The 57,231-nt window shown below is 57.7% G+C and carries 52 protein-coding genes and 1 pseudogene (2 of these 53 cut by a window edge); 25 read left to right on the top strand and 28 right to left on the bottom strand.

Annotated elements, in window-relative coordinates; all coding sequences use genetic code 11:
- The 4 genes from D8M23_RS10765 to D8M23_RS10750 all read left to right on the top strand — a co-directional run.
- Window positions 1-518, top strand: partial view of a Fur family transcriptional regulator gene (locus D8M23_RS10765; RefSeq protein ID WP_126854766.1) — the 3' portion only. Its footprint begins 61 nt before the window's first position; the window shows 518 of its 579 coding nt (coding positions 62-579); its start codon lies off the left edge, out of view; the stop codon is at window positions 516-518.
- Window positions 519-683: 165 nt separating this feature from the next.
- The gene (locus D8M23_RS10760) at window positions 684-2,183 is read left to right on the top strand and encodes a catalase (protein WP_126854765.1); all 1,500 of its coding nucleotides are present in this window, start codon (window positions 684-686) and stop codon (window positions 2,181-2,183) included.
- A gap of 154 nt (window positions 2,184-2,337) precedes the next feature.
- Window positions 2,338-2,808: a prevent-host-death protein gene (locus tag D8M23_RS10755; protein ID WP_126854764.1), complete on the top strand. Its 471-nt coding sequence runs from the start codon at window positions 2,338-2,340 to the stop codon at window positions 2,806-2,808.
- Window positions 2,808-3,149, top strand: a complete 342-nt coding sequence (locus D8M23_RS10750; protein WP_126854763.1) for a hypothetical protein — start codon at window positions 2,808-2,810, stop codon at window positions 3,147-3,149. Before D8M23_RS10755 ends, D8M23_RS10750 begins: the two co-directional genes overlap by 1 nt.
- An 81-nt stretch (window positions 3,150-3,230) precedes the next feature.
- Here D8M23_RS10750 and D8M23_RS10745 read toward each other — a convergent pair whose 3' ends face one another.
- Window positions 3,231-4,601 (bottom strand): SseB family protein, encoded by a 1,371-nt coding sequence (locus tag D8M23_RS10745; protein ID WP_023133151.1) that lies wholly within the window; start codon window positions 4,599-4,601, stop codon window positions 3,231-3,233.
- A gap of 242 nt (window positions 4,602-4,843) precedes the next feature.
- Between D8M23_RS10745 and D8M23_RS10740 the strand changes: the two genes are divergently transcribed.
- Window positions 4,844-6,352, top strand: a complete 1,509-nt coding sequence (locus tag D8M23_RS10740; protein WP_126854762.1) for a DUF6882 domain-containing protein — start codon at window positions 4,844-4,846, stop codon at window positions 6,350-6,352.
- A 371-nt stretch (window positions 6,353-6,723) separates the two neighbouring features.
- Complete coding sequence (gene rarD / locus D8M23_RS10735) at window positions 6,724-7,656, top strand: EamA family transporter RarD (RefSeq protein ID WP_126854824.1); 933 nt, start codon at window positions 6,724-6,726, stop codon at window positions 7,654-7,656.
- Between the two features lie 264 nt (window positions 7,657-7,920).
- Here the strand turns inward: rarD and D8M23_RS10730 are convergent, their stop codons facing one another.
- The 4 genes from D8M23_RS10730 to D8M23_RS10715 all read right to left on the bottom strand — a co-directional run bounded on the left by D8M23_RS10730 (window position 7,921) and on the right by D8M23_RS10715 (window position 11,842).
- Window positions 7,921-8,085, bottom strand: coding sequence for a methionine/alanine import family NSS transporter small subunit (locus D8M23_RS10730; protein ID WP_126500458.1), 165 nt, complete (start codon window positions 8,083-8,085; stop codon window positions 7,921-7,923).
- On the bottom strand, window positions 8,085-9,695 hold the full coding sequence (locus D8M23_RS10725) for a sodium-dependent transporter (protein WP_126854761.1): 1,611 nt from the start codon (window positions 9,693-9,695) through the stop codon (window positions 8,085-8,087). The genes D8M23_RS10730 and D8M23_RS10725 overlap by 1 nt, the downstream gene beginning before the upstream one ends.
- A 255-nt stretch (window positions 9,696-9,950) precedes the next feature.
- Window positions 9,951-10,973, bottom strand: a complete 1,023-nt coding sequence (locus tag D8M23_RS10720) for a polyprenyl synthetase family protein (protein WP_126854823.1) — start codon at window positions 10,971-10,973, stop codon at window positions 9,951-9,953.
- A gap of 146 nt (window positions 10,974-11,119) precedes the next feature.
- The gene (locus D8M23_RS10715) at window positions 11,120-11,842 is read right to left on the bottom strand and encodes a demethylmenaquinone methyltransferase (RefSeq protein WP_126854822.1); all 723 of its coding nucleotides are present in this window, start codon (window positions 11,840-11,842) and stop codon (window positions 11,120-11,122) included.
- Between the two features lie 319 nt (window positions 11,843-12,161).
- On the opposite strand from D8M23_RS10715, the gene D8M23_RS10710 reads away from it, so the two are divergent.
- From D8M23_RS10710 to D8M23_RS10700, 3 genes are all read left to right on the top strand, one after another.
- Complete coding sequence (locus D8M23_RS10710; protein ID WP_126854760.1) at window positions 12,162-12,980, top strand: ABC transporter substrate-binding protein; 819 nt, start codon at window positions 12,162-12,164, stop codon at window positions 12,978-12,980.
- An 87-nt stretch (window positions 12,981-13,067) separates the two neighbouring features.
- Window positions 13,068-13,871 carry an amino acid ABC transporter permease gene (locus D8M23_RS10705; RefSeq protein WP_037288788.1) on the top strand — a complete coding sequence of 268 codons (804 nt, stop codon included), beginning with the start codon at window positions 13,068-13,070 and terminating at the stop codon, window positions 13,869-13,871.
- A gap of 21 nt (window positions 13,872-13,892) precedes the next feature.
- A complete protein-coding gene (locus tag D8M23_RS10700) occupies window positions 13,893-14,714 on the top strand; it encodes an amino acid ABC transporter ATP-binding protein (RefSeq protein ID WP_126500460.1) in 822 nt (273 codons plus the stop codon).
- Between the two features lie 386 nt (window positions 14,715-15,100).
- Here the strand turns inward: D8M23_RS10700 and D8M23_RS10695 are convergent, their stop codons facing one another.
- Window positions 15,101-15,478: a cupin domain-containing protein gene (locus D8M23_RS10695; protein ID WP_006887793.1), complete on the bottom strand. Its 378-nt coding sequence runs from the start codon at window positions 15,476-15,478 to the stop codon at window positions 15,101-15,103.
- Window positions 15,479-15,655: 177 nt separating this feature from the next.
- Window positions 15,656-16,954 (bottom strand): phosphatase PAP2 family protein, encoded by a 1,299-nt coding sequence (locus D8M23_RS10690; RefSeq protein ID WP_126854759.1) that lies wholly within the window; start codon window positions 16,952-16,954, stop codon window positions 15,656-15,658.
- Window positions 16,955-17,102: 148 nt separating this feature from the next.
- Between D8M23_RS10690 and D8M23_RS10685 the strand changes: the two genes are divergently transcribed.
- Window positions 17,103-18,224 (top strand): o-succinylbenzoate synthase, encoded by a 1,122-nt coding sequence (locus tag D8M23_RS10685; protein ID WP_238693855.1) that lies wholly within the window; start codon window positions 17,103-17,105, stop codon window positions 18,222-18,224.
- Window positions 18,225-18,271: 47 nt separating this feature from the next.
- Entirely contained in the window at window positions 18,272-20,119 is a 1,848-nt protein-coding gene (menD, locus tag D8M23_RS10680; protein WP_126854758.1) for a 2-succinyl-5-enolpyruvyl-6-hydroxy-3-cyclohexene-1-carboxylic-acid synthase, read from the top strand.
- A gap of 47 nt (window positions 20,120-20,166) precedes the next feature.
- Here the strand turns inward: menD and D8M23_RS10675 are convergent, their stop codons facing one another.
- Window positions 20,167-21,072: an MBL fold metallo-hydrolase gene (locus D8M23_RS10675; protein WP_006887955.1), complete on the bottom strand. Its 906-nt coding sequence runs from the start codon at window positions 21,070-21,072 to the stop codon at window positions 20,167-20,169.
- A 534-nt stretch (window positions 21,073-21,606) separates the two neighbouring features.
- Here D8M23_RS10675 and gluQRS point away from each other — a divergent pair.
- Both gluQRS and putP read left to right on the top strand, forming a co-directional pair.
- Window positions 21,607-22,590, top strand: coding sequence for a tRNA glutamyl-Q(34) synthetase GluQRS (gluQRS, locus tag D8M23_RS10670; RefSeq protein WP_126854757.1), 984 nt, complete (start codon window positions 21,607-21,609; stop codon window positions 22,588-22,590).
- A gap of 338 nt (window positions 22,591-22,928) precedes the next feature.
- Complete coding sequence (putP, locus tag D8M23_RS10665) at window positions 22,929-24,470, top strand: sodium/proline symporter PutP (protein WP_023133260.1); 1,542 nt, start codon at window positions 22,929-22,931, stop codon at window positions 24,468-24,470.
- A 94-nt stretch (window positions 24,471-24,564) separates the two neighbouring features.
- Here the strand turns inward: putP and D8M23_RS10660 are convergent, their stop codons facing one another.
- From D8M23_RS10660 to D8M23_RS10645, 4 genes are all read right to left on the bottom strand, one after another.
- The gene (locus D8M23_RS10660) at window positions 24,565-25,008 is read right to left on the bottom strand and encodes a hypothetical protein (RefSeq protein WP_126854756.1); all 444 of its coding nucleotides are present in this window, start codon (window positions 25,006-25,008) and stop codon (window positions 24,565-24,567) included.
- Window positions 25,009-25,039: 31 nt separating this feature from the next.
- Window positions 25,040-26,476, bottom strand: a complete 1,437-nt coding sequence (locus D8M23_RS10655; RefSeq protein ID WP_126854755.1) for a pentapeptide repeat-containing protein — start codon at window positions 26,474-26,476, stop codon at window positions 25,040-25,042.
- A gap of 77 nt (window positions 26,477-26,553) precedes the next feature.
- On the bottom strand, window positions 26,554-27,753 hold the full coding sequence (locus D8M23_RS10650) for a pentapeptide repeat-containing protein (RefSeq protein ID WP_126854754.1): 1,200 nt from the start codon (window positions 27,751-27,753) through the stop codon (window positions 26,554-26,556).
- A gap of 207 nt (window positions 27,754-27,960) precedes the next feature.
- On the bottom strand, window positions 27,961-29,451 hold the full coding sequence (locus D8M23_RS10645) for a pentapeptide repeat-containing protein (protein WP_126854753.1): 1,491 nt from the start codon (window positions 29,449-29,451) through the stop codon (window positions 27,961-27,963).
- A 504-nt stretch (window positions 29,452-29,955) separates the two neighbouring features.
- On the opposite strand from D8M23_RS10645, the gene D8M23_RS10640 reads away from it, so the two are divergent.
- Window positions 29,956-30,387, top strand: coding sequence for a hypothetical protein (locus D8M23_RS10640; RefSeq protein ID WP_052029939.1), 432 nt, complete (start codon window positions 29,956-29,958; stop codon window positions 30,385-30,387).
- A gap of 131 nt (window positions 30,388-30,518) precedes the next feature.
- Here D8M23_RS10640 and D8M23_RS10635 read toward each other — a convergent pair whose 3' ends face one another.
- The 4 genes from D8M23_RS10635 to D8M23_RS10620 all read right to left on the bottom strand — a co-directional run bounded on the left by D8M23_RS10635 (window position 30,519) and on the right by D8M23_RS10620 (window position 34,207).
- Window positions 30,519-31,283: a DUF6318 family protein gene (locus D8M23_RS10635; RefSeq protein ID WP_126854751.1), complete on the bottom strand. Its 765-nt coding sequence runs from the start codon at window positions 31,281-31,283 to the stop codon at window positions 30,519-30,521.
- Between the two features lie 67 nt (window positions 31,284-31,350).
- On the bottom strand, window positions 31,351-32,121 hold the full coding sequence (locus D8M23_RS10630; protein WP_126854750.1) for a DUF6318 family protein: 771 nt from the start codon (window positions 32,119-32,121) through the stop codon (window positions 31,351-31,353).
- A gap of 158 nt (window positions 32,122-32,279) precedes the next feature.
- Entirely contained in the window at window positions 32,280-33,440 is a 1,161-nt protein-coding gene (locus tag D8M23_RS10625; RefSeq protein ID WP_126854749.1) for a hypothetical protein, read from the bottom strand.
- Window positions 33,440-34,207, bottom strand: a complete 768-nt coding sequence (locus D8M23_RS10620; protein ID WP_238693860.1) for a DUF6318 family protein — start codon at window positions 34,205-34,207, stop codon at window positions 33,440-33,442. Before D8M23_RS10620 ends, D8M23_RS10625 begins: the two co-directional genes overlap by 1 nt.
- A 460-nt stretch (window positions 34,208-34,667) precedes the next feature.
- Here D8M23_RS10620 and D8M23_RS10615 point away from each other — a divergent pair, with 460 nt between their 5' ends.
- A complete protein-coding gene (locus tag D8M23_RS10615) occupies window positions 34,668-35,447 on the top strand; it encodes an SAF domain-containing protein (RefSeq protein WP_126854747.1) in 780 nt (259 codons plus the stop codon).
- A 91-nt stretch (window positions 35,448-35,538) separates the two neighbouring features.
- Here the strand turns inward: D8M23_RS10615 and D8M23_RS10610 are convergent, their stop codons facing one another.
- The 8 genes from D8M23_RS10610 to D8M23_RS10575 all read right to left on the bottom strand — a co-directional run bounded on the left by D8M23_RS10610 (window position 35,539) and on the right by D8M23_RS10575 (window position 46,503).
- Window positions 35,539-36,912 carry a pentapeptide repeat-containing protein gene (locus tag D8M23_RS10610; protein ID WP_126854746.1) on the bottom strand — a complete coding sequence of 458 codons (1,374 nt, stop codon included), beginning with the start codon at window positions 36,910-36,912 and terminating at the stop codon, window positions 35,539-35,541.
- 12 nt (window positions 36,913-36,924) lie between these two features.
- A complete protein-coding gene (locus D8M23_RS10605) occupies window positions 36,925-38,493 on the bottom strand; it encodes a pentapeptide repeat-containing protein (RefSeq protein WP_126854745.1) in 1,569 nt (522 codons plus the stop codon).
- 35 nt (window positions 38,494-38,528) lie between these two features.
- The gene (locus D8M23_RS10600; RefSeq protein ID WP_006888812.1) at window positions 38,529-39,527 is read right to left on the bottom strand and encodes a hypothetical protein; all 999 of its coding nucleotides are present in this window, start codon (window positions 39,525-39,527) and stop codon (window positions 38,529-38,531) included.
- On the bottom strand, window positions 39,524-41,071 hold the full coding sequence (locus D8M23_RS10595; RefSeq protein WP_037287375.1) for a pentapeptide repeat-containing protein: 1,548 nt from the start codon (window positions 41,069-41,071) through the stop codon (window positions 39,524-39,526). Before D8M23_RS10595 ends, D8M23_RS10600 begins: the two co-directional genes overlap by 4 nt.
- A gap of 79 nt (window positions 41,072-41,150) precedes the next feature.
- Window positions 41,151-42,806 carry a hypothetical protein gene (locus tag D8M23_RS10590; RefSeq protein WP_126854744.1) on the bottom strand — a complete coding sequence of 552 codons (1,656 nt, stop codon included), beginning with the start codon at window positions 42,804-42,806 and terminating at the stop codon, window positions 41,151-41,153.
- A gap of 3 nt (window positions 42,807-42,809) precedes the next feature.
- Entirely contained in the window at window positions 42,810-44,009 is a 1,200-nt protein-coding gene (locus tag D8M23_RS10585) for a hypothetical protein (RefSeq protein ID WP_126854743.1), read from the bottom strand.
- Window positions 44,010-44,073: 64 nt separating this feature from the next.
- Complete coding sequence (locus tag D8M23_RS10580) at window positions 44,074-45,651, bottom strand: pentapeptide repeat-containing protein (RefSeq protein ID WP_126854742.1); 1,578 nt, start codon at window positions 45,649-45,651, stop codon at window positions 44,074-44,076.
- A gap of 537 nt (window positions 45,652-46,188) precedes the next feature.
- On the bottom strand, window positions 46,189-46,503 hold the full coding sequence (locus tag D8M23_RS10575) for a nucleotidyltransferase family protein (protein ID WP_081481278.1): 315 nt from the start codon (window positions 46,501-46,503) through the stop codon (window positions 46,189-46,191).
- Window positions 46,504-46,600: 97 nt separating this feature from the next.
- On the opposite strand from D8M23_RS10575, the gene D8M23_RS10570 reads away from it, so the two are divergent.
- From D8M23_RS10570 to D8M23_RS10560, 3 genes are all read left to right on the top strand, one after another.
- Complete coding sequence (locus tag D8M23_RS10570) at window positions 46,601-47,554, top strand: 1,4-dihydroxy-2-naphthoyl-CoA synthase (protein ID WP_006888801.1); 954 nt, start codon at window positions 46,601-46,603, stop codon at window positions 47,552-47,554.
- 92 nt (window positions 47,555-47,646) lie between these two features.
- Window positions 47,647-49,053 carry an AMP-binding protein gene (locus D8M23_RS10565; protein ID WP_238693854.1) on the top strand — a complete coding sequence of 469 codons (1,407 nt, stop codon included), beginning with the start codon at window positions 47,647-47,649 and terminating at the stop codon, window positions 49,051-49,053.
- 14 nt (window positions 49,054-49,067) lie between these two features.
- On the top strand, window positions 49,068-49,958 hold the full coding sequence (locus D8M23_RS10560) for a 1,4-dihydroxy-2-naphthoate polyprenyltransferase (RefSeq protein WP_126854741.1): 891 nt from the start codon (window positions 49,068-49,070) through the stop codon (window positions 49,956-49,958).
- A 60-nt stretch (window positions 49,959-50,018) separates the two neighbouring features.
- Here D8M23_RS10560 and D8M23_RS10555 read toward each other — a convergent pair.
- Window positions 50,019-50,438: pseudogene (locus tag D8M23_RS10555) on the bottom strand (NAD(P)H-dependent oxidoreductase); the annotation flags it as partial.
- A 95-nt stretch (window positions 50,439-50,533) separates the two neighbouring features.
- On the opposite strand from D8M23_RS10555, the gene D8M23_RS12395 reads away from it, so the two are divergent.
- The 4 genes from D8M23_RS12395 (at window position 50,534) to D8M23_RS10535 (ending at window position 52,885) form a co-directional block, all read left to right on the top strand.
- Window positions 50,534-50,671 (top strand): ArsR family transcriptional regulator, encoded by a 138-nt coding sequence (locus tag D8M23_RS12395; RefSeq protein WP_446737550.1) that lies wholly within the window; start codon window positions 50,534-50,536, stop codon window positions 50,669-50,671.
- 222 nt (window positions 50,672-50,893) lie between these two features.
- Window positions 50,894-51,970, top strand: a complete 1,077-nt coding sequence (locus tag D8M23_RS10545) for a YeiH family protein (RefSeq protein WP_126854740.1) — start codon at window positions 50,894-50,896, stop codon at window positions 51,968-51,970.
- Between the two features lie 206 nt (window positions 51,971-52,176).
- Window positions 52,177-52,440: a hypothetical protein gene (locus tag D8M23_RS10540; RefSeq protein WP_126854739.1), complete on the top strand. Its 264-nt coding sequence runs from the start codon at window positions 52,177-52,179 to the stop codon at window positions 52,438-52,440.
- Between the two features lie 253 nt (window positions 52,441-52,693).
- The gene (locus tag D8M23_RS10535; RefSeq protein WP_126854738.1) at window positions 52,694-52,885 is read left to right on the top strand and encodes a hypothetical protein; all 192 of its coding nucleotides are present in this window, start codon (window positions 52,694-52,696) and stop codon (window positions 52,883-52,885) included.
- Between the two features lie 83 nt (window positions 52,886-52,968).
- Here the strand turns inward: D8M23_RS10535 and D8M23_RS10530 are convergent.
- Window positions 52,969-54,203, bottom strand: a protein-coding gene (locus D8M23_RS10530; protein ID WP_174234632.1) for an IS3 family transposase whose coding sequence is annotated in 2 segments (ribosomal slippage) — window positions 52,969-53,915 and window positions 53,915-54,203 — 1,236 coding nt in all. Because the reading frame shifts where the segments join, the coding sequence is not laid out codon by codon here.
- A gap of 250 nt (window positions 54,204-54,453) precedes the next feature.
- Here D8M23_RS10530 and D8M23_RS10520 point away from each other — a divergent pair.
- Window positions 54,454-54,708, top strand: a complete 255-nt coding sequence (locus D8M23_RS10520; protein WP_126854735.1) for a type II toxin-antitoxin system prevent-host-death family antitoxin — start codon at window positions 54,454-54,456, stop codon at window positions 54,706-54,708.
- Between the two features lie 7 nt (window positions 54,709-54,715).
- Complete coding sequence (locus D8M23_RS10515) at window positions 54,716-54,985, top strand: type II toxin-antitoxin system RelE family toxin (protein ID WP_126854734.1); 270 nt, start codon at window positions 54,716-54,718, stop codon at window positions 54,983-54,985.
- 560 nt (window positions 54,986-55,545) lie between these two features.
- On the opposite strand, the gene D8M23_RS10510 is transcribed toward D8M23_RS10515, so the two are convergent.
- Complete coding sequence (locus D8M23_RS10510) at window positions 55,546-55,830, bottom strand: hypothetical protein (RefSeq protein WP_126854733.1); 285 nt, start codon at window positions 55,828-55,830, stop codon at window positions 55,546-55,548.
- Window positions 55,831-55,895: 65 nt separating this feature from the next.
- The gene (locus D8M23_RS10505; protein ID WP_126854732.1) at window positions 55,896-56,468 is read right to left on the bottom strand and encodes a recombinase family protein; all 573 of its coding nucleotides are present in this window, start codon (window positions 56,466-56,468) and stop codon (window positions 55,896-55,898) included.
- 386 nt (window positions 56,469-56,854) lie between these two features.
- On the opposite strand from D8M23_RS10505, the gene D8M23_RS10500 reads away from it, so the two are divergent.
- Window positions 56,855-57,231, top strand: partial view of a ParA family protein gene (locus D8M23_RS10500; protein ID WP_126854731.1) — the 5' portion only. The gene runs 208 nt beyond the window's last position; the window shows 377 of its 585 coding nt (coding positions 1-377); the start codon lies at window positions 56,855-56,857; its stop codon lies beyond the right edge, outside the window.

The following is a 57,231-nucleotide window of genomic DNA, read 5'->3' as shown; positions in this document are numbered from 1 at the left end:
CCCACACCGGCCCGCTCCCGGCAGACGCAGATACTACGCCGCAGCTTCTAGAGGAAGTCTGGTCGGCTAGCCTGCGCTCCAAAGGACGTAGGGTGACCAAGCAGCGCCTCGCTGTACTCCGCGCGGTTCAGTCACATCCGCACTCCAACGCGGAAGAAATTGTCACCGCTGTACGGCAGGAGCTCCCCTCCATTACCGTACAGTCGGTGTACGTCATCCTCACAGACCTCACTGACATAGACCTGCTGCGCAAGTTCGAACCGCCTGGGACCCCCGGACTGTACGAAACCCGCACGGGTGATAACCACCATCACGCTTTCTGCATTCGCTGCGGAAAAGTTCAGGACGTAGACTGCGCCATCGGCTCAGCACCTTGCCTGACACCCAGCGACTTCCACGGCATGGCGCTCATTAGCGCAGATGTGCTCTACCAGGGCATCTGCGCCGACTGCCAAACCGAAGAAGAAACACACCTTGCTGCGGCACAGAAACAAGCAGCAGAGAGCATCAGCCGCTAAAGGTGCCGTGGCGACCCACCCGCTCAGTCCTCACACGGCTGCAGCGGCGCACCGGCAGCACCTTCTAAAGTGCCGATACCCACCTGCTCATGCGGCACCGCATCACCAAACAGCGCACGGTTGCGTACACCACACCGCGCGATACGTCAGAGTTAGGGAAGAGACATGACGAATAACCCCATTCACCCCGGATCTTTTACGACCACAAGCACCGGCACGCCGGTGGCTTCAGACGACCATTCCCTCACCATTGGGGCTGATGGTCCCATCGTTCTGCACGATGCTTACGCCGTTGAAAAGCTCGCCCAGTTCAACCGAGAGCGTGTTCCCGAGCGAGTGGTGCACGCAAAGGGAACCGGCGCATACGGCTACTTTGAAACCACCGAAGACGTTTCGCAGTACACCCGTGCGGCACTCTTTCAGCCGGGCGTTAAAACCGAGCTGCTGATTCGTTTCTCGACCGTGGCGGGCGAGTCCGGCTCCCCCGATACGTGGCGTGACCCCCGCGGTTTCGCGGTGAAATTCTACACCACCGAAGGCAACTACGACCTGGTAGGCAACAACACCCCTATCTTCTTCATTCGCGATGCCATTAAGTTCCCCGACTTCATCCACTCGCAGAAACGTATGCCCGGTTCGGGTCTGCGCGATCACGACATGCAGTGGGATTTCTGGAGCCTGAACCCCGCAACGGCGCACCAGGTCACCTGGCTGATGGGCGACCGCGGCCTGCCCCGCACCCTGCGCCACATGGACGGCTTCGGCTCACACACCTACCAGTGGATTAACTCCGAAGGCGAGCGCTTCTGGGTTAAGTACCATTTCAAGACCGAGCAGGGCAACGAGTTCTTTACCCAGGCTCAGGCCGATGAGATGGCGGGCAAGGATGCTGACTTCCACCGCCGCGACCTGCGCGAGGCTATTCAGCGTGGCGACTACCCCGCCTGGACGCTCTATGTGCAGATCATGCCCTATGAGGAGGCGAAGACCTACCGTATTAACCCCTTCGATCTGACGAAGGTGTGGCCGCACTCGGATTACCCGCTGATCAAGGTGGGCCGCATGGTGCTGGATCGCAACCCGCAGAATTTCTTCGCCGAGATTGAGCAGGCTGCCTTCTCCCCCTCGAATTTTGTGCCCGGTATTGCGGCTTCGCCCGATAAGATGCTGCTCGGACGTATCTTCTCCTACCCGGATGCGCACCGCTACCGCATCGGCACTAACTTCGCGCAGCTGCCGGTGAACGCACCCCACGCAGCGCCGGTGAACAACTATTCACATGATGGCTCGATGCGCTATAACTTTAACGACCCGTCCGTTCCGACTTACGCACCGAACAGCCTGGGCGGTCCGCATGCCGATGCGGCACGCGCTGGCGAAGGTAACTGGGAGTCTGATGGTTCCCTGGTGCGCACTGCTTACACCCTGCGGGCTGAAGATGATGACTTCAGCCAGGCACGCACCCTGTACGAGGTGACCATGGATGATGCTCAGCGTGAGCGTCTGGTCAGCAATATCGCTGGCCATGTGGGCGCCGTTCGCTCCGATGAGATTCGTGAGCGCGCCTTCACGTACTGGGATAACGTGCACCCTGAACTCGGTTCTCGCGTACGCGAGGCCGTGGCGGCCGCCGCTGCGCCTAGTTCGTGCGGCGCGGCAGCGTAACCTCCTGTAGGTTACGTGTGGCCGTAGCTCGGGGCCGGTGACTTTCTGTGAGGTGGGGTCACCGGCCCTGAGCCTTTTAAACCAGCGAAACCTACATATGAAAAAGTTCTGAACTTTTCATGAAAAGATTCTGTTGTTCTGCTACGGTTGGTATATGACGACGAAGAACCACATCCACTCTCTGATGTCTTATCAGGAAGTTACCTCCTCTGACTTGAGCCGTAATTCCAAAGCTGCATTTATGTTGGCGTCGCAGCATCCGGTTCGTGTCGTGCGTCGTGATGGGGAGAATTATGTACTCATGACGGAGCAAGAAGAGCATAAACGGCACATACTTTCCGAGTACGCCGCGCAAATTCTTGCTGCCACTACCCGTTCTGCGGGGTCGCTGGAAGATAATTTGGTTGATGTTTTTCCGTGGATATATTTTCTTGCCGCTGAAGACAAGGCCCAGTGCGCCCAAGACATCGTTAATAGCGCACGAGACGCGCTAACCGGCGGGTCTATCGATTTCTTCCTGACTGAAATTGAGAGCTGGAAAGAAAGCGCCTACGCGCGCAAACATGGCTTGTTCCAGGACCCCATTGACTGGCTTACTGAGCCTATCCGGGTGGAGCGCCCCTAATGGCTAAGAAATCCAGAGTCCCACGGCCTACAAAGAAATATGAGTATGAGCTCTTTTTCGGGACTCATGATGCCTCCAAAAAATGGCGTGACCTCGTTGCCACCCTACGAAACCCTATGGTTGATGCGTGGGATTTTCTCACTCAAACGCCACTGAAACATACTCAACGAAGCTACCCTTTGAAAGGTAAGGAAGCCACTATTGTGCATCAAGGTGCTGCTCACACCTTATGGCAATATAAGCCAACCTTGGGCGGCAGCGCCAGAATATGGTATTACGTTGAAGACCAATCGGTCTATATAGTCGCGGTACACACGCACCATCCCAACGAAACCAAATAGGAGTAAAGATTCGTGCCCGCCACCGGATAGTTCGGTGGCGGGCACGTCCAGTATGAGTATGTGCAGAGGCTATACGTGCGGCTATATGTTTACCGCTGCCTCGCTCATTGCCTCTTTCTGCATGTTCTCCTGTTCCTGGGTGATGTCCAGGAGCTCACGGATCTGCTTCAGGCTCAGCGTGGTGCTGGGGTTAAACAGGTTGATCTGCACGCTCTTCGCGCCGTCCGAGATGGCGAACTTGAGCACCTCCAGGGCGTGGGCTGCGCGCACCGTAATCTTCGGGTCGATTGCGGCCACCTCAATGGGCGAGGTGAACACCAGCATACTCTTTGGTTTGCCGTTCTCGTCCGGGGCGTAGAAGGGCCGGCTCATCGGGTCGTTCGGGTCAACGGCCACCAGAAGCATTGAGTTCGGGGCCACCAGGGAGCCGAGAAGCTGCTGCATATTATCGTTCATCAGCGCCATCTTCGCCCCGTCGTTACGGGGAGCGCCCACAACCCACTCCACCTGGGCGCGCTCAATGTAGCACTCGTGGTCGCTGCCGGGGTCGATCACGATCAGGTCCAGGTCCTCATTGCTGAGGAAGTCCATGAGGATCTTCATTGCGGGCTCACGCAGGATCAGCTCATCGCCTTCACGGGATTTATCGTAGCCGGGGCTGCCCAGAATGTACTCCGAGGATGAGAAGACGCTCAGCGCCTGAGTATTCTGGTCGTGGCGGATCACCTGGTAGCGCAGCTGGGATTCGGGGCCGATTTCAAGCTGCCCCTGGGGCACAACGGTGGAGCCGGTAGCATCGACCAGCACATCCCCGCCCACAAGGGTGCGCACCACGTTAATGAGGGTCTCTTCGCGAACATCATTCTTGAAGACGTCAAGGGCGTGCACAAGGTAACTGTTCGGCACCTCGTGCTCTTCTTTGCCTTCCCGCGTGAACTCTTCAAGGTCTTTGCGGTCGGCGCGGCCACCCAGACGCTCGTAGGCCCATTCGGGCACGAACTTGCGGGCGCGCGGGAATTGGCGCAGGTGCTCACGCACGTCTACCGCCGTCAGTCCGCCTTCACCTTTCCAGCTTTCGGGCTCAATATCGCGTTTGTAGGATGCCCCAACGCTGAACTGCGGGTTGGGCCAGTTCATGGCGGCAACCACGATTGAGGCGGTGAAGAAAGTACCGCGCACATCGTCGTAGGCTGCCTGCTGTAGCTTACGGATCTCCTCAATGACGGGAGAGTCTTCCTTAAGAGGCCCGATCGTTCCGATGAACTCTTGGTCGTCACGGAACTCGCGCACACGCACGAACGTCTGTTCGGCGAGCGGTTTAATGTCCAGAATCAGCTCGTTCCAGCCGGGTTCTGCACGCACCACATCAAGCAGCCAGCTGCCGATGTTGTTCAGGGCCTCCTGCACTCTGACTGCTCGGCGTGCAGGTTGAGTTGATTGAATCTGTAGCATACGTTCGTTTTCTTTGTTCCTCTTAGGCGGTGGTGAGCTAGTGCCGAGTGTATGAGTTGAGCGCGGCGTCCTATCTCCACCCATTTTAGCGAAAATAACAACCGGATATGCGACGATTTCGCTCTCAAGGTGCACAGATGCGGGTAAAAACGCTGGGTTATCAAGAATATTTCTAAATTCACGAAGCGAAATAACGGTTTTGAGGTGCTTATTTAGTGCGAAAGGTTGCTAACCTTAAGTACATGACAAATTCTCTGCAGGAACTGATCGACGCGTCAATCTTTATCTCGACCGAGTACCAGGCTCGTGTGGCCGAACTGGTGGGAGCGGCGCAATGGGATGTTGATTTTACGGCTCAGTCGTTAAGTTTTGAGACCACTCCCCCGGTCTCACTTCGACCTTACCTGCTGGGTACCGAATCTGAAAACCGGGGAACCTGGGTGTGGTCGTGGCAGCAGCTGGGGTATTTCCCGGACGCTGTGGTCTCTGCTGCGGTGCAGGCACGAGAAGCCGGCGAGAAAAAGTCCCTGACAGAGCTAAGCACCGACGAAATTCCGCTTTCTGATTCGCTGGCGCGACACCTGACCCTAGCGTCAAAGACTGTGACCGGCCTCTACGCGCACTACCCCCTACCCGCTGGTGCCGGGGTGCGTGCCTGGACCCTGCTTGACGGGGACGAGCTGGTGCTGCCGGAGCCAACCATGAAACGTGTGGGCCGCGTTATCGCTCAAACCCTGCAGGGTGAGAATATTGTTAATCAGGTTCTTGCAGTCGATTCATACGCGAAACAGCGCGGTTTCCACATCGCCTGGGATACCGAGGCAACCGCTGTACTGACCCTCACCGACGGGGCATTGCGCCTATGGTTTGATGAGGGCCGCATGAGCGGCATTGAAGAAGCCAAACCCCAGGTGGGCCCGGAGGTGCTGGCGAAATGTTTGTCCCAGGCGGCTGAGCATCGCGCTGCGCTGGCACAAGCACGCGAAAGCCTTGAGAAAGTGGCTGCCGCCGAGGCCCAGCAGCAAAATGCTGAACGTGAGCAGCAGGCCGCGCAGAAGGCTGCTGCCCGTGCTGAGGCTGAACGGGCTGAACAGCAGGAGCGGGCCGAAGCTGAACGCGCGGCAGAACGCGCCAAGGTGGAGCGTGAACAAGCTGAACGCGCAGAACGCGAGAAGATGGCAGCCCAGAAAGCCGAACGTGAAGCGGCTCAGAAAGCCAAGGCTGAGCGGGAGAAAGCTGAGCGTGAACAGGCCAAGGCTGAGCGTGAGAAGGTTACGGGCGTCTCGACCACCGAGCACCTGTACCCGGATACCGAGGCACCCTTCGATCAGGACCCGCGCGAAGATTCCGAGCACGGCACCGTGACCACCTCCACCCTACCCGCGGGGGCGTACCGCGATGGGGAGGCCGAGGACGCTTACGAGGCTGAGACCGTGGATCTTCAGGTGCACGAAGACGAGGTTCACACCGGCGTCACTGAGGTTGTTGAGGTGCAAGAGGAGCATATCGGAATCAGCATTGATGAAGAGCTGATCCACGCACCGGAGGAAGAGCTGGAGCACCCCGAGCAGGAGCCGGAGGAGCTGCCCGAGCCTCTAGAACCTGAACATACCGAGCCTGAACACGCTGAACCTGAACACGTCGAGCCGGAGGAGCACGAACCGGAGTACCCCGAGCCGGTACAGCAGGAGCACAAAACCGACGAAGAGGGCAAGAAGAAGGGCTTCTTCTCGCGGTTCTTCGGGCTCTAAATCCCGTAACCGCCGGTTATTGCGGCGCGGAAACAATACACGGTACGCCGCCTTGCACACCCGCAAGGTGGCGTACTTTTTGCTGCGAACCCGCTGGCGTCTATCCCCCCTGCCACCTTGACGCCGCCAGCGGACCCGTAGTTTACGGCCCAGCGGCTGCCGCATATCTGGGGAGGGGCGCTCACGATACAGAGCCACGCCGCATAATATGCTCACAGCAGGCGTGGTACGGGTACCCGGCGATAGGTATAGTGGAAAACGTGTCCCGCGGGCCGCATCATGCTTCACCGCAGGGCTGTAACCGCACAACCACCCCACTGTCCCACTGTAGATAAGGAGCCGCATTGGCAGCAAACCGCGCCCCATCACATATGCGCACCGGGCTTTTCTACGCGATCATTACCTACCTGATGTGGGGTATGCTGCCGCTGTATTTCAATCTCATGGCGGATGCCTCCCCCGTTGAAATTGTGGCCTCACGCGTGGTTTTCTCCCTGATTTTCTGCGCGGCACTGCTACCGATGCTGAAGCTGACCGGCGGGTTCGTTGAGGTGCTGAGGAATAGGCGGGCCACGCTCGTGCTGTTTGCGGCGTCCCTGCTGATTGGGGTGAACTGGTTTATTTATGTGCTTGCCACCACCACGGGGCGCACGATTGATGCCTCCCTGGGGTATTTCATTAACCCGCTGGTGTCGGTGAGTTTGGGCGTGATTTTCCTGAAGGAGCGGCTGCGGGTGGCGCAGTGGGTGGCTGTGGGGCTCTCGGCGGTGGCCGTGCTGATCATGAGCGTCGTGTATGGGCAGGTGCCGTTCATCGGGTTGGGCCTGGCGTTTAGTTTCGGCATTTATGGGCTTCTTAAAAGCCGGGTTGGCGGCACGGTTGCACCGGTGGTTTCGTTGTCCTTGGAGACGCTGCTGCTCATTCCTGTTGCCCTGCTGGCGCTGGTGTGGGTGCAGGGTACGGGGCAGTCCACAATGTTCACCGCGCCGGGGCGGTTTTTGCTGTTGGCCTCCACGGGGGTGGTGACGGCGGTGCCGCTCATAGCGTTTGCGGCGGCGGCTAAACGCTTGCCGCTGACGGTGATCGGGATGGTGCAGTATGTGGGGCCGAGCATCCAGTTTTTCTTGGCGGTGTTCGTGCTGAAAGACCATATTGGCGCCGAGAAATGGCTGGGGCTGAGCATCATTTGGGTGGCGCTGGTGATTTTCACGGCCGATGCGGTGCGGGCTTCACGTACCTCGCGTCTTTCGCGCACGGCAGACCCCGAGACCGGTATGGTACCTATTGTGCAACGCGGGGAATAAAAAATCACCTATTGCATCAATGCATAAATCCTGGGCACACCGAATATGGTGAAAAATTATTGGTAAATTTATTGATTAGCGTATAAATGACGACAGAAGATTGTGGTCTGTGAATGTAGTTTATAACGCCCATTTTATGCGAAGTTTTCAATATTTTACGGACCATAAAATTGTGCACGCCACCCGTTGTTTTATGAGTGGCGTGCACAATTTATGTATTTATATTCTTTTAGTTTTACATCCTAGCAAGGTGCGGAGCACCCGTTACGATGCGGCGGATGTTCCCTCGGTACCCGAACGTGCGGGGGCCTCATCAGAGTCGCCGGTATCGGTTTCGGGGTGCTTGTACAGGTTCAGCAGCGCGAACCCCAGACCGCCCCAGATAATGAGGATTGCCACGATCATCATAGCGATAGCTGCACCGCTCATTATGCCTCCTCACCCTGTGCTTTTGCGTGTGCTTTCCGCGCGGCGTCGTCCACATGCGTGTGGGCGAGCTGACCGCCGATAACGGGCGGTGCCGGGGGTTCCTCGGCGGCGCGTGACTTATGTGACCACGGCAGGAATGAAATCACGATGGAGCCGATGATGAGGAATGCCACCATGCCCCAGCCGAAGATCAGAAGCAGCTCCGCCGGGTACCCCTCATAAGGTTTAAAGAGGGACGTGAAGAACGTGGATATTAGGCTGTACCCCAGGATCAGCGGGGTAACTACCGCCAGAAGAATCATCCAGAGCCACCCCACCTTGAAGGAGGAGACAGAGTTCAGGTGATCCCGCAAAGTCGGTAGGGCCCGCACACAGTAGACGACCACAACAATGGAGGTCAGGCCAGCAGCGAGAATACCGAAGTTATTCACGAAGTTGTCGAGAATATCCAGCACGTACAGGCCGGATGAGGTGGGCATCAGCAGGGTCGAGATAATCGCCAGCGGAATAATCACGATCATGGTCGAGATCAGGCGTGACGTACCGGCTTTATCCTGCACACCGGCGATAATGACCTCAAGAATCGAGATGAACGAGGTGAACCCGGCGAACAGCAGGGAGCCGAAGAACAGGAACCCGATGAGCGCCCCCGCCGGCGCCTGGGAAATAATGGTGGGGAAGGCGATGAAAGCCAAGCCGGTGCCTTCTTCGACAACTTTGCCTACGGCGACGCCCTGTGCCTGTGCCATAAAGCCCAGCGCAGCGAACACACCAATACCCGCCAGCAGCTCAAACCCGGAGTTGGCAAAGCCCACGACGGTACCCGAACCGGTCAGGTCGGTCTTGGGCTTCAGGTAGGAGGCGTAGGTGACCATAATGCCGAAGCCGATGGAGAGCGAGAAGAAGATCTGCCCGTAGGCTGCAACCCAGACCTGGCCGTTAGCCAGCGCTCCCCAGTCGGGGCTGAACAGGGTGTTCAGACCGGTCATCGCCCCGGGCAGGGTGAGTGAGTACGCCACCAGACCCACGAACATCAGAATCAGCAGGGGCATAAACACCACGTTGGCGGCGCCCACGCCTTTTTGCACGCCCAGCGCCATAATGACGATCAGGGAAAGCCACACCAGCACCAGCGGAATGAGAATGCCGGGGTTAAAGTCGAGCGAAAGCTGCCGCTCCCCCACTTTCAGGAAGTCCTTCATGAAGAAGGTTTTCGCGTCGTCGCCCCATTCTTGGTTGAACGAGAAAATCATGTACCGCACCGACCAGGCGATAATCGCGGCATAGTAGATGGCGATCACCGAGTTAATGCCCATATGCCACCAGCCGATGAACTCGGTTTTGCGGTTGAGACGGCGGAACGCCAGCGGGGACGATGCGCGCCCGCGGTGGCCGATTGCGTAGTCGAAGAAGAGGAAGGTGATCCCGGCCGTCAGCAGCGCCACAATATAGGGGATCATGAAGGCGCCGCCGCCGTTTTTATAGGCTGCAGCAGGGAAACGCCAGATATTGCCCAGCCCCACAGCTGAGCCGATGGCGGCGAACAGGAAGACTCTGCGGCTTGAGAATCCTTCACGTTTCGCCGGGGTTTTAGCAGGAGTTGCTCCCATGGTTTGGTATACCTCGGTCTAGATGTTCACGTGTGCACATTTGCATGGCAAAAGGCACCCCTCGCGCCGGTGAGGTGCGGGGTGCGGTGCCGATATCGGGATGCACGCTGGTTGCGGCGTGTCTCCTTCGTCGATGCCGCCGGTACCGGGTATGACCGGGAGCATAACTCTAAAAGGTTTACAGTATTTAATACATGCGGTCAATGTGCTTGGGCCTGCATGCCTCGCTTTAAGGTTGTGAGCTTAACCCTATAGTTACCCTTCACGGTGCACCACGGCGTGGGCGAACGAGGTGAGGGCAGCTTTCGCAGTGCTTTCAGGCAGAGGCGCGAGCGCCGCAATCGCACGGTCAGCCCATTCGTAGGCAATCCGCCATGCCTGCTCTGTAACCGGGTGCGCGGCAAGCGCGGACACGGCGGCCCCCAACGCCTCATCAGTACTGAGGTCGGTGTCAATGAGGGCACGCACTTCACGGGCGGATTCATCCCCAGCGTCTGCGGCACGGTCGAGCAGGATGGTGGGCAGGGTCGGCACGCCTTCGCGCAGGTCGGTGCCGCGTGTTTTGCCGGAGGAGGCGCCGTCGCTGACGATATCGATCACGTCATCGGCGAGCTGGAAGGCCACCCCCACGAGTTCACCGTAGCGAGCCATGATCTGCACGGTCTCTTCGCTTGCCCCCGACAGCAGGGAGCCGTACTCCCCCGCCGCGGCGATGAGTGAACCGGTTTTGCCTTCAATGACGGCGATGTAGTGGTCAAGAATGTCTTGGTGTTCGCGCGGTCCGGTTGTTTCGTACAGCTGCCCCAGCACGAGGCGTTCAAAGGTTTGCGCCTGAATTTTCATGGGGCGGGTGCCCAACTCTGAGACGAGCAGTGAGGCGCGGGAGAAGATGAGATCGCCGGTGAGGATAGCAACGGAGTTGCCCCAGATGATTTGTGCGGTGTCTACTCCGCGGCGTTTGGGGGCTTCGTCCATCACGTCGTCATGGTAGAGGGTCGCCAGGTGGGTGAGCTCGACAACCACCGCAGCCTCAGTCACATCGTCGTTAATCTGTCCGTCCACGGCAGCAGCGAGCAGGGTCAGCAGCGGGCGCACGCGTTTACCTCCGGCGAGCAGCAGGTGGCGTGAGGCAACATCCGCAAGCTTATCGGTTTGGGTGATGGCTTCTCCCAGGCGCTCTTCGATACGCGCTAAGGAGGTGAGAATACGCGGCCCAAGCTCGGGGTCTGCCGCGATGAGTTCGAACCCTGCGGGCAGAGTAAAGTCATCTGCCGCCATGAATTCGGTTGCCGCGATGGGCTGTTCTGTGTTGCTTGCGCTCACTGTGCCTTCTCTTATTGATGCTGTGCGTTTGGTGCCGGGTGAGTGGGTGCGCCAAGGTGCAGTGGTCTGCTGACTTGGCCGTAGTATACATTTTGGACTATTTAGTTAGGCTCTGCGAGTTTGAAGCCGCGGTGAATGGCAACGATTCCGCCGGAGAGGTTGCGGTATTTGACGTCTCGCCAGCCTGCGCACGCGAATTCTTGGGCAAGGTCACGCTGGTTAGGCCAGGCAATAATCGACTCCGCAAGGTATTCGTAGGATTCAGGGTTTGAGGAGATAGCGCGCGCTACTGGCGGTATTGCCTGCATAATGTACTTTTTATATACCTTACCGAATGGGGCGAAGGTGGGGGTGGAAAATTCGAGGACGACAATACGCCCGCCGGGTTTGGTGACTCGGTACAGTTCGCGCAAGGCCTTTGGGTAGTCAGCCACGTTGCGCAGCCCGTAGGACATGGTGACCGCGTCGAAGGTGCTGTCGCTGAAGGGGAGGTTGGTGACGTCAGCCTGCACGAACGTCATATCGGGGCGGCGTTTGCGTCCGACCTCCAGCATCCCTTCGGAGAGGTCTGCGGCGATAACATCTACCCCGGCGTCGGCGAAAGGCTCGGAGGATGTGCCGGTTCCGGCGGCAACGTCGAGTATTTTCTGGCCGGGGTGCGCCTCGACGGCAGCGACGGTGTGTTTGCGCCAGCGCAGGTGCTGCCCCAGTGACAGGATGCCGTTCATGAGGTCGTAGCGGTGCGCGACGGTGTCGAACATGGCGGCGATGTCGCCGGTTTTTTTATCAAGGCTCGCGCGGCTTCTGGCGGAGTTGCGGGGCATGGGGTTCTTTTCTGTGGTGCTCACGCCTTCAATTGTGGCATGTTCTACCGCTGGTGGATAGTTGAACACTTTCTGCGAGGAGGCGGAGTGCGTGGGGGTGCGGGGTGTTTTCACCCTTTGACGGCGCGGAACTCATGAATATTCACTGTCTTCGGGGGGCACTTGTTCCCCGCCATTTCGGGCGATTATGCGCATTCAGGATATCCATATCCTGTATTTTCAGTAATTTTATGAATATTTATTATATTATTTGCATTCTTTATCGTTTGGGTGCAGACTAGAGAAAGCCCGATAAACGTCATCCACCTACGGAGAGACCATGACCACCGCTACCAAGAAAACCCTCGCGCTTTTCGCTCTCGCCCCCCTGCTGTTGAGCGGATGCGTCTCAACCGCATCCGACAGCGAAAACGGAGAGGTAAACCTCATCAACAACGGAGTCCTCACCGTCTGCACCAACACCCCCTACATGCCCTTCGAATACGAAGAAAACGGAAAAATCGTAGGTATCGATGCAGATATCGCAAACGCTATCGCCAAAGACCTGGGTGCAGAAGCACAGCTCACCTCCATCAGCTTTGAAGGCCTCGATTCGGGTACCGGGCTCACCAGCGGACAATGCGATATTGCGCTCGGGGGTATCAGCGTAACCGACGAGCGGAAGTCCAAGATGGAATTCACCGATGTCTATTTCGAAGACAACCAGGCAATTCTGGTTCCCAAAAACTCTAAGATCTCCTCCGTCGAAGATCTTAAGAACGCCAAAGTCGGCGCTCAGCAGGCAACCAGCGGCGAATCCTATGCCAAAGAAAAAGGCGCGGACGTTGTGCAGTACGAGGACAACGAACTCATGTTCTCGGCCTTGAAGACCGGTCAGGTGCAGGCCGTCTCGGCAAACCTCTCGGTTATTTCTGAGGCTCTGACCAAAGACCCCGACTCTTTCAAGATCGCCTACCAGACCTCGGAAAATGCCGACCAGATTGCCGGTGCGGTAGCCCCCGAAAAGAAAGCCCTGCTGGATAAAGCAAATAAGACAATTCAGCAGCTCAAGTCCAGCGGCGAACTCGATAAGATCAAGGAAAAGTGGACCAAGACTAAGTCTTCGCCCTCATCCGCATCTTCATCCAGCGCAAACTAACCGCGATTAGCGCGGCGCGCGTTCGTTCGCTAACGTGCGCCGCGCATCCTGAATATCACGATCACCACAGACTACGTTAGTGTAACGATGGCACAGAATAAACTATCTCCCCGCAAAAAACAGGCGATGTTCCGGTACTCCCAGTATGCTCTGCTGGCGGTTATCGCGGTTCTTATTATTGCCCTTGCCGACTGGAAAACGCTTTCCAGCCAGGTATTCAACCTTGAGGTTGCGCAAAAGCAGTTCCCGAACGTTATTACGGTAGCGCTCAAGAATACCCTGATCTACACGGCCCTGGGTTTCGCCGTGGGTCTAAGCCTTGGCCTTATCCTGGCGCTCATGCGTATCTCATCAATCGCACCCTATCGGTGGTTGGCGACAATCTATGTCGAAATTTTCCGTGGCATTCCGGCACTCTTGGTGTTCTTTGCCTTCGGCTACGGCATTCCCCTCGCCTTCAAAATCCGGTTTGTCGATAACCTCATTCCGGTAACACTCTCCCTCGGACTGGTGTCCTCTGCCTATATCAGCGAGGTGCTGCGTGCCGGACTGCAGGCGGTTCCGAAGGGCCAGTACGAGGCGGCGCGGTCGCTGGGCATGTCACACACCCGGGCGATGCTCTCGGTGGTTATTCCGCAGGCATTCCGCATTGTGCTGCCGCCGCTGACGAACGAAGTTATTCTGCTGACTAAGGATTCCTCCCTCGTGTACCTGCTGGGTGTGCAAATCGCGCAGTACGAGCTGGCGAAATTCGGGCGTGAGGGTATTACCGCATCCGGTGCGGGGCTCACCCCGCTGGTGGTCGCAGGCCTGTGCTACCTGATTATTACCGTGCCGCTGGGGCAGCTATCCGCATATTTTGAGAAGCGCACGGGCGCATCACGCAAGTAACCGGTGAAGGAGAACATTACGATGACTGAGACAATGAAGCCGGCACCGGCATCCGTGAGCATTAAGGGCCTCAATAAGTCCTACGGCAAACTACAGGTGCTCAAAGGTATTGATATTGAGGTGGAACCGGGTGAGGTGGTGTGCCTGATCGGCCCTTCCGGTTCAGGTAAATCGACTCTGCTGCGGTGCGTGAACCTGCTTGAAGAGCCTCAGGGCGGAACCATCACCGTGGGCCACACCGAAGTCACCGACCCGGATGTGGATATTAACGCGGTGCGCACCCGCATGGGTATGGTGTTCCAGCAGTTCAACCTGTTCGGGCACCTGAGCGTACTCGATAACTGCACCATAGCGCAGGTGAAGGTGCTGGGGCGCAGCAAGGCAACCGCCGAGCAGGTGGCGCGCGAGCAGCTGGCGAAGGTGGGGCTTGCCGGTAAGGAAAACAGCCTGCCGAGCCAGCTCTCGGGCGGGCAGCAGCAGCGTGTGGCTATCGCACGGGCGCTCTCCATGAACCCCGAGCTGATGCTGTTTGATGAGCCCACCAGTGCCCTCGACCCCGAAATGGTCGGTGATGTGCTCGGCATTATGCGTGAGCTGGCCGACGAGGGGATGACCATGCTCGTGGTCACCCACGAGATGGTGTTCGCCCGGGACGTGGCCGACCGCGTGGTTTTCATGGCTGACGGTGTGGTGGTAGAGGAAGGCCCCGCCGAGCAGGTGATCGGCAACCCGCAGCATGAGCGTACCAAGACTTTCTTAGCGCGTGTGCTGGACCCCACCCACGTTGCTAAAGCGCAGCAGGACACAGCTAAGGATGCTTCCGCCACACAAGCTAAAGCGTAGCGTTCCCCCCGTGAGGCGGCCGGTGCACACCCGCCAAGTATGACGTTAAAGGCGGGGCGGCGAGATCCTTAGCTGTGTTGTAGCCGATGCCTGAGCTTGCGCCGGTAAGCAGAATAACCTGGGGCATTTTTCTCCTTGTATGGGTTGTCTTATGCGTTCTTGATCCGGTTGTATTACCAGCATAGAAAAACATCATTAGCAATTCGCGCCATATGGTTAGCAGTTTACGCCAGATTATGTATCGCTCCCCTGCACACAGCATATGATTTTCCCCGGTTAAACAGTGGCACCCCGGTTTCCAGCAACCGGGGCGCCTCCGCGCTTAAAGGAGTGAATCGAAGAGAGTGAATACTGTTGAGTGAAAGCCTGCGGGCGGGGTGAGTCCGCTAAATTTCATCGAATTCAACAGTGGGTTTCGCATCAGGATGCGACTCACCGGTGAGCATAGTAACCATGAGCGTGGAATCCTCCAGCGCCGTGAGCGAATGCAGCAGGTCCGCCGTCACATGGATCGGCTTGCCGGGCACCAGAATGACGCTCTGGCCTTTCACACGGAAATCAATCTTGCCTTTCAGAGCCTGCACAACCACCGGGTGCACGCTGTGGTGCTCATGCCACGACTGCCCGGCGGCAAGCTCCATGAGGATAAGGTTCCCCCCATCAGCGTCAATAAGCTTCTTAGCCTGCGGCTTATCCTCAAAGGGGGTAAGCTGCTCGGTGAGCTGCGGGAAGATGATGACGCGACCTTCGTGGGTGCCTGCCATGGGTTTACCTTTCGTCGTGTGCGACGGTATTTCTTACGGGGGATAGGCTTTGAGCCCGCCCTCTAAAACACCAATATCGCATGTACAGTGCCAATATTACGCCTCGGTTTTCCACCCCGCAAAATGCTTTCCATCACAAGTATCATGCCCTGTGGCGGCGTGAAAAACCGCGGAAAACTAGTACGACCACACCTTGGTGTACGCTGGACGCGGCCGGTTACGCGGGCGCAGCAGCCCAATCAGTGCAGCCGCGCACCCGGTGCCAACAGCCAACACCATACTGGTGGATGCCACAAACACCCCGCCCGGCAAAGACGACACCGAAACAATCAGGTACAGCACCACCGAGCAGAACCCCAAGAACAGGGTCGCAATCGTCAGAAGCGGCACAATCACCGAGCCAATTGTTCGTTTACCGCCCCTGAACTCTGAGCGGCGGAAATACCGCAGCACCATCAGCCCGATCACCGTCCAAAACGCGGTCACAAAGATAGCGCTCACCACATCCCCCGGGCGGTGCCAGTTATTAATCATGGTCGCCATACCCGTCAGGCAGGTCGCCAACGACCCCAACACCGCAACCGCCGGGCGGAGCGAACGCGGGGCCGCCAAGAAAATAGCCGCACCTGCGGCCGCCGCCAAAGTGGTATGTCCGCTAGGGGCCGAGTTCAGCACCGCCTCCTGAACACCGTAGTTGGGTTTCACCAAAGTATTCTTCAGCAACTGCGTACTCACAGTTGCCGCAGCAGCCGTGAACACGCCCACCACCGCCGACACGAAATGATGCTTCCATATCAGCACCAGCACCAGCCCCACCACGGCCAACGCCACCACCACATACGGCAGGTTATCGAGAGCCTTTAAGGTGGGGCCCTCATAACCGCTGAACTGCTTACCGTATTCGTTCAGGGCGTCCTCATCAAGCTGCTGCCCACGGTAGGTGCCCACAAAAAAATAAAGGCTGGCGACAGCACCCACCGCAAACACAAACAGCGCAAAAAGATGCTGCAGAATAATGCGTGTACCAGGCCGCCCGGTATCGGCGTACCCCTCAGGGGCGGCACCGGGCGCCTGCGGCGGAACCCCATAAGCCACATACCCAGCCGGGCCACCGTACTGCGCATTCGGAGGGTACTGCTGGGGGGCTTGAGCATACTGAGGACTTGAAGAAAACTGGGGATCCGCACTATAGGGAAGATGCTCCGTAGGGTCAGCATCATAAGCGCCAGCCGAATGAGGTGCCGCAGGGTACCCCTGGGCGGGTGTAGGCGGCGAGTGCGGATCAGGCACATGCGGCATCTGCGCCGTACCGGAGGCGCTACGCCGCTGGTACGGGTTACGGGTTGCGCCTATTGTCTCTTCTTCAGCACCTAAAACTTCGGTAGCCTCGGGCACCTCGCCCAAGGGAATCGTTGAATCATCAGGCGCGGTGGAGTCATGAGCCGAGGCGGTATGTGCCGTACTGCGTTTTGCCATGGTGTCCTCCTGGATCAATCGTCAGTACCGCCGCATCTGGGCATTATCAGTCCTAACTATCTCAGGTTAAGCTATGAAAAAGAATAAAATTCTCAACTCAAAGCTGGGAGTTTGCAGGGAATACCCACCCGTGTTAAAGGAGGTCACTGTGCCGTTTTCCCGCGCCATATCAACGCACCACGGCGATTCCAACAGCCCCGGTATCACCCCTTACGGGTTCGTCTCTGAGGGAACACCGCTGCCCCCACTCGAAAAAATCCTTAACACCGCACGCGTTATAAGCGTGGGGATGCGCGTCACATTCCGAGGGGTCACCACCCGGCACAGCACCCTCATCCGCGGCCCCTACGGCTGGGGCGAATTCGCGCCCTTCCCAGAATACGACGACGCCGAAGCCGCGCATTGGTTATCCAGTGCCCTAGAGGCAGCCTACCTGCCGCCCACCGTAACAGTACGCGAGCAGGTGCCGGTCAACGCCACCCTTCCCGCCGTACCCGCCCATCGTGTGCCCGACGTCCTTAATAACTACAACGGCGACATACAGGAACTAAAAATTAAAGTCGCCGAACGCGGACAGACCCTTGACGACGACATCGCCAGGGTCGCCGCCGCCCGCACCGCCCTGCCCAACGCCCGCCTCAAAATAGACGCAAACGCCGGGTGGACACTGCCGCAGGCCTTCACCGCACTCACAGCCCTGAGCGACTACAACCTGCTGTACGCCGAACAGCCCGTAGGCAGCATTAACGACATGAAACAGCTTCGCACCCAACTCGACAATGCGCAGGTTCCGGTTCTCATCGCCGCAGACGAACTCGTACGCAAAGCTGATGACCCGCTCACCGTGGCGCGGGCGAACGCCGCCGACCTGATCGTCGTCAAAGCGGCACCGCTAGGCGGGGTGCGGCGCGCATCCGCTGTCATCGCACAGTCCGGGCTGCCAGCCGTCATCTCCTCCGCGCTCGAAACCTCGGTGGGTATCGCAACGGGTGTGCACCTGGCCGCATCCCTGCCCGAACTGCCCTACGGGTGCGGGCTGGGAACGGTCTCACTCCTGAACACCGATGTGAGCAGCACCCCCCTTGTGGCCGAAAACGGCCGCATACCGGTGCGGCCCGCAGCCCCCGAGGAGGCACGGCTGAAGGCGCTCGCAGCAGACCACGCCACACGCACATGGTGGCTAGAACGCATCAAACGGTGCTGGCGGCTGCTGCACCGCGGATATGTCACAGCCGAGGCCCGGCACGGCCACGAGAATATGGGCGACTAAGGGCACACACAGTCCCACCGTCAACGAGGCAGCATTAGAATAGTCAGGTGACTGAAAACCGCACACCACTCTCTATGCTCAGCGCCATCTCTGTACTTGATTCGCTCATCCGCGCCGGGATGCGCCACATCGTTCTCTCCCCCGGTTCACGCAGCGCACCGCTGGCGTATGCGGTGGCTGCCGCCGAAACCGCGGGCGCGATCGTGGCGCACGTGCGGGTTGATGAACGCACCGCAGGGTTCACCGCACTTGGTATTGCGAAAGCATCCGGGCGGCCGGTGGGGCTGGTATGCACCTCGGGCACGGCACTGGGTGAGTATGTTCCGGCGGTCATGGAGGCGTACCATACGGGGGTTCCGTTGGCCATTATCAGCGCCGACAGGCCCGAAAAGCTGCGGGGTACAGGGGCCAACCAGACCACTTTTCAGCACAACTTGTATGGGCGTTTTGTGCGCGCATCCGCAGATCTGACCCGCTACCCCGAACAGTCCGAAGGGGAACAAACTCAGGCGTTTAAACGGTGCCTGGCGGCTCTGACCGGCAGGGATGCGCACAACTGGTCACGGGCCAGCGACGAGCCGCTGGGCCCCGCCCATATTAACCTGTGCCTCGACTCACCGCTGGTGCCGGACGAGCAGACCGCACGCATCCTGCCGCAGTGGGCGGCTTCACTGACCGAACACACCGACTACGCCGCCGAGGCTCGGCAGCTGGCGGAGCACTTAGGGACAGCCCCCCATGAGGGCCCTGGCACTCTCACAGCGCTGAGCCCCATTGAAGCCGGGTGGCTGGTACAACACAAAACAGCCCAAGCTGAGGCCGCCTGCGGCACCCCTCTGCCTGATACCCCGCAAACCCCCAAAACGGTGGTGGTCGCAGGGGACGGGGCCGGGCCGTTCGCCGCTGAGTTCGCCTCCGCTTTGAACCTGCCGCTTTTTGCGGAGCCCTCTTCCGGTGCGCGCGGCGGGCGCACCTCCATCCCCCACTATGTTGAGCTACTCGGCACGGACGCACGCAGCGAGTTAGGGACACAGATTGAACGGGTGGTACTGTTTGGGCACCCCACGCTCTCACGACCAATCAGTGCCCTGCTGGGGCGGGAAAGCATCCCGCAAGCGTACTACGCGCCGCGTAAAGCCAGCTGGTATGAGCCGGGCGCACGCGCCGCACAGGAAATAGATTTTCCTGCCGATGCAGCTATTTTTGCGCTTAAAGGCGCCGCCGCCGGCAGCGCCGAATGGCTAGAGCAGTGGACGGATGCAGGCACCGCACAATATGCCGAAAACCAGCGCAGGATAGCGCAGTACCATTCACAGAGCGCACCCCACCAGGCAGAACATACCGACCCTGCGGATCGTACCGCCGGGCAGGCCCTAGCGCACCGCCTCTGGGTGCAAAGCGCCGCCGATCATCACGCTCTCGTTGTGGGGTCGTCGAATCTGGTGCGGGACCTTGATAGGGCCGCGCCAGCACTGGGTGAGGCGGGCCCTGCACGTGTGTATGCAAACCGTGGGCTGGCCGGTATTGACGGTACGGTTGCCACCGCTATCGGCATTTCCTTAGCCGGCTACTACCCCACCGGCACCGGCACGGTGGGGGGTGCCGCATCACCGGTACGGCTATTGTGCGGCGACCTCACCTTCCAGCACGACGTGGCGGCGCTTAACCTGCCCGTCACCGAGCTGCTGCCGAACCTTGAGGTGCATGTTTTTGATGATTCGGGCGGCAGTATCTTCAGCACCCTAGAGCACGGCGAACTCGCCCGGCAGGAGCAATTCGCCCGCACAGTAGACCGGTTCTTTACGGTGCGCGCCGCCGAGAACACCGATTTAGAGGCCATGGCCGCCGGGTTCGGCACCGCCTCCGGGGTGCGCGTGAGCATTCACCGCCCCTAACCGGCCCACCCTGGGGCGGGCCGCAGCGGGCGGGCTGCCAGAGTAAACTACCGCTGCCCCGAATGCGCCTTACCGATCGTAATCGGCCCGGTAAAGCCGCTCACATCCGGCTGGGCGGCGGCATCGCTACCGCCGTCAAGGAACGCCAGCCGGTCCAGCAGAATGCGGGTGGTACCCGGCGAGTAGGGCAGCTGGAACATCGAGGCCGTGGTGGAGGGGTTATTCTGGTCAATCGCGGAGGTGCGGATCGCCTTAATAGCGGCCTCCATAGTGTCACGGGCACGCACCACAAAATCCCGGTCAACCGGCTCGCCGCGGCCGGGAACGTAGATGCTGTACCTGTCAAGCTCAGTCAGCGCCCCGATAGTCTCTACCCAGCGATCAGGGTACGAATCGTCAAAGGAGGGGTCGGTGCCCTGTTCCAGCAGGCCGCCCGCGAATAGCACATCTTCAACACCCACCAGCAGGTCGCCTTTGGTGTGCCCCTGCCCCAGGTAGATGAGGGTCGCAGAGCGCTCCCCCAACTCAACGGGAGTGAACGTAATGCCTTCACCATTATGGGCGGTGAGTTTATTCGGCACGATAATATCGGTAGCCGGGCCTTGGTGGTGCGCCATTTCAGGTTCTAAGGTCTCAACATAGGGCCGCTGCGATTCACCATATTTTTCGATAGCTCGCACGGTGCGCGGGTGCGCCCAGAAATCTTCCACACCCATGGCCACGAAAACATCGTTGCCGAAGAAACGCTCGTAGTGGGCGTGAGTATTAACCACGGTAATAGGCAGTCGGGTTAGGCGGCGCACTTCATCATATATTTCGGTGCCTTGACGGGGGCCAGCGCCGGTATCGATCACCAGGGCGGCCTCAAGGCCGAGGATAAGTCCTGTATTTAGACGATAGTTATCCGTTGCAATACGGTACACGCCGTCAGCTAGTTCGATAGTTTGTGCCATAGTTAAACGGTACTTGACCGGGCTAGTTTTTGCGCGAATATGCTGTATTAAGGTTTCGTAACATTTTCTAATGTTCCATTGTATGCCCCGGTTTTTGTGCCGTTAACCTCACGTTTCTTTTTCTCTGAACTACCGTCGAGCTCACACATGCCACGGTCTTTTTATATTGCGCCAGCTCACATATTTATCCCTATTGGAAGTGTTCACCACAGCATATATTCGGTACTGTAAATATCGTTGCATTCCTTTTATTTACGGGCTGCAAAGGGCTATTTTAGGGTACATACTGGGCACAGTGTGAAAGAAATAGAGCACACGGTTTATGCACATCATTATAAATACCGAAAGGCTTCGGCAGCAGACATATTGATATGCAGTATATGCTTCGAGGAAAAACGCATATCAAGTTTATCTTGAATGAAACTTCAACCAGGGGGCGTACAGCGTGCTATTGAAAATTCTGAAAAGTACCGACGCCACCCCTTCACACTGGCGGAGCATATTAACAACACAGCGGGAAAGTACCATAGTGTTATGACCCGTGAACCGCACCTTAACGCCGCACCCGCCACCGTTTCACCGAGCCCCGGCGCACGCCCTGGGGCTGGCCGGTACGCCCCTTCTCCTTCGGGAGACCTGCACTTAGGGAACCTGCGCACCGCGCTTGTGGCATGGATGCTGGCGCGACAGGGAAACCTGCGGTTTGTGATGCGTATCGAAGACCTCGATAGGGTGAAGGAAGGCGCGGCACAGCAGCAGCTGGCGGATTTAGCGTCACTGGGGCTCGATTGGGAGCAGCCGGTGCTGTACCAGAGCACCCGCCGGAACGCGTACCAGCGTGAGTTTGAACGCTTGCAGGCGGCTGGGATGGTGTACGAGTGCTACTGCACGCGGCGTGAGATTCAGCAGGCCGCCACCGCGCCGCATGGGGCCCCGGGCGCATACCCGGGCACCTGCCGGGAGTTATCAGATCAGCAGCGCGCCGAACGTCGCGCACACCGAGCGCCTGCCTACCGTCTGCGCGCCGGGGTGAGCGAGTATACGGTGCACGATATGTTCCGCGGCGACTACACGGCGGCAGTGGATGATGTTGTGCTGGTGCGTAATGACGGCACATTCGCGTATAACCTGGCGGTGGTGGTGGACGATTATTTTCAGGGGGTGACCCAGGTGGTGCGTGGGGATGATCTGCTGTCTTCGGCGCCGCGCCAAGCGTATGTGGCGCATCTTCTGGGGTACCCGCCGGTTACGTATGCGCATGTTCCTCTAGCTCTGAATGAGGAGGGTAAGCGCCTGGCTAAACGCGACGGCGCGGTGACTCTGCCGCAGCTGCGCCAGGCCGGATTTACTGAGACGGATGTGCTGAGCTGGATTGCCGCTTCCATACCCGTCACCGATCCTAAGAAAACGGGCGGGGCGCAGGTGTTTGAAAGCGCGATGCATATTTTACGTTTTTTTGACCCGCAACGGATGAGCTTGGAGCCGTGGACGGTGCGGGACCCGCTTAAAATTTCATGATGCGAAACGACTCATCCCCAAGGCTTTGAAATTTTTTCAGACCCCCACATGTGTTTGTGCGGGTTTTACCCTATCTCGGGAACGGGTAAAACTTTCATCCCCGTCATAGCGGGGATGCACACGGCAGATAAACCAACACATTCTCACATTAACCGGGTAGATAACCCACCAGCGAAGGCATATATATACCCGTTATTCAGCCCGTCAAACCCTATTTCGACTTTGTTTTTTGAGATACGAAAGCTAGACTGTATCCCGGGCCACTTATAAAGACGTATATTTATGTATAAATATTCAATTGCTTGAAAGAATGACCTGCCACCGAAATAGGGAGAAAAATGTCCGATAGTACTTTCCAAGTCATCGCGTTGGCGATCTATTTCATCGCCATGATCGTGATCGGGCTGTGGGCAAACAGTAAAAATAACGACCTTGACGATTATGTGCTGGGTGGGCGGCAGCTCTCCCCCACCGTCGCGGCTCTCTCGGCAGGCGCCGCCGATATGTCCGGCTGGCTCCTGATGGGGTTGCCCGGCGCTGTCTATCTAGCCGGTCTTTCCAAATCATGGATTGCTATCGGTCTGACAATCGGCGCATGGGTCAACTGGAAATATATTGCACCCCGCCTGCGCAGCTACACCGAAGTCGCTGGCGATGCCGTGACCGTCCCGGTGTTCCTCAGCAACCGACTGCACGATAAATACAATATTCTGCGTATTTTTGCAGGCATTATTATCCTCGTTTTCTTCACCTTCTACGTTTCCTCCGGCATGGTTGCTGGCGGTAAATTCTTCGAGTCTTCCTTCCACCAGGACTACCTCACCGGTATGCTCCTCGTCGCCGGTATCACCATGTTCTACACCTTCTTCGGCGGCTTTATGGGCGCCTCCTACACCGATATGGTGCAGGGCCTGCTGATGCTCGCCGCACTGATTGCTGTGCCGATCGTGGCTATTACCAATATGGGCGGACTCGACCACGTCACAAACGCCGTCGCCAACGTTCGCCCCGACGCCCTGGGACTTTTCGCGGGAACTACATTCATCGGCATCGCTTCGGCGCTCGCCTGGGGTCTGGGCTATTTCGGGCAGCCGCATATTATTGTGCGTTTCATGGCGCTGCGCACCCCCGAGGATGCAAAAGCCGGGCGTCGCATCGGCATGAGCTGGATGCTGCTGACCGTGGTAGGCTCCATCAGCACGGCGTTCGTGGGCGTAGCCTACTTTGCAACCCACCCCGACATTTCTCTCACCGATAAGGAAAGCGCGGAAACAGTCTTCCTGGATCTCGCGCAGATTCTCTTCCACCCCTTTATCGCCGGTATGATCCTGGCTGCTGTTCTTGCGGCTATTATGTCCACGCTCTCCTCGCAGCTGGTGGTCTGCTCCTCGGCACTGGTGGAAGATCTGTACGGTGTCTTTGTGAAGAAGAAGCTCAGCGCGAACCAGTCACTCTGGCTCGGACGTGCGGGCGTAGCAATCGTGGCGGTCATCGCGACTCTCATGGCGCTCGATAAGAACAACTCGATTCTTTCGCTCGTGGAGTTCGCCTGGGCAGGCTTTGGTTCGGCCTTCGGCCCGATCGTGATCCTCTCCCTGTACTGGCGCAAGCTCACCCTACCGGGTGCGGTCTCGGGCATGATCGTGGGTGCTGTCGTCACCTTCTTCTGGCGCCAGGTCTTCAACCTCACCGAAACGATCGAGGTTTACGAGATGATCCCCGGGTTCTTCCTAGCCTTCCTGGTGACCGTCGTGGTCTCTCTGGCTACCTACCAGAAGAACGACAAGATTGAGCAGGAGTTTGAAGAGGCCGCAAACCTCGCAAAGCTCACCACCGCTGGTCTTCCCGCCAAGGAAGAAGAACAGGCGGCCAAGGCATAAGCCCGCCAGGTGCGCCGCGCGGCTAACACCAGATAAGAAGCGATTCTCCCACCCGCCCGCTAGGGGCTGAGTGGGAGAATCGCTTCTTAAAGTTTTAACTCACTGACCCTGTGCCCATAACGTGTGCGTACAGTTCTTCACACAGCGCCATACCGTGCTGTATCTTGTACAAGCCATCCAGCAGGTAGGAGGTATGGCTGTCCTGCTGCCATTCGGGGGTCGTGCCGTCTAAAAATTCGAACCACAACAGGTAATCCATATGCGCTGCGATTGCTTCTTCCTGCTTCTGTGCATAGGGCTTTTTCATCAGCTCTAACCGGCGCCGCTCCAGTTCAGCGGCATCAATGCTCCCGCAACGGTACGCCCGGGTGTGCCCCACATACTCCCGCAGTACCTCAGGCTGCTCGCTTAACGGGATAACGTTACGCTCCGTGAACTCAATCACTCGGTCGATATACTCGCTGTAGCGCGTGAAAATATCGGACTCCTCAATAGCGTCCTCCAGCTCAATGATTCGCCCAAATTCATCTGGCTCCATATTTATTCCTTTGCGATGCACCAACGGTGCGCTAATTCAAGGTGTTCCTGCCGGTGCGCGACGGCGGGTCTGCGCAGCACAGGTAGTCGAACCAGGCACGCACCTGCTCTTCAGCGTCCTGCACCGGTTCAAAAGCAGCATGATCGTGCGGGACACAGGGCTGAGGCAAAGCAGCTGCCGCCTCAATGACGGCCCGGGCACACGGGGTGACCTCGCGGGCTTCTTCCCCGGTGAGCAGACGCGCCCCGATTGGGGTTTCCTCGGTTGGACTGCACCCCGCAGCATCGGGGGAAACACTCACGACGCTCTGCTCAAACACCGGGCTGCCCGCCGCGAACTGCGCCTCAGCGAACGATACAGGCCCCAGAAACAGCGAACGCCCCAAAAGCGCCTGGCCCTGGAACTCGCAAGAATCCCAGCGGCCGCCCTCGCAGTAGATGGAGCCGCCGAAATCCGCCTCGGCCCGGAACGTGCCCCTAAAATAGGTGGGCCCATAATAAGCGCAGCCGCTAAAATCTGCGCATCCAGCGGCCTCACCACCGAATGATACAGAAGAATAGAACGTGCTGTCGGCCGCAGTAACACACCCGCCGTAGGTGCCGGTGCGGGCGACGGGCCCGTAGTGGGTGCATCCGCTGAACATGGAGTCGGCCGTGTAGGTGCAGTCCTGGGCGTCGGCCCCCGCGCAGTACACGCTCCCGCTAAAGCAGGCGTCTGCCCCGTAGGTTGAACCGGCAAAACTCACGAACCCGCCATAATACGAGCCGCTAAAATCTGCTCCCACGGGCGCTGTCGCCTCGGGACAGGTGCCCGCACGGTAAGTGCACTCTTCAAACGACACGCCCGCCTGCCCGCGGTACACCGAGTTACTGAAGGATGCCGCACCGCAGAACGTGGAACCCGCGAATGTAAGCCGCCCGTCCCAGCAGCACCCGCTAAAATCCACCGTGTCAAAAAACTCTGCCCCCGAAAAGTCGAAGTCAAACCCCGACCAGGGCCCTGGGGTTGCCTCCCCACCGGCGGCCGTATCCTCCAGCGGCTGAGGCTGGCGCACCCGCCCGCGAATCTCAGCCAGGATACGCGAACGCACCTGCGCCTCCGCCAGGTATTCGGCCTCATCAATGCGGTGTTGCCGTGCCATACCTGTATCCGACGACCGTTCGGGGGTGCTGGCGGGGGCTTGGGGGCAGTTTCGGGCCAGGGGGAAAGGCAGACGCACATAGGCGCAGAGCATATCCACGATCGTTTGTGCCTGTTCCCGGCCCACCGGCGCGGGTATGCTGGCGTCGGCTAACCATTCGTCGGCCAGCTGGGCAAGCACCCTCACCCCGCCAAGGCGCGTTATTGCCGATGCGTTCCCCAGCAGCTCCAGGGCTTTGAGGTAGTGGGTGCGGCGCCTATCATGTGCTGGGCCCCACCCGTGCGCGGTTATTTCGGTGAGGTGCCCCTCCCCCTGTGTGCCCGTCATGTATGTCTCCCAGGTTATTGTTGCGGTATGCTTTTGCCCCGTGCCGTGTGCTGGCGTGTGTGGTTTTCTGCCCGACCCTACCGGGTGTTATGCACCTGCCGGATGCTGCTGACTTCCTCAATGAGCTCTCTCTGCTGCTGCCACTGAGTGTATTCTTCGCCGCTCACCCAGCGGGCCCCATCCGGCGGGGTGTTCGGGGCGGAGTCCAGGAACCTGTTTACGGTGCCATCGGCGAACACAGTCCCCTCAAAGTAGGGTTTGGTGCTGAACCGGGTGCCGCTAAAATCCGCATCACCCAGGTAGATGGAGCCTCCACAATTGGCGCCTTCCTCGCACACGCTCTTCGTGAAGGTGACCGGCCCGCCGTGCAGGCACTCGTAGAAGTCCGCGCAGTCGTTGTAGGTGCACCCGCTGAAATCCACGGCTTGTGAATAATAATTCATCTCAAGCTGGGCTGGCCCGTCATAAACACATTCGCTCAGGTTCACCTGCCCGAAGAAGAAACAGCCCTGAAAGAACACTCCCACGTAGGTGCACCCGCTCAGGTGGGCATCGCCTGCAAAGATAGCTCCGCTGAAGAAGGCCAGTTCGTTGTAGGTTGATTGTGTAAAACGCGCGGTGCCTAAGAATTTACACTCCGAAAAGTCTGCTTCTTTCTGGTAGGTGGAGCCTGAAAAGTCCGCGTCGGTGCAGTACACGGACCCATCGGCGCGCGCCTTATCACGGTAGGTACACCCGGTGAAGGTGGCCCCCGCGCCCCAGTACGATTCGCTCAGGTACGCCGGGTAGAAAAAGTCGGCGCCCGTGAAGTCAAAGGTAAGGTGCGACCATCGGCCGGGCCGTAGTGCTTCCAGGGCCTCTTGCGGTGTATCACTTTCTGCTCTGCGCAGGTACTGCACACGCTCGTGGATACTGCCCAGAATATGCCCGCGCACCTGGGCCTCCTGCGCCAGGGCGTCCCTATCGGCACGGTACCGGGTGGGTTCTTGCTCGGCGGGCAGTTCGCGTACAGGGGTGCGGGTGAGCACATCGTACTCACCGGCAAGAGCATACGGGGAACGAATATATTCACACAATCGGTTAATAATGTGTTGAGCGTTGGTGTTACGGGTGTTTTCGTCCAGGGAGGTATCCGCCAAGTACCCGTCGGCGAGGCCCACCAGCGTATCCACCGCAGCCCGCCGCTCAGCAAAGGCACCGTGGGCCAGCTGCTCCACAGCCAGAACGTAATCGGCGTTGTCTTTAACGGGTGAAGCTGGTGAACTTGGTGAGGCCATTCTCTAATCCTATGCGGTTAATACGGTGAACATTTGCCCCCTCAGCATACCCCAACCAGTCCCGCACCACACCGGGCTCGGTCACCGTATAAACCGCGTGAGGACGGGACAATGAAGGTTCTGTGTGTGCCGGAATTATGCGCCCGCAGCGTTCACACGAGAGGCACCTGTTATGGGTGGCGCACCGCCAGCGGCTGCCGGTGCTGTTTATTCCCCGTCCCTGACCTGCTGCGACCATTCCCACAGGCTTTCAGTTACCGCGCGCAGTTCATCACTGACGGTCAGGAAGTTCATGTTCTCGCCCTCCCTGCCCTGCACTGCAGCGATCTGGTGGGGGATGGTGCTCAGCAGCGTGTGCGCCTGCTCTGCCTCGTCAGTGGGAAGCAGCCGCGCACCCGCCGGGGCCTGCGTCAGCTTCATGACCGGGACGGTATCCGGGTGCTGGTGCCCATCACTCGGCTGATTCTTGTGCGGTAGCCGGGTGAGCGCTCCGGGGGCGAACACCGCCTCATCAAACGACGGCGCATCGCCTGTGAACCGTGCCCCCGCGAAATCGACGTCCCCCAGGAACAGGGCGTTAGTGAAGCCAACGGCCCCTTCATACTCGCTCTCATCGCTGCGGTAGTTGCCGTAGAAGGCGCACGAATCGAAGTCGGCATCCGCCTCGCAGGTGATGTCTGAGAAGTTAGCGTCCGCCAAGAATACGGCCTCGGCGAAGACTGCTTCCCCGGTGAACGAGCTGCCCCGCATGGCGGTACCGTCGTAAAAGATGCAATACTCGAAGAACGCCCCGTCCAGCCATTGCGCCGTTGAGAAATCGGTGTATGAGCAGAAGCAGCTTTTGGAGAAGTCGGCGGCCTCAGCGAAGACACAGCAGCTGAAATTTACGGGGTGCTGCGGCCCGCCGCAGAAGACAGACACCCCAAAATCGGCGGGGCCGTAGAAGCGCGCCCGTGAGAAGTCGGCCGCGCCCCGGTAGGTGCTGGCCCCGAACTCTGCACCGATCCGGTAGACGCTGCCGGTGTGGCGCACATCCTGGTGGTACACGCACTGCACGAACCCGGCCCCCGAACGGTAGGTGGCGCCCTCAAAAATGGCGTCCCCCTCGTAGAAAGATGAGGAGAAGTCAGCGGCCTCAACAAAAGTGCACCCCGCGAAGCTCACTGTACGTCCCCAGCATGAACCGGTGAAATCCACCGGGTGGCAGAAGATAGCGCCCGTGAAGTCAAACACCAGGTGTGACCACGGGCCGGGGGTCGTCTGCGCCTGCAACGGGGTTTCGTACTCCCCCACCTGCTCCCCCGGGTTCAGGCGCCACCGCACCCGCTGATGAATATCCTCAAGGATATGCTGGCGCAGGGTACCCTCAGCACCCTCGTTCAGCGGCCCTTCACCGTGAGAGAATGACCGTTCTTTTTCGGGCGGGTTCTCCCCCGTGTTTCTTGGGTTTTCCGCCTCTTGTTCAGGAGGTAATGGGGTGCGAATATACGCGCATAATGCGTCAGCCACCACCTGGGCGGTGGCATCCCGCTCCGCAGCACTGATTGTGGCATTAGACAACCAGTCGTCGGCAAGCCCCACCAGCGTATCCGCAGCAGCCCGCCGCTCAGTAAAGGCGCCGCGGGCCAACTGTTCCACAGCCAGAATGTAGTCGGCGTTGTCTTTCATGGGTGACGTTGGTGCACTTGGTGAGGCCATTCTCGCTCCTGCACGGTGATGGGACGGGTAATGTGCCCCCTTAGCATACCCTACCCGCCCCCGCACCACACCTGTGCCGGTTACCGCACAAACCGCGAAGACAGAACAGCAGGGTCACCGGCCGCAGCCCACCATGAACACGCTCATGCACCCAACAGGACAGTCAGAAAAAACACCCCGAGACTCGCACCTAAACTTACGAGCCGTTCAACCAGCAGGCATACCAATATGCCGGGGTGAAATACTTTTCTGGGCGCAGAACCCGCATAACCAGCAGCACCCCAAAACACCCACCAGCAAACAATCACATGAAAAGCACCAGGAAAATAGGTTAGTATTATTTTTAGCGTCTAAATTGCAGAATTCACTATTTCCCTCGCCACTGGCAGTGGGGCATTTCCGGTGGTTTCATATTCAATACGTTGAGGGAGCTAACAAGTGCAGTATCTAGGCAGAGCACGGAAAAACACTACCGCTGCTGACAATACTGGCACCCACAACACAGTGAAGAAAGAAGAAGGCAGTGTTGTTCCCCTAATTGCCGGGCTGTGCGCGCTGCTTCTGCTCATTGGGTCAGTAACGCTAGCGATCACAGGCGCGCACGTACAAACCCAGCGGCTCACTGATTTTGCGGACGCCCAAGCCTCGGCAGTAGCGCGGCGGTTAGCGAAAGACCAGCGTGCCGCAGCGTTTAATGGTGTTTCGCTCAGCCCCAGCCAGGCCCAGGCGTATGCGGCGGAGTATTTAGCTGCCAGTGGGGCAAGCCGGGAGTTTAGCGGGCTGAGCATTGACTCGGTTGATGTCAGTGATGGGGAAAGTGTGCGTATTAGGCTGCGGGGACGGATTCATCCGCCGCTCGTGAGTATTGTGGTGCCTGATGGTATTGAGGTGAGCGCGAATTCAAGTGCACGGCTGAATACAAAGCAGACTAACTAACCCTGTGCCTAGCACCGCAAAATTATCCGCAGCAGAAATGTGACCGTGAATAGGTGCTCTTGGGGCTTATCTGGTCTATGTAGTTGTGATGGGTCAAGGATTAGAATTTTCACAGTACTTATAGATTCCGTTTAGTTATCGGATTTGACAGTATTATGCACCCCTCGCATCAACCAATCAGTTCCAGTGTAGACAATCCTAAACTCCACACTATATTTATTTTGTTCAGTGAAATCCTCCGTGCGAATAGTGCGCCTCTCATTATCAAATGTTAGTGTAGGAGGAATAGCGGTGCGGCCCAAGAGAGAGTATTGATAGTCTTTTCCCGACACTTTTTCAAAACTATCCTTCTCATAAAAGATTTTTCGAAGACCCCCAATCACCCAGCCACCTTTCTCATACACAGATTTAAGGTAAGAAAGAAATTGAAGTTCCTTAGTAAAAGCACCCGAGGTAATATGCGCATACCCCATAATATCCCCCGTTTGAAGAGCATAATTACGCTGCTCATTCCAATACTCAATAAACTTAAAAAACGCTTCCGGGGTTTCAAGGTTCATACCCTCAGGCTCCTGGGGTTTGGGAACATTCTGCGCCGGGCCCTTATTATCAGCAGGACGATACTCACCCTCCGGTGCCTGCGAACCACCTGAGAACCCCTTACTAAACGTCTCCCCCACAGGAGTAGAGGTTGCCGAAGCATCACCAGAGGCACCAGACGAAGAAGAGGCCTGCGGTGCCGACGAACCAGCCTCAGACGGAGAAGCTGGCTGTCCTTCAGTATTACCAGCACCACCACAGGCGGTAAAAGCCACAGACCCTAGCCCCGCACCAGCCAACCACAACACACGACGGCGAGTGAACATACTCGGATCAGGCATGGGCATATAGTTCATGATTATCTGTCTTTCTCGGGTTAATATAAACCCATTCTGAAAAGTATTTAGAGAAACAGGTTCTTCCTTATTGCTCTTTCTCTTGGCTCGTATCCTTCTGCCCGGTTAGCGGAGATAACCCGACAATCTTCCACCCACCATCTGCGTGACGAATATGCAAATAGAAGGTATCATCATCATGACGTTTATTCTCCGAAAGATCCCATTCTCCGTTACCCTGGATATTAATCTGCTTAACCCACATCAGGTAAAACTCCCACAGGTACGTACCATCATCTTTCATCACAGGGTCATCCCCATGAAACTCAAAAACCTTTAAACCATCGACAATCCATCCCCCTTCTTGATAGAGCTTAGTGTAGTAATCATAGCGTTCTATTTCTTCCGTGAATTCATTCGACACAAACTGACGAGCAATATCGAAATCCCCGGTCTGAACGGCGTAATTACGCCATTCCACCCAGGCAAAGACTGACTTTTTAAGGCCCTCTACAGAATTTACTTTATAACTCTCATCAGGACGGGCAGGCACACGAACATTCTGTGCCGGGCCCCGAGAATCCGCCATCACATGCTTCCCCTCCGGGGCTTTCTCACCACCGGAATACCCTTTTGAAAAACTAGGGTCAGGGGTATTAGATGCCTCCCCAGAGACAGAAGGACTAACACTAACGCTGTCCTGAGGTGTCTCTGAAGCAGAACTGGAGCTGCTGGATTCCTGCTCAGCTGCCTTATTCTCACCACCACACGCTGCAAGACCCAACGACCCTAACCCCACACCAGCCAGCCACAATGCACGGCGACGGTTGAACAGTATGGTTTGAGCGCAATACCCCATCAGAGAACTCCTAATATTGGACGCGGATTCACCGCAATAGGTCAATTAGAGAATTTTTTTGGGCAGAACACGGGCCCTGTGCTCTGCCCGAAAACATTCTTACTATTGTTGTTATGCTAATTCGTTGGTCACTAGCTGGCAGCGCGCTACGGTGTGATTTAGCGTGAACCAGTCTGTTTTTTAACGGGTTTCCGCCACCATTCGGTATCACCGCTGCCAGCGTTATCTTTATGCCACTGTTGGCCAGTATGCGGATCCGGCACCGCAAGACGCGGGTTGGGGTTATTATAATCCGGCCGATATTTACTACCGGGACACGCCCACGCGGTCGGGTCTTCAGTGCACAGCTTCGCAACATTATGGGTCTCTACTTCCCAGACCCGCACCAGGGCAGCCTCACTGGTTTTCGTGATCTGCCCGTCAATTGGATGCCAAGGGCCATCCCCAACTTTAAACCGCCCGGTATAGGTAACCGTCACATAAGCATGATAATTACCAGACTCTTTATACATATAGCTATTGGGTGTCTTCGGCATTTCTTCTTGACTCCGTGCACGCAATTTCCCACTAGCAACAGATGAAGAATATTGACCCCCGTCCCCAGACTCAAATGCATACGAGATAGGAACCGCTTCAATACGCACGTGCCCCGCTTTCAGCTCACCCTCAAACTGATTAGAACCTTCAAAATCGACATAGAAATGAGCATTCTCATCTTTCCACACATGCGGGCTGGGGTAATCGTTAAGCCGCAGTTGCGGGGTTGCAGGATTCATCTCAACAAAGCGTCGCTTAATCTCAGCCATCTGTTCTTCATAACTGGCTCGTTCCTGCTCTATCTGTTCGGCCGGTTTATCATCCGTTGCCACGCACATTGCTCGGCCCTGTAGCGGAGCACCTGGAACAGCTTGAACAACCTTGCCGTCTTCCCCGTACCCCATTCGAGGGTTCAGTTTTCCGGGTTTACCATCTGTAGTAATACAAGAACCGCTGGTGGTGTTAGATACGTAATATGTTTCACCACTAGGGGTTTTTTCTTCACTATAATGTTCCGCAAGGTACGCTTTCCATTCTTCCTCAGTCATACCAGGAGACTGCTGTTGAATTTGTAGCCTATCGTTGCTTTCTTCACCACTATCATCACTATTAGCACCCCTTTTTGGGCTTATCTCAGTGCATGTTTCACCCACATGGTTTTTCCCATTACCACTACCACTATCTGTAGTACAGGTTTCAGATGCATAAACACCGGGAAACGATAAATACAGTGTGCTAAAAACAAGCGAAAAACTAAGAAGTACAGAAGAAGATTTTTTCACTAACCCCTCTCCTCGCTCTTATCTTTCTGGCCAGTTACTTGGGACATTCCGGTAATCTTCCACCCAGCGTCTGTATGGCGAATATGCAGCAGGAACGTATCATCATCATGACGTTTATTCTCCCAAGGTTTCCATTTCCCGTCACTTTTAACTTCAATCTGTTTAACCCACTTCAGATAAAATTCCCACAGATATGTACCATCATCTTTCATCACGGGATCATCCCCATGAAACTCAAAAACATCTATACCATCTATAATCCAGCCCCCTTCTTGATAGAGCTTAGTGTAGTAATCATAGCGTTTCACTTCTTCCGTGAATTCATTCGACACAAACTGACGAGCAACATCAAAATCCCCAGTCTGAATCCCATAGTTACTCCACTCAACCCAAGCAAAGACTGACTTCTTCAAGCCCTCCAAAGAATTTACTTTATAACTCTCATCAGGACGGGCGGGTACACGAACATTCTGCGCAGGACCCCGATAATCCGCCATCACATACTTCCCATCAGGGGCTTTCTCACCACCGGAATACCCTTTTGAAAAACTAGGGTCAGGGGTATTAGATGCCTCCCCAGAGACAGAGGGACTAGCACTACCGCTGTCCTGAGGTGTCTCTGAAGCAGAACTGGAACTGCTGGGTTCCTGCTCAGCCGCCTTATTCCCACCACCACAGGCCGCAAGACCCAGTGACCCTAACCCCACACCGGCGAGCAGCAGTGCACGACGACGCGGAACAATACGGTCAGTGTTCGGTTCTACCATCACGGGAGTTCTCTCCTTCATCAGCATCAGAAGGCCCCGTGCACAACAGGCGGCAGAAAATACACCCACATGGTCAGGCCCGGAAGCGCCTCAATCTTATTGGTTCAATGTGAATACGTACCCTTAGACTACGGGCTGAGACTCAACAAATCAAGGCTCAGTGGATGTAACACGCCCAAAAAGTATATTTATTGTGGTAGCTGCTGGTAGTGTGTTTTGTCTTTCCTCCCGTATAGCAGCCTGCTAAGGCAAGGAAGTAACGGTTTCAATATTTTCAGGGGTATTCGGGGAGGGAAATCTTCCGTTCCCTCACCAGCAGATATGCCAGGGAGGCGTTCTATGGTGAATAGTCTGCTATTTGCTTTATAGCCCCTGTTTGTGCTCAGATAAATACAGCAAATCACCTTAGGCCCGCCCGGCTTCGCCCCTAACGGGCACTGACCGAAAGACACAACCACACATGAGCAGCAACCTCCCAGACGGCACCTTGAAACCAGCGTTCGCTGAGCAGCCCGAGACCTCAGCCCGCCTTCGACGCCCAGGTTTGAAAGATCCCAAATTTATTGTTGGTATCCTGCTGGTTCTGGTTTCTCTTGTTGGCACTATTGCAGTTATCCAGCTGAATAACCGCAACACCCAGTACTATATAGCGAAGAATGACATCCCGATCGGGGAGAAAATCTCGACCGATAAGCTCACCCCCGTTGAGGCTAACCTGGGGTCTGCCTCCCAAAACTATCTCACTGCTGAAGAAGTGCAAAAAGGTGATTTAACGGCTGTTCGGCTTATCCCTGCGGGCGAGGTGGTCAGCAAAAATTCTGCCAGCAATAATGTGCGGGAAAACCGTCGGCTTGTGACCGTTAAGGTAGACCGGGGTCTAGCTACTAACCTCAAAGCGGGTGACCATGTAGATATATGGGCTTCAAACAGCACCCTCTCTGTAGGTTCGCAGCACTCCTCCGCACAGAAAAAACCGCAAGATGACAAAAATAATGGTGGTTCCCAGGGGTCGTCTTCTGCGGACGGCAGGGGAAACAGCGAAATCTCCGACGACTCAACCCCCATTGCGAAAGATGCTGAGATCTCGAATATCTCGGTCGAAGAAAGCGTGCTCGGTTCCAACGGCAAAGCCACCGTGCAGCTATGGGTAGCGTCCAATTCTCTCTACCCCGTCATACAGGCGGACTCGACCAACGCAAAAATCTCTCTCGTACCCATAGCACTCGGGGAGAAAAAGTAACTATATGTTTGTGAGGCGCCCGCACCGGAAGGTGCGGGCGTTTTCCTTTCACCTGTTTACTGTACAGAAGGTGCCGTGTGCGGCTGTGCATTTAGGTGCGGCCGCGTTCCACGTCCCGCCAGTCGGTTAGACGCCTGGCACCGGGCGGCAGTTCCCCCTCCCCCGCGGTGAGGGGCGCCCCGGCGGATAGAGCCCCCACGCTTGTCATGGCGGCATCGGGTGTGAAGCGTGCGCGGGTGAAAACTGGGGCTATTGCAAAAACGGCGCGGTCAAAATGCGCGTTGTCCCAGTAGACGGTGCCGCTAAAATCAGCGCTGGTGGTGCAGGTGCAGTCGGTGAAGTCGGCGTCCCCCACAAAACGGCAGCTGGCGAACACGGTGGGGCCTGCAAATATCGAGCCGGTGAGGGTGATACCGTCATCGTATGCCGCCGTGGAGAAGTTGGCACCTTCTGCGAAACTGTTTCCTGAGAAGTCCGCGCGGCCCCTGTAGAGGCACCCGGTGGCAAGCACCTGAGCGTTGTAGGTGCTGTTTGCCGCATGCACATGCGACTCGTAGAGGCTGTTCGTAAAGTTGGTTTCCCCGCCGTAGGCGCTCATATGGTAGGTGACCGTGCCGTGGTGTGTGCAGCCGCTGAAGTCTGCCCCCGCGTTGTAGGTGCTGCACCCGTAGTCGGCTGCTGCACGGTAGCTGGAGCCGGTAAAAACCACACACCCCTCATACACAGAACCGGAAAAATATACAATATTGTGGTAGGTCGATTCTGCAAAAGACGCCGCACCACAGTAGGTAGAGTTTGAGAACAGGACATATCCGCGGTATTCGCAGCGGCTAAATACCGCATCCTCACCGTACAGCGAGTTGCAAAAATATGCGTCATGCGTGAAAACTGCACCATCGAAAGTAACCGGCCCAGCCCAGTACGCCTCACCCAGATCAACGACATCGTAAAACACCGCATTCGAAAAGTTAAAGGCCAGATGCGACCACGGCCCCGGCAGGACCGCTCCCGGTTTCGGCGGCTGGTTAAGCTCCGCCGCCAAAGGATGCGTACCTTCCCCTGTACTCAACTCAGCGTGCACGGGCCCCACCGGGTGAGGGTTTTCTCGCCAGCGCACGTGCTGCCGGATCGTATCAAGGATGTGCGTGCGAATGCGACCTGCGGGGCTGAGGTGCGCAGCGTCAGCCGGTGCCGTATCGCAGTCATTAGTAGGAGAACGAAGGTAGTCACACAGCGCAGTAATAACGCTCTGGGCACGGCGGTTACGCGCCTGCTCCACCACGGACGTATCAGCCAGCCACTCATCGGCCAGTGCCGCCAGCTCATCCACCGTGTTCAGGCGCGACGCAACACTTGGGGCAGACCCGCCGCCAGCAGGAACCACCCCATTAAGCCGCCCAAGCGCGCTCTTGAGGCGCCGCAGCCGCTTGGCCTCATCCACGCTTTTGCCGTGTGCTTCACTCACCGCAGGCGCCGTTCACCAGTCGCTATAGGCTGCGCGGTTCGTTAACGCGTATGCCCACTGGTCGATGGCGTTATCCAGGTTGCGCACACGGGCGGCGAGCGCCTCTTTAGCAGGCCCTTCAGCCGCATCATGATACGTTTGTGCCGCACTCGCGTACGCCGCCAGTCGGTTGGCTAAATCCTCCATTTCTTCAGGTGTGAGGTAGCGTGAACCGGCAGGTAAGCCGCTGCCGGTAAACACAGGATGAGCGAAATAGTTTTCATGATGTGAGTTAAGGAAGCAATCGGTGAAAGACACCTGCGGCTCACCCGCAGCTCTCTCCTGTGCAGTGCTGGTAGCCTGCGCGGCCCCCGTAAAATCTATACCGCCTGCGCACACTGAACGGTCAAACACGCAGCGGCCGCCCGAAAACTGGGTGCCCCGGAAGGTTATTGCCCCCAGGTGGGAGGATCCCTCGAAAGAAACGTGGTGCAGTGTGCAGCCGCTCAGGTCTGCGCTGCCGCGCCAACGGCACCCCACAAACTCCGTATCGTGGCGGAACACGCTGCCGCTGAAATCAGCGTCACTCCGGAACTCGCTGTACGAAAAATAGGCCCCCGCCCGGTAGGTGCAGCCCTCCATGTGGGCGGTACCGTGAAATGCGGTACTCATAAATACCGCGTCCTTTTCATAGGTGCACTCTGAAAGGGTAACGTCGCAGCCCCAGGTGCACTCCGCAAAATTCGCATCCCGCCCATAGGTGCAACCGCTGGCGTTAAGACGCCCCCGCCACGTGGAGCGGGTGCAGTCGGCGTCTTCCTGGTAGGTGTTTTCCGATAGCTTGGCCTCAGCCTCATACACCGTGGCTTGGGCGTGCACCTGCCCCCGGTAGTCACATCCGCTCATATGCACGGCAGCACGGTACACGCTATTGCGGAAGATCGCCTTGCCGTAGTAGGTGGATGCCGTAAAATGTGCTGCCGCGGCGTATAGGCTGGCGCTCAGGTTGGCTGTCTCACGGTAGCTGCACCCCGAAAAATTCGCGCCCGCGCCCCAGTACGATTCGTTCAGGTTAACGGTGTGGCGGAACTCGGCGCCAGAAAAATCAAAGACCAGGTGTGACCACGGGCCGGGCGTCACCGCGCCCCGCTCAAGGTGACGCGCAGCGTTCTTGCGCGCACCACCAAAGGCCGGTTCCCACCGCACCCGCTGGTGGATGGTGCTCAGAATATGCTGCCGCAGGGGCGTCTCGGTGGTGCTGTTCGGGGGTGTTTCAGCCTCACCCTTATAGAACGATGGTTCTTTTTCTGTGGTTTCACCCTCGCTGCTGTGGTGCTGTGGTTCTCTCCCCTGCCCCTGCGGCTCAGACGGGTATGGGGTACGCAGGTAGTCACAGAGCGCAGTAATAATATCCTGGGCGCGGCGGTTACGCTCCTGCTCCACCACGGATGTATCAGCCAGCCATTCGTCGGCCAGTGCCGCCAGCTCATCCACCGCACGCATTCTAGATACAGCAGGCAGGGCGGTGTCCCTCATACGGGAGAGCGCCTCAGCAGCCCTATCAGCGCAGCCGCCAGCGTGCAGGTTCACCGCATCCACCATATGCTCCTTCTGTCGCCAACGCCTGGCGGCCCCGCCTAGGCGCGCTTAAACTCGCGGCGTGCGGGCTTTTTACCCACCGCAAAAACGCATTTTTTAAACGACGGTGACGACCCCGCCAGCACAATATTACTGAAGTCTGTTGCGGCAGAAAATACGGAGTAGCTGAAAACGGTTTTGGTGCTGTACACCGAGTCGGCGAATACCGCTTCTTTGCCGAAGGTTGAGCCGGAGAAATCGGCGCGTTCCCCGTACTGGTTCTCGTTAAAGTTCGCCTCGCCCCGGTAGATGCACTCGCTGAACGTGACGGGAGACAGGTACCGGGTGACCCCGAAGTCGGCGTTGGCGGCGTAGGTGCAGCCGCTGAAGTCCGCGATGCCTTGACAGTGGGTGCCGATGAATGAGACGTTCCCGCCGTAGAACGAGTTGCTGAACGTGACGGACTGTGCAAAGAACGCGCCGGGGCAGTACAGCCCCTCCCCCCAGTATGAGCCGGAGAAATCGACCGGGAAGAAGAACTCGGCAGACGAAAACGAGGCAGAGTCGAAAAACTCGAAGTAGAACCCTGACCAGGGCCCGGGGGTGATTTCCCCAGCAGCCACCTGCTGCGATTCTTTCTTCTTGGTGGCCCCGCCCGCTGGTTTCCAGCGCACACGGGTGTGGATTTCCTCCAGGATGCGCACCCGCACCCGCGACTCTTCGGTGAGTGCCTTCTTATCCCGGTGGAATTGCAGCGTTTCCTGCTGGTCCAGGTTCGGGGGCACCTCACCGTACAGTTCCGCGCGGGATGCCAGTGGGAATGGGGTGCTCACGTAGGCGCACAGGGCGCTGACAATGTCCTGCGCCTCACGGTGGCAGGCGCCCTCAGACACGGAGACGTCAGCCAGCCACTCGTCGGCCAGTCGCACCAGCTCTCCCACGGCGCCCAGGCGCGCCTCAACGCTCAGACCGCTCTCATAGCTCAGCTCACCAACCGCCGCCGAGAACCTGGCGTGACGGCCGGTGAGGGCAACATCCGCTGAAAAATAACCGCTCATAGTGACCGTACCCTCCGCGCAAAAACGGTGCACGCCTCAAGCACCCGCTGGTGCACACCACGGTGCGCATCCGTGCCGGGCGGCACATCGTACAGGGATGCCACAAGCGCTTCGATGGCGCGCAGGTGCACGCCCATCTGCGCGGCCTGCGACAGGCTGAGTGCCCGCGCGCCCGCGGGGAAGCCGCCCACCAGCCGAATATCGTACCGGCCGCCGGGGCCGTTACCGAAATAGTTATTGACGGTGGGGTCAAAAATACACCCGTCGAAGGAGGGGGCGCCCGCCATGAACTTTGACTCGCCAATATCGGCGGTACCGCAGTAGATGGACTGCCCAAAATTGGCGGCGCCGCCGTAGGAGGACCCGGCCATCCCGGCGGGTTCACGGCTGGGGCCGCCCAGGTAGAGGGAGCCGCTGAAGTCAACGCCAGCCTCGTACCGGCACTGGCCCATTGCCACATCCCCCAGGTAGGTGGAGCCGCTGAAGCTGACCGTGCCCTCATAGGAGGACGCCCCGAAATTGGCGTTCCCGTAGTAGACGCAGTGGGTGAAGTCGGTGTACCCGCGGTACTGCGAGTCGTACATGTCCATGTCGCTGAAATAGACGCAGTGGCTAAAGTCGGCGTGCTCCCGGCAGCGGCTGCTTAACGAGGCGTACCCGTAGTACACAGAACTTTGAAATGCGGCGTCTCTCATGTAGGTGGACCCGGCCAGTACTGCCTCCCCGAAATAGGTGCAGCGGCTCAGGTTCGCATCCCCATAGTAGTTGCAGCCGTGCAGGTAGGCGTCATCCCGGTAGACGGACCCCGAGAAATCAGCGTCGCTATTGTACAGGTTGGTGCGCGCATCCAACCCTTGATGATAGTGGGACACCCCAAAAAATACGGGGCCGTTGAAGGTGCACCCGTGCACCTTAGCGGCCTGCCGGTACACGGAGTACCCGAAACTGGTGGGCCCGCCGAACACGGAGTCGCTGAAATCCACATCCCCGTAGTAGACGGAGCGGCTGAAATCTGCGGAGGCGTGGTAGGTGCACCCGCGCAGCGACAGCGGCCGCCCCCAGCAGGATCCGGTGAACGTGACCGGGTAGAAAAATACGCTGCCCGTAAAGTCGAATTGGAACCCGGACCAGGCGCCGGGCTTGCCGTCCACCACAATCGTGCGGGAATGGATGGCCTCAACAATACCCGCCCGCACCTGCGCCTCCGCCTCAAACAGCGCCTTATCAACCGTGAAAAGTTGTTTCTCTTGTTCGTTAATGAAAGGGGCAGGTTCTAAAGACGAAAAACGCGCATACTCCGACGCCAACGAAAACGGGGACCGCACATACGCGCACAGGCTGCTGATAGCCGCCTGCGCCTCCTGCCTGCACTGGGCCGCAGGGGCGTCGTCAGTGTTCATCCACTCATCCACCAGCCACACCAATGCGTACACGCCGCTCATGCGCACAGTCGGGTCGCTACTGCCCAGCTGCTCAAGCGCCACAATATAGCGGGCGCGGCGATTCAGCATCGTGAGATTACTCGTTGAGGCGGACGGGGTCATTGCGGCATCCTCGCAATATGTTGTGGTTGGTACTGTTACCCTAGCATACGCTACTGGGGGCCAATGCGCGCATCCGCTACTATCGTGCCGTGTCAGGGGCCGTTAACGAACGCACCCATGAGGCCAACGCCTCACTGGCTGCGCGCAGCTCCGTGCGGGCTTCCAGAACCTCCGGGGAGTCCTGCCCGGTGCGGCGCGTCATAACCTCCAGGGCCTTTGCCGCCCGGTTAATGCTCTGCCGGTAGCTGCTCAGGCGGATAAGCCCCTGCTCGGTGAGAGTACGTGAGCCTATAGGAAACGACGGGCACCCCGCCGCCATGGGGATGCAGTGCTCACTGCCCATCGCCACATTAAACAAGTACCCTGCCATCGGGTTAAACAGGCACCTATCGAAGGCCGGTTCGTTCGCAACAAACCGGAAACCGGCGAATGATGCCCCGCCCATGAACGCCGCCTCCCGGAAATTCGCGGCGCGTTCGTGGCACACCGAGTTGCTGCAGTCCACCCCCTCAAGGAACACCGCCTCCCGAACAGAGAGGTTCATGCCGTACACGTTCCCCGTGAAATTGACCTCCTCATGGAAGATACTGCCCGCGAACGTCACATAGCCGGTGCTGCGGCACCTGTTGAAGGCAACACGGCCGTAGTATGCCGAATCACTGCCGGTGAAATAGTGCCCGAAGGTGCTGCCGACGAAAGAAGCATCCTGCAGGTAGGTGCAGCGGTCAAAAGAGGCGGGGTTGGTGTAAGTGCATCCGCTCGCGTTGAACGTGCCGCAGTAGGTGTTATCGTGCAGGAACGCGTCTCCCTTATAGGTGCAGGAGTCAAGCCGGGCGGCACGCGAATAGTGGCTGTGGTTCAGGCGCGTATCCGAGTTGTAGGTGCTGCCGGTAAATATTGCCCGGCCGTGGTAGGCGCACTGTGAGGCCGACATATACCCCGTATAGGTGCAGCCCGAAAAGTCCGCATCGGAGCGGTAGACGGAACTAATGAACCCCGCGTAGGGGCCGAACGTTGAACCGCTGAAATTCACGAACTCACGGTACAGGCTCCCGCCGAACCGGGTGTACCCGCCGTAGGCGCACCCCGAAAAGTCCGTTGCACCGGCATACACCGACCCGAAAAAGTCGGCGTCATCCGCGTAGGTCGATCCGCTAAAATCTGCGGGCCCGCCATAGTAGGAGCCGGTGAGGTTCGCATCTTCCCGGTGCGTGCACCCGCTCAGGTTCAGCCCCTGACCCCAGCAGGAGCCCCTGAAATCCACCGGGTAGAAGAACAGGGTGCCGCTGAAATCGTAGGCGAACCCAGACCATGTTCCGGGGCTGAAATCCCCGGTTTTAAGCGGCGCGTAAGGGTTTTGACTAACAGTTTTGGTGGTCATCCAGCGCACCCGTTCGTGGATCTCTGTCAGGATGCTGCGCCGCACCTTCGCCTCAGCCACCAGTTCAGCCCGCTCAGCGTAGAACCGGGACTGCTCCTGCAGGTCGCCGGTCGGCTCATCGGCCCAGAGTTCAGCCCGGTAGGCGAGGGAGAACGGGGAGCGGATGCTCTCACACAGGGCGTCAATAATGGTCTGCACCTGGTGGTGGCGTTCGTGTTCCGTCACGGCTGTATCAGCCAGCCACTCATCGGCGAGTATGACAAGGGTGCGTGCCGCACCCATCCGAGCCTCAACCGTACCGCCACCGAGCTGCCTGACTGCCTCTTCAAAACGTGCTGTGCGTTCTGTGCGCATTGTCTACCCCTTCATAGCGCCGGCGAACACCGACGACCCCAGGAAGCTGCTGGACGCCTGCGGGTTCGCGGTGTGGCCAAACTGGACGCCGTCAAAATTGGCGGAGCCGATGAACTGCTCAGAAACGTGGTAAACGCCGCCACGGTACTGGGATTCCGCAAAGGTGGCATTTCCCAGATAACGACTCCCGTAGAACGAGGCATCTGCTTCATACACGCTGCAGCTGTAGTCGGCATCCCCCATATGTGCGGATTCCCCAATCTGCGCCGAGGCACCGTATGTGCACCCGCGCATTGTCAGGTTCGCCCCGTACCGGTTTTTGCTGTAGTTAACCTTGCCGCGGTACGTGCACCCCGATAAATCGGCGGGACCGTAGTAGGTATTGCCATGGCTGCACACGCCCCGGTCGTAGGTGCTGTTACTGAGATCAGCCGCACCCCGGTACACAGAACCGGCAGCAGTAAAATCATGGGTATACCCGTGATAGTTGCCCTCCACAGCCCCGTAGGTGCAGTGGCTGCGGTCCAGGTTACCGCGGTAGATGCACCCAAACACGTAAATCGTTTTCCCCAGGTAGGTGCCGCCCGAGAATGACGCGTCACCGTTAAAAACGCTGGTCTCCATGAACACATCATCCCGCCAGGTGGCGTTCCGGGCGGTCACCCTCCCGCCCCAGAAAGCCCCCGCAAGGTGAACAGGGTAAAAGAAATCCGCGCCCGAGAAATCATAGTCAAACCCGGACCACGGCCCGCCGATGACGGTTTCCTCGTCGGCAGTACCAAAACTCATGGAATATGTGTACCGCTGCGGAACGTACCCCACCCAACGCACCCGCTCTATAATGGCCGCAAGGATGCTCTGCCGCACCTGCCCCTCCTGGATCAGGTGCGCCTGATCCGCGTAGAACTGGCGTTTCTCTCGGGTACTCAGGGCCTCATCCGGTTCTTCCTGGGTGAGCTGCAGGTACCTGTCGGTACCCGCATAGGGTGAGCGAATATACTCGCACAGCGTGTTAATAATGCCCTGCACGCGTGTTCCAGCCTGCTCAGCGGGAACATGCTCATCAGCAAGCCAGTCGTCGGCGAGCGTCACGAGGGTTTTCACGGCTGCTGTGCGCACGGGGGCGGCTGGGCTGTACAGCTGTTCGGCAGCAGCGGATTCTTGGGCATGCCGCTGGGTGTGGTTGGGCTGGCTCGGGTTCACGGTGGTGTACTCCCCTGGTTTTATCGGTGGTATGTGGTGATGCGGTGGGCAGCGGGTGTGGTTTTTAGAGAGCGTACGCCCACTGTTTCAGCTCGTTGCACACGGTGAGTATCTGCTGGTGGATGGCCCACCGCTCTTCAGAGTCTGCCGGTGCCTGCAGCAGGGTCTCCGCCAGTTCCCTCACATGCTGGGAGCGTTCATTCATGTGGGCCACCTGCGAGCCGTTGAGCAGCCGGGAACCAACCGGGTACCCGGCGCGTATTTCTGCCTCATAGTCGCTGTCGCAGTCCACACTGAAAGTGTTGCGCACAGCCGGGTTGAAGATGCACCCGGCGAACGAATTATCGGGGGTGCCGTACTGCACCTCGTCAAGGCTGACGTTCTGGCAGAAGAGGGCGGGGCCATAGGTGACGGGCCCTTCATAGCAGCTTCCGGAGAACACCCCGTAGGCGTTGCCTACACCGTAGTCTTCGCCCTCTGGCGGGGGCACACACTGCAGGTAGAGGCAGTCGCCGAAGTCTGCCTTCGCCTCGTAGGTGTTGTAGGTCAGCCCGGCCCCCTGCCCAAGGTAGATGCTTTCACGCATGGTCACATCGCCCTGGTAAGTGTTGATAATGATCTCGGTGTGCCCGTAGTAGACGTTGTGGCTGTAGTCAATGGGCCCGACAAACGTGGTTTCGTCGTGTTCAAGGTCTGCGAAGAAGACACTGCGGCTGTAGTCTGCGAGGCGTTCCCCATCACCGTGGCCCAACCTGGTTTTTCCGTGGTAGATACAGTTATTGGCGGTCACCCCCTGATGGTAGTTGGAGGATAAGTCAATATGCTCCCCGTAGTAGAGGCACCGGCTCAGGTTGGCGTGGCCGTGGTGGGTGATGTCGATCCAGGTGTTGCCGTGGTAGAGGCACCCGCTCAGATCGGCCTCCTGGAGGCATACACCCTGTATGCTCACGCCCTGCTCATAGATGGTCGAAGATGCGTTTAACACCCCGTTAAAGTGGACTTTATTGAAATGGACATCGGCGCCGTAGATGCTGTGGGAGAAGTCGACGTCGCCATTAAAGACGGTGTCGTTAAAGATAGCGTCCGCGAGGTAGGTTGAGCTGGAGAAGTCGGCATCCGCACAGAATGTTGCCTCAGCCATATTGAGCGGTACGCTCCAGTAGGAGCCGGAGAGGTTCACCGGGTAGAAGAACACACTGCCGGAGAAATCATAGGCGAAACCTGACCAGGGCCCGGGGCTCTCACGGGTACCGATCACGCGCGTGTGCACCGCCAGCAGCAGGGTGAGGCGCACGGTGACTTCAGCATCGAATTCGGCCTTGTCGTGCGGGAAGTTCCGTTTATCTTCCTCACTCAGCGCCGGGTCTGGCTCGTCACGGCTGAGTATCTCGTATTCGGGGGCCATAGGGTACGGGGAGCGAATGTAGGCGCACAGGCTGTCAATGAGCGCGGTGGCCTCGGCGTGGCGGGTGGGGCCGGGCAGGGTCTCATCGGCCAACCATTCGTCAATGAGCCATACGAGGGACTGGGCTCCGCTAAGGCGCGTGACGGGGACAGGGTCAGCGAGCTGTTCCAGTGCGGAGATGTAACGGGCTTGGCGGTCGAAACGAGGGTCGGGGGCTGGTGAGTCGGTTGTGGGCATGGTGTACCTCATCAGGTATGTGCGGCTGGTGTTGTCCCCTCAGCTTACGGGAGTGCTCGCCGGTCCGCACTTAATTTTGTCGGTTATACATTGATTATGCATAAAAGTCTCAGGTTCAGGTTGCAGGTGACCTACATTTTTTCAGATGTTGCGCACACAACAATAAGGTTTTCTGCTTGAAGTTTCTAGGGGCTACACCCCGCAGGACGCAACGTGAGGCACCACCGCAAGAGCGTGCCAGTCACGGGAAAAATATGCACCGACTAGGGAAAATACTGCATACCCGGAACAGGCGTCAGGTGCCCTGCGGCGGCACCTGGCACGCGCAGGATGCACCACGGTGCCCACGGAAGCGGTAGGCGGGTATGTGCGGAAAATAACGGATGTTCAGGGTGCATCACCCGCCGTCAAGCAGTGGACTATTTGCTAGAAGCTAGGGTGTCACGAGTCGTTTGGATACCCTTAAGGACCTCTGCCAGTCTGCAAGCAGACGATGCCCGGAATCCAGCGCATTTTCAAGATAAGGTAACGGGGTTTTCATAGGGGAAGCTCAATAAGGTCCGGCTCTATATACTGCCACATGCGTGGATCAATTGATAACGCAAGATCCACTGGACGGTGCAGTTCTTGTTCCAGCTCAACCGCAGCATCCACACTCTTGCAGAAAGCTTGGTACCCGGAATCATTTCCGAACTCTACAAGTATGTCAATATCACTAGTGGGGGTGAGCTCGTTACGTGCCGCACTCCCAAAAAGGCGAGCGCGGGTAGCACCGTAAGCACGCAAAATATTAAGTACGCGCTCCTCATGTGGAAGAGCGTACATACGTTGAATACCGGCTACGCCACTCATGCCCTGATTGTAGCATTTGACGGGCTGTTCCCTTGAGGGTGCAGCGCCGTTTCGCCCCTGAGACACGGGCGGGTGAACCCCGCGTAAAATAGGGGGCATGACTGTTACGTTCCCTCCCCAGGTTTCCGATATTTTCAACCCGCAGCACTGGCGCATCGTTGACGGGTTTGAGGATTTTACCGACATCACCTACCACCGCCAGGTGCAGCGCGACGAGACGGGCGAAATCCTGCGCGACTTGCCGACCGTGCGCATTGCTTTTAACCGGCCCGAGGTGCGTAACGCCTTCCGCCCGCATACTGTGGACGAACTCTACCGGGCGCTCGATCATGCCCGCATGACCTCTGATGTAGGCGCTGTGCTACTGACAGGGAACGGCCCCTCCCCCAAAGATGGCGGGTGGGCGTTCTGCTCGGGCGGTGACCAGCGCATCCGCGGGCGCGACGGCTACCACTACGCCAGCGGCGACACCGCCGAATCTATTGACCCTGCACGTGCTGGGCGGCTGCATATTCTGGAGGTGCAGCGCCTGATTCGTACCATGCCCAAGGTTGTGATCGCTCTGGTCTCCGGGTGGGCTGCGGGCGGCGGGCATTCCCTGCACGTGGTCGCGGATTTGACCATCGCCTCCGAAGAGTACGGCAAGTTTAAGCAGACCGACGCGACTGTTGGCTCTTTCGACGCGGGCTACGGTTCGGCGCTTTTGGCACGGCAGGTTGGGCAGAAGTTTGCGCGCGAAATCTTCTTCCTCGCCAAAGAGTACGATGCACAGCGCATGTACGAGATGGGTGCCGTTAACGATGTGGTGCCCCACGCAGAGCTGGAAAACAAGGGTCTGGAATATGCGGCTCATATTGCCCGGCAGTCTCCGCAGGCTATCCGTATGCTCAAGTACGCCTTCAACCTGCCCGATGACGGTATGCTCGGGCAGCAGGTTTTCGCGGGCGAAGCAACCCGCATGGCGTATATGACCGACGAGGCTGTTGAGGGGCGCGATGCGTTCCTGCAAAAGCGTGACCCCGACTGGTCGAACTACCCCTACTACTTCTAGGGTTTTACGCGTTGCAGAATAACCGTTCTGTTGTGTCGGAATGCCCCTGCGATCCCCGTAAGTCCCGGGTGGATAGCGGCGAAGCAGGCGCTATGACCGGTGCATTCCCCGGTTCGCTCACGCCGCTTTCTGCCCCGACCCAGGATGCGCTGCATCCGCACGCGGTCATCCTCAGCGCCGATGCGCCCGCCGATCCGCAGGAGATTCTGCGTGCCTTCGAGCGCTCTCTCACCGGGGACTTGCCGAACAGTGCTCGCGATCATCAAGACCCGCGCGGGCGAATAGAAGACCCGGAGTCTATTGCCCTCGTGGTGGGCACCTCCGGGTCCACGGGTACGCCAAAACAGACGGCGTTAAGCGTGCGGGCGCTGAGGGCATCCGCTCGGGCGACCGAGAGTTTTTTTGCGGACTACTCTTCGGCCGATTCGGCAAAGCAGCGGCGGGTAGTTTCTGAGGCTCCTGCGCAGTGGCTTCTTGCCCTGCCCGCGCACTATGTGGCGGGGGCTCAGGTTCTCGCCCGGTCGGTGCTCGCCGGAACGACGCCGGTAGTTGCCGCATCGATCACCGACGGGGTTAGTTTTACACCCGAAGTCTTTCTGAACGCCGCCGAACGGCTCAGCTGCGCCCGCCGGTTCGTCTCCCTCGTGCCCACGCAGGTGCATAAGCTCCTAGAAGCCGCCGAAGCCAACCCCACGATGGGGTCAGAGATTTACGATGCGCTCGGCCAGTTCACCGGAATCCTGCTTGGCGGCGCCCCGGCAAGCGCATCCCTGCTGGCAGCCGCGCGCGAGCTCGGGCTGAACGTGGTCACCACCTATGGCAGCGCAGAAACCGCCGGCGGGTGCATCTATTCGGGGGTAGCCCTGCCCGGGGTGCGGCTGCGTGTGGTTCCCGAGGACGCAGGTTTAGCAGACAGCCCGGTTGTGGCCGGGGCTGAAGCGGCCGGGCGTATCTGGCTTGGTGGTGAGCACCTTGCCAGCGGGTACTTGGGCGATAGCGCACGCACCGCATCGCATTTCTTCGTGGATGCCCACGGGTGCCGGTGGTACCGCACCGACGATTACGGCTCGCTCGTGCCCCCCGCCCCAAACACTCCCGAGGACGGTGGTGCTCCAGCGCTGAGTGTTCTGGGGCGCTCCGATGATGTGATTATTACCGGCGGGGTGAAAGTCTCTTCTCACGCAGTCGCCGCCGTCCTTGAGAGCCACCCGGCGGTGCGTGAGGCTGCGGTGGCCGGTGTTCCCGACGCGCGGTGGGGGGCCGCCGTCATTGCCGCCGTCACCCTGCGGAACCTGCCCGGGCATTATGGTGCGGACGCTGCCGAAACAGCAGGGCAGCTGCAGCAGCTGTGCGGTGCACAGTTGGGTGCGGCGGGCGTGCCGAAGGTGGTGCGTATTGTGCCTGATTTTCCGGCTGCGAGCACGGGCAAACCTGACCGGCTGGCAATATACAGTATGCTGTGTAAGGCGCACGCCGAGCAGCAAACCAACCGTGTGTGAAGGAGGGCATAGCCGTGGCATCACCGGCAGAATGGATTGAGGGGGCGCGTCTGCGCACCCTACCGCTTGCTTTGGCGCCGATCGTGGCGGGGTCTGTGGCGGCGGCCGAGCTGCATTCGTTCCGCCCCGTACGGGCTGCGCTTGCTCTTCTGGTGGCGTTCTTCCTGCAGGTGGGCGTGAACTACGCGAATGACTACTCTGACGGTGTCAAAGGCACCGATGAGGGCAGGGTCGGCCCGATGCGCCTTGTCGGTTCAGGTGCGGCAAGCCCAAAAGCAGTTAAGTTCGCCGCGTTTTTGTGTTTCGGTCTCGCCGTGTGTTCCGGTGTGCTGCTGGTGGCGTTAGCGAACCAGTGGTGGTTCCTGGCGGTTGGCGCATCCGCGCTTTTTGCGGCGTGGGGGTACACCGGCGGGAAACGGCCCTACGGGTATATGGGTTTGGGTGACGTGTTCGTGTTCATCTATTTTGGGCTGGTTGCCACTTTAGGCACGTTATTCACGCAAACTAATCAGCTGACGCTCACCGGGTGGGTGGGTGCCGTGGCGGTGGGCCTGATCTCGTGTGCGCTGCTCATGGCGAATAATGTGCGCGACATCCCCACCGATAGTGAATCGGGTAAGCTCACCCTGGCGGTGCGGCTGGGTGATAGGGCCGCACGCATCACCTACGCGGTTGAGATGATCCTGGCGATTCTGCTGTGTACCGTGCTGGTGCCGCAGAACCCGTGGTTTGCGCTGATTTTTGTGCTGGTAGGGCCGACCGTTTACTCATGCGTGACGGTGCTTTCTGGGCGCACCGGCAAAGACCTCATCCCCGTGCTGAAACAGGCCGGTATTGTGGCGCTGGCGTACAGCCTGCTCATGGGGCTGGCGGTATTCTTGGGGAACTTCAACTCGCTCTCCTAACCCCCTGCCCCATAAGCTTTTGCGGGTTTTCCCGACCCGCGCAGGCCGCACAGGCTGTTGCTAGGCGTAGTAGGTGTTCAGATGCGCCAGGTAGTCATCCGCGCTGTCTACCACTTGCTGGGCAGCGGCTTCATCGTAGCTCTCATAGGTGTCGATGGTGTGGAACGCGAAGAGAGGCTGATAATCGGCGCTGATATAGTTGGCCGTCAGCCCGAAGGGGTGCAGGGTTTCGGCGACGGTATACCCGACGGAGCCTTCCGCACTGTACTCTGGGGCGGGAGCGCCCAGCGAGACGGCAATGCCGAGTTTCTTATTCTCGAACGCCTTGCCTTTCGAGCCGTAGGCCCACCCGTACGTCAGCACCTCGTCGCACCACTGTTTCAGAAGCGGCGGGCAGTTAAACCAGTACACCGGGAACTGAAGCACAATGTTCTGGTGCTCTTCCACGAGAGCCTGCTCGCGCTCTACATCAATCACACCGTCGGGGTACTCGCTTTATAGTTCATGCACGGTAAACCGATCCGGATGCTGGCGCAGCATGTGAACCCAGGTTTTGCTGACCGTAGAATCATGCGATTGTTGGTCAGGCCTATATAGAAACAGGGAAACTGCCTACGCGTAAAGAAATCATGGCTGAAACAGGATTATCCGAGTCCACTGTTAAACGGCATCTGCGAGTACTGCGCTCTGCTGGCTTACTTCCTGAGGAGTAGGGGGGGGGTCATACCGTAAGCAATATACGGTTCCCCTGCCCTCTTGGGCAGTTAGTTAGAACCTCATTTGACATGCTCGGCAACACCGCTGAGCAAGCGAAGCATGCTCAAGTTGAGCCAGTTGTCGACGTGAGTCATTTTCGGAGTCATATCAGAAGAGTCTATCTGCATTGGCAAAGTGAGGGCTACTAATATGTTTGACTTGGTGCTACTCTGAAGGGCATGAAACGGAAACCTTTACTCAGAACCCACACAGATACCCGCTCTCCTAATATAAAAACCGCTAACGATTTATCCCCGCTGCAAACCGTTGGGGAGAAAGTCGTCAAGATACTACCCGGTATCATTGTGGCCTTAATAGGCGCTGTACTGGCCTGGATGGGTGCGCGTTTCTTCCCCGGGGTCAGCGCACTACTGATCGCCATTCTTTTAGGGGTCTTATGGCGGAATTTGGCCCCGGTGCCTGCTGCCCTTGCTGATGGCATGGCTTTTTCCGCCAAGAGGCTCCTGCGGACGGGCATTGTTCTCCTCGGCTTCCAACTATCTTTGTCCTCGATACTCGACTTGGGATTTGGAGTTCTTTTTGTTGTCATGATGTCTGTGGTGGGAACATTTTTCATCACCCTCTGGGTGGGCAGGCTTATGGGTATTAGCCTGGCCCAACGAATTCTTATTGCCTCCGGTTTTTCTATTTGCGGGGCAGCTGCTGTGGCGGCTATGGAAGGTGCGCTCAAAACGAGGAAGGAGGAAGTTGCCACAGCCATAGCACTGGTTGTCCTGTTCGGCACAGTGATGATCCCGCTCATTCCGTTCCTCGGCAGCATATTAGGCCTGCCCGAAGAGGCTGTGGGCATGTGGATTGGGGCTTCGACCCACGAAGTAGCTCAGGTGGTGGCTGCTGGCGGTGTCGTAAGTGGGGCAGCCTTGACGGTCGCTGTCACGGTCAAGCTGGCTCGAGTCATTACCCTTGCGCCAATTATCGCCGGAGTTTCCTATTTCATGCGGCACCGGGGAATGGAAACCGGGGGAAAGAAGCCTCCGATCCTTCCTCTCTTTGTAGGGGGCTTCATTATCGCAGTGTTGCTGCGTACAGCGGATTTCTTACCCGGGGTCTTTTTATCAGCGATGCAGTCTACCCAGACCATCTTGTTAGCTGCCGCAATGTTTGCGCTGGGGTTGGGTATCCATATCCGCAGTCTCCTCCACGTGGGGGTAAAGCCGGTGTTTCTTGGTTTCTTTTCCACGGGAGTCATTATGGTTATCTCGCTGGCGGGTGTATATCTCTTTGGAGTTCCATAATCTTTCTGTTATAAGTGCTAATTATGACTAATCGAAAAGCATTTGGATGATCCGGAACGAGCCCGACCCCTGGAAAGTAGACACAGGGATCTAATCAGGAAGCAGATATCAGGATAGCGGAACTGCGCTATCCTGGAATTTTCGGCAAGCTCTGCTGTCCCCTCCCGCCGATAGTATCGAAGAAAAACAAGGGAAAGTAGGGGCTCATGGGACAAGACGAGATCCTCTGGGAGCCGGTCTGGGATTTCTCCCAACCTGGTGAGCCCCCCATTCCAGCCACACTGCCTTACAGTCTGGACGATACCACGTATATCAGCTGGTTGAAGAAAAATTTCCGGTTCGTCCTGCAGTTGTGCCTGCCGATTCATGGCCCCAACAACGAGCGGGTGCTGTGGCGCGACCTTGCTGTTGAATTGGGCCGCGATTTCCATATTGGCGTAGATTTTTTGGGATACCGTCAATGTCACTGATAAACGTACTCAGCGTGAACTGGTGTCCCGGGTGGAAGAGCCCTATTTCGGGATGATTGATATCGGGACCTGGCAGTCCTTGCGACAGATTTTCGGGTTACCAGATGCGGGGATCTGTTACGTCGACTTCCTGATGTATTCACCCGGACAAGCTGGCCCCGTACCTGACGAAGAGGATCACGTCCGTAGCTCACCGGAGGGATACCGGTATTTTATAGGTCGTTGCTTGGGCGAAACGACGGAGGGGGCCTTCATGACCGACTCGGGAACGAGCTGTTGCTGGGTAGAAGGCGAGTGGTTTATCGCGGTGGATGTGGACCTTACCCGCGGGATAATCTGCTACAACTCGCCGGACTATACCGCTGCGCTTTCCGCAAGCGAGGAACTGGAGACCTACCTACTCTGGTCGCCGATCCCAGACAGCAACACCCTTCCATCGCTCTAGATGTACTGTCCCGGTAGGTTGGAAACGGCCTGTGCGGGACAGTACAGCTAGGACACCAATATGAAGTGCCCCGGGTTTTGTTCCTAGGCATTTGCCTTGATTTCCATTATTGCCTGTGGCAAGTTCTGCTTCCAAAATTCGGTTTCCACCTCGGCTGGGGTTCGGTATCCCAGGCTTTGGTGGAGCCTTACCTCGTTCCACCATGACACCCACTCGAACGTCGCGATTTCTACCTCTACAACGTCATTCCACCTGCGGGTATGGATTAGCTCGTTCTTGTAGGAGCCGTTAACGTTTTCAGCCAGAGCATTATCATAGGAGTCACCAACACTTCCGGTGGAAGCTGTAATGCCGTGCTGGGTAAGTCGCTCGTTGTAGACAACGCTGACATACTGCGACCCGTGATCCGAATGATGAATGAGACCTGTTGTTTCCTCAGCACACACGATCGCCTGGTTGAGAGCTTGCAGCGGCAAAGCTTCGGTCCGCATCGAATCTGACAGCGCCCACTCGACGATCCTCCGGGAGTAGACGTCGGTGACAAACGCGGTGTAGACGAATCCTTTTCGTGTCCGTACATAGGTAATGTCAGCCACCCACAGCTTATTCGGTCCTTGAGCTTTAAATTCACGCTCGACCAAGTCCGGGCGCAAATCAGGCACGTTAGCTTTTCGGGTTGTGATTGGTGATCCGCCTTTGCCTTTGCCAGAAACGCCAGCCAGGCGCATCAGTCGGGCGGTTTGTTCACGCCCGATATCGATTCCTTCACGGCGAAGAGCATGCCACATTTTCCGCACACCGTAGACACCATAATTATCTCTATGAACAGCACTAATGCGTTCAACCAGCACGCCGTCACGAAGTCGACGAGCACTTAACCCGCGAGCCTTGGACTGGCGATAACCACGCGAGGTGATAAACCCGCCAGCCCGGTTATTTTTCAACGTCTTACAGATGAACTCGACAGAGAAACGATTCCGGTTTTCATCGATGAACCGGATCATTTCCGACGTTTGGGGTCGAGTTCCGACGCGAAAAAAGCTGACGCGGCTTTCAGTAGCTCATTAGTGTCGCGGAGCTCTTGATTTTCACGGCGTAGCCTCGCGTTTTCGGCGGCCAAATCTTCAGGTACAGGTTCTGGGGTGTTTCCTGCACGGCGGGCCTGCTGGGTCCATTGACGAGCCGTGTGCCATGAAACCCCCAGCTTTGGAGCTACTGCCTGGCACGCGGCCTGCATCGACATATTTTCCGCCAAGATGCGGTCTTCCACGAGACGGACCACACGGTCCCTTGCATCCTGGTCAAATTTTCTCGGCATGTTCCAGATTTTCCCATCTACTCAAGCGGAACAAAACCTGGGACACTTCAGCCGCGCGAATCAATAGATTCGCTTGCCACAACCACACCCCCACCTATGCCCGCATTGGACACCCTTCCAAGAAAGACGGCTCGTTTTGCGCAGCCTGAGACCTGCGCAGATTTACCAACACGAAACAGGGGCACACTAAGCAATTAGCTTTCAGCGCACCCCCTTGCCCCCTAAATGTACAACTTGTACATTTAGGGGTATGGAAACAAAGTCGGTGTCCTCCAGCCAGTTTCGTCAATACCAAAGCCAAATCCTTGAAGAAGTACAGCGCGCGCCCGTCAGGATCACCAGTCGAGGAAAGCGTGCCCGCGCCGTCGTCGTCTCCCCCTCATTCTTTGATCGAGCTTTGGAAGCACTAGAGGATCAAGAGGACATCCGCGCTGCCGAAGTCGCCCGGGAGGAAGCCGAGGAAATCTCGCATGATGACCTCAAAAAAGAACTCGGACTAGCCTAGCCCCCACATGGCCAGCCCCACCTACCGCATCACCTATAAGGGCTCCGTCGCTAAGGAGCTACGCAAAATCGATAGGCAGACACAAAAACGTCTCCTTGCTGCAATCGAAGGCTTAGCCACCAACCCCCGGCCCGATGGCGTCAAGAAACTAAAAAGTAAGTACGACCAGTACCGTATTCGCGTCGGTAACTACCGCGTAGTCTACGAAATTGCAGACGGGCAACTCCGTGTGCTTGTCCTGCGAGTCGCCCACCGAAAAGATGTTTATCTCAGATAACCCACAGCCGCTGTCAGCCGCCTCTCCCTCATGTCCCAAAGTTCCACCCCAAGCGTATAGAGATATCGCTACAATGTGAGTGTGTGGGTCGCTGGGGGTGTGTCCACACGCTCCCTGCCAAGCCGCACCCCAAAAGCACGGCAGGGAGTAACCCTTTTTAGTCCCCAGTGGTATATCTCCGCACCTACGGCCGCTCATCCACCTGGAGCGCGCTGCGCAGTAACGGTACCGCCTCGTTGGAATGCTACGCAGTAACTGTCCCGCTTTTACGCAGTAACTGTCCCGCTGAAACTTATATAAAGCTTATTTTTCTGAGATTTAACTAAAATGCCTGTTCAAGGCTGCGCAGTAACGGTCCCGCCCCGTTGGGGCGCTGCGCAGTAACGGTCCCGCCCCGTTGGGGCGCTGCGCAGTAACGGTCCCGCTTTTGCGCAGTAACGGTCCCGCTTTTGCGCAGTAACGGTCCCGCTTTTGCGCAGTAACGGTACCGCCCTCTCCAGAAAAACACTGGTCAAACCCCGTAAATTCGTGGCTCCCTGTAATACTTATAGTTGCTGCAACTACTCTTCACGCTTCCTGGAATTTATGAATTTTTGCAAGGCTACAGGAATAGCGCCTAGCAAAAATATCGATAGTGTAATCACCATCCCGATTAAATATGCAACCCAATCAATTGATGAGTTGAACGAGACAAACGCTAGCTCCCGTCTGGGGGTTAAGGCCACCAGAACAAAGACTGGCCCCCATATCAGCATTCCAGCTGTTCGTCTTTGGTTGCCTAACAATATGTAAAGGAGAAATGCCAACCCAATTACCACAGGTATGAACTTATATGCTTCAAACATTGTGCACCTTTCAATGTATTTTTTAGCGGATCATATCATCTGATCATGATAATGCGATTTGTCGATTATATACTTTTATCGTGTTTTTTTAATATGCGGCGAATTGTTCTGTCGGAGACGCCGAAAAGCTCGGCTATTTCCCTCTGGGTACGCGCCCCTGAGTGGTATTGCTCCACGACAGCCAGTTGCTGATTGAGGGTGAGTTTAGGCTGTTTTCCACGTAGTTTTCCTTTGGCTTTGGCAATCGCCATGCCTTCTCGGGTCCGTGCAGATATAAGGCTTGCCTCGAACTCTGCGATCATGGCAAAGACATTGAACATCAGTCTCCCCGCGGGGTTGCTCGGATCGTAGGTCTCGGACCCGATTTGAAGTGCGACGCCAGTCTGTTCAAGCTCTTGAGCGATGCTGGCGGCGTCAGCGACACTACGTGCAAGGCGATCTAGCTTTGTGACCACCAAGCTATCGCCTGCGCGGCAAGCAGCGAGGGCTTGCCGCAGTCCGGGGCGATCGATACTGCGGCCCGATAGTCCATGATCAACATAAATGCGTTCTGGTGCCACCCCGAGTTGCCGCAGTTGCTTTTCCTGCGCGGCAAGATCTTGATGCTTCGTGGAGACGCGGGCGTAGCCGATTTTCATATACCCCTCCTGTTGTTGGTTTTGACGTTCACTATAGGCGTTTAAGGAGTGTTTTTCGCCTATTTTTTCGCCGGGGTTATACGCCGGTAGTTATGCTGCGGCTTTACAGTTCCGGGTGGTGTCCCGCCAAGGGGCGTTTATCGTTGGTCAAACGCCTCTCGACGGGCAACTTCCTTACGGGTCCTCGACAACCATTTTTGCGACCGCGCCAGAGGAATCGCGTACGTCGCGTGCCCGCGACTTTGAGCACGATGGCACCTGGGAGGTACTCAGCCACGAGGAAAAGCCGCTATAAAATGCAAATAACGTTACAACGCTAAAACGTTATAGTGGTTTAACGTGGTAACGCTATAGTGTTGTTGGTGCGACCTAAGGAGGGTTAACCCATGAGAGTGTCTTTTGTTCACACCAAAGGAGGTGTGGGGAAAACAACCAGTGCGATGATGGTGGCCACCGCGGCCGCCAACACTGGTCGGCTGGTTGAGGTCTATGACACCGACCGGCAAGGCTCGGCAATGCGGTGGGCTGAAATCGCCCAGCAACGCGACGATGAGCTTCCCTTCCCCGTTATCTCCCTGAGTGCCCAGCAGCTCCGAGATCTTCCCCCCAGCGACGAGACGCTTCAGATCATTGACACCCCACCGGGGGAGGCTGCGTCCATTCAGGCGGCCATCGACACCGCCGATCTAATCATCGTGCCCACCGGTGCAGCCCCTATGGATATTGATCGTGTGTGGCCGACGCTCGACGCCGTCGAAGGTCA

It is taken from the genome of Rothia sp. HSID18067 (assembly GCF_003989445.1).
Classification (GTDB): domain Bacteria; phylum Actinomycetota; class Actinomycetes; order Actinomycetales; family Micrococcaceae; genus Rothia; species Rothia aeria.
The sequence above is the reverse complement of the archived record's forward strand: the minus strand, read 5'-3'. Positions and strand labels throughout refer to the sequence as shown.

Bases quoted from the DNA above. Each gene is read 5' to 3' on its own strand.
- D8M23_RS10580 (WP_126854742.1), bottom strand. From the start codon at position 45,651: ATGCCCACAACCGACTCACCAGCCCCCGACCCTCGTTTCGACCGCCAA.
- D8M23_RS10595 (WP_037287375.1), bottom strand. From the start codon at position 41,071: ATGACCCCGTCCGCCTCAACGAGTAATCTCACGATGCTGAATCGCCGC.
- D8M23_RS10730 (WP_126500458.1), bottom strand. From the start codon at position 8,085: ATGAGCGGTGCAGCTATCGCTATGATGATCGTGGCAATCCTCATTATC.
- D8M23_RS10725 (WP_126854761.1), bottom strand. From the start codon at position 9,695: ATGGGAGCAACTCCTGCTAAAACCCCGGCGAAACGTGAAGGATTCTCA.
- D8M23_RS10590 (WP_126854744.1), bottom strand. From the start codon at position 42,806: ATGCGCACAGAACGCACAGCACGTTTTGAAGAGGCAGTCAGGCAGCTC.
- D8M23_RS10605 (WP_126854745.1), bottom strand. From the start codon at position 38,493: ATGGTGGATGCGGTGAACCTGCACGCTGGCGGCTGCGCTGATAGGGCT.
- D8M23_RS10660 (WP_126854756.1), bottom strand. From the start codon at position 25,008: ATGGAGCCAGATGAATTTGGGCGAATCATTGAGCTGGAGGACGCTATT.
- D8M23_RS10650 (WP_126854754.1), bottom strand. From the start codon at position 27,753: ATGGCCTCACCAAGTTCACCAGCTTCACCCGTTAAAGACAACGCCGAT.
- D8M23_RS10700 (WP_126500460.1), top strand. From the start codon at position 13,893: ATGACTGAGACAATGAAGCCGGCACCGGCATCCGTGAGCATTAAGGGC.
- D8M23_RS10695 (WP_006887793.1), bottom strand. From the start codon at position 15,478: ATGGCAGGCACCCACGAAGGTCGCGTCATCATCTTCCCGCAGCTCACC.
- D8M23_RS10520 (WP_126854735.1), top strand. From the start codon at position 54,454: ATGGAAACAAAGTCGGTGTCCTCCAGCCAGTTTCGTCAATACCAAAGC.
- D8M23_RS10540 (WP_126854739.1), top strand. From the start codon at position 52,177: ATGGGACAAGACGAGATCCTCTGGGAGCCGGTCTGGGATTTCTCCCAA.
- D8M23_RS10515 (WP_126854734.1), top strand. From the start codon at position 54,716: ATGGCCAGCCCCACCTACCGCATCACCTATAAGGGCTCCGTCGCTAAG.
- D8M23_RS10710 (WP_126854760.1), top strand. From the start codon at position 12,162: ATGACCACCGCTACCAAGAAAACCCTCGCGCTTTTCGCTCTCGCCCCC.
- D8M23_RS10760 (WP_126854765.1), top strand. From the start codon at position 684: ATGACGAATAACCCCATTCACCCCGGATCTTTTACGACCACAAGCACC.
- D8M23_RS10615 (WP_126854747.1), top strand. From the start codon at position 34,668: ATGAGCAGCAACCTCCCAGACGGCACCTTGAAACCAGCGTTCGCTGAG.
- D8M23_RS10675 (WP_006887955.1), bottom strand. From the start codon at position 21,072: ATGGCACAAACTATCGAACTAGCTGACGGCGTGTACCGTATTGCAACG.
- D8M23_RS10535 (WP_126854738.1), top strand. From the start codon at position 52,694: ATGACCGACTCGGGAACGAGCTGTTGCTGGGTAGAAGGCGAGTGGTTT.
- D8M23_RS10505 (WP_126854732.1), bottom strand. From the start codon at position 56,468: ATGAAAATCGGCTACGCCCGCGTCTCCACGAAGCATCAAGATCTTGCC.
- rarD (WP_126854824.1), top strand. From the start codon at position 6,724: ATGCGCACCGGGCTTTTCTACGCGATCATTACCTACCTGATGTGGGGT.
- D8M23_RS10545 (WP_126854740.1), top strand. From the start codon at position 50,894: ATGAAACGGAAACCTTTACTCAGAACCCACACAGATACCCGCTCTCCT.
- D8M23_RS10740 (WP_126854762.1), top strand. From the start codon at position 4,844: ATGACAAATTCTCTGCAGGAACTGATCGACGCGTCAATCTTTATCTCG.
- D8M23_RS10715 (WP_126854822.1), bottom strand. From the start codon at position 11,842: ATGCCCCGCAACTCCGCCAGAAGCCGCGCGAGCCTTGATAAAAAAACC.
- D8M23_RS10720 (WP_126854823.1), bottom strand. From the start codon at position 10,973: ATGGCGGCAGATGACTTTACTCTGCCCGCAGGGTTCGAACTCATCGCG.
- D8M23_RS10705 (WP_037288788.1), top strand. From the start codon at position 13,068: ATGGCACAGAATAAACTATCTCCCCGCAAAAAACAGGCGATGTTCCGG.
- D8M23_RS10755 (WP_126854764.1), top strand. From the start codon at position 2,338: ATGACGACGAAGAACCACATCCACTCTCTGATGTCTTATCAGGAAGTT.
- D8M23_RS10655 (WP_126854755.1), bottom strand. From the start codon at position 26,476: ATGACGGGCACACAGGGGGAGGGGCACCTCACCGAAATAACCGCGCAC.
- D8M23_RS10575 (WP_081481278.1), bottom strand. From the start codon at position 46,503: ATGAGTGGCGTAGCCGGTATTCAACGTATGTACGCTCTTCCACATGAG.
- D8M23_RS10635 (WP_126854751.1), bottom strand. From the start codon at position 31,283: ATGAACTATATGCCCATGCCTGATCCGAGTATGTTCACTCGCCGTCGT.
- D8M23_RS10745 (WP_023133151.1), bottom strand. From the start codon at position 4,601: ATGCTACAGATTCAATCAACTCAACCTGCACGCCGAGCAGTCAGAGTG.
- D8M23_RS10630 (WP_126854750.1), bottom strand. From the start codon at position 32,121: ATGGGGTATTGCGCTCAAACCATACTGTTCAACCGTCGCCGTGCATTG.
- D8M23_RS10570 (WP_006888801.1), top strand. From the start codon at position 46,601: ATGACTGTTACGTTCCCTCCCCAGGTTTCCGATATTTTCAACCCGCAG.
- D8M23_RS10645 (WP_126854753.1), bottom strand. From the start codon at position 29,451: ATGGCCTCACCAAGTGCACCAACGTCACCCATGAAAGACAACGCCGAC.
- D8M23_RS10565 (WP_238693854.1), top strand. From the start codon at position 47,647: ATGACCGGTGCATTCCCCGGTTCGCTCACGCCGCTTTCTGCCCCGACC.
- D8M23_RS10690 (WP_126854759.1), bottom strand. From the start codon at position 16,954: ATGGCAAAACGCAGTACGGCACATACCGCCTCGGCTCATGACTCCACC.
- D8M23_RS10750 (WP_126854763.1), top strand. From the start codon at position 2,808: ATGGCTAAGAAATCCAGAGTCCCACGGCCTACAAAGAAATATGAGTAT.
- putP (WP_023133260.1), top strand. From the start codon at position 22,929: ATGTCCGATAGTACTTTCCAAGTCATCGCGTTGGCGATCTATTTCATC.
- D8M23_RS10600 (WP_006888812.1), bottom strand. From the start codon at position 39,527: ATGAGCGGTTATTTTTCAGCGGATGTTGCCCTCACCGGCCGTCACGCC.
- D8M23_RS10510 (WP_126854733.1), bottom strand. From the start codon at position 55,830: ATGTTTGAAGCATATAAGTTCATACCTGTGGTAATTGGGTTGGCATTT.
- gluQRS (WP_126854757.1), top strand. From the start codon at position 21,607: ATGACCCGTGAACCGCACCTTAACGCCGCACCCGCCACCGTTTCACCG.
- D8M23_RS10620 (WP_238693860.1), bottom strand. From the start codon at position 34,207: ATGGTAGAACCGAACACTGACCGTATTGTTCCGCGTCGTCGTGCACTG.